The organism is Hymenobacter sp. (assembly GCF_036387835.1).
Lineage (GTDB): Bacteria > Bacteroidota > Bacteroidia > Cytophagales > Hymenobacteraceae > Hymenobacter.
This window is the reverse complement of sequence record NZ_DASVSY010000122.1, coordinates 57,672-115,342: the sequence shown is the minus strand read 5'-3', so window position 1 is coordinate 115,342 and position 57,671 is coordinate 57,672. Positions and strand designations below refer to the sequence as shown.

Sequence of the window (57,671 nt, the reverse complement as noted above, 5' to 3'; positions counted from 1 at the left end):
AGAATGACGTTTCCTTCCGGATTCAAAAACAGATAGAAACTTTAAAGTAATCTGCGCACCTCCCAATGGAACAAAACGCAAAAATATATGTGGCCGGACACCGCGGTATGGTGGGCTCCGCCATCCTGCGCCGCCTCGAAAAAGCGGGCTACCATAATTTCGTTACGCGCGTCTCTTCGGAGCTGGATTTGCGCAATCAGGTGGCGGTGGCCGATTTCTTCGCCACCGAAAAGCCGGATTACGTAGTACTGGCAGCGGCTAAAGTAGGCGGTATCAATGCCAACAACATCTACCGGGCCGAGTTTCTGTACGACAACCTGATGATTCAGAACAACGTCATTCATCACAGCTACCTCAATGGCGTGAAGAAGCTGCTGTTCCTGGGCTCGTCGTGCATCTACCCGAAAATGGCGCCGCAGCCCTTGCAAGAAACCGCGCTGCTTACGGGCGAGCTCGAAAGCACCAACGAGCCCTACGCCATCGCCAAAATTGCCGGCATCAAAATGTGTGATGCCTACCGGAGTCAGTATGGCTGCAACTACATTTCGGCCATGCCTACCAACCTCTACGGCCCCCACGACAATTACGACCTCAAGAACTCCCACGTGCTGCCGGCCCTGATCCGCAAGTTTCACGAAGCCAAGCTCAGCGGCGCCCCCGAAGTAGAAGTGTGGGGCACCGGCACGCCGCGCCGCGAGTTCCTGCACGTCGATGACTTGGCCGATGCTTGCTTCTACCTGCTGGAGAACTACAACGAGCCTGGCTTAGTAAACGTGGGTACCGGTACCGACCTCAGCATCCGGGAGCTGGCCGAGCTGGTACAACGCACTGTAGGCTACGAAGGCACCATCCGCTTCAACCCCGAATATCCTGATGGGACTCCCCGCAAGCTCATGGATGTGAGCAAGCTGGCCGAAAAAGGCTGGAAAGCTGCCATCGGCCTCGAAGAAGGAGTAGCTGCCGTGTATGCCGATGCTTTCGAAACGGCTCGGCCGGCTTAGAGCTGTTGAAACTGATTTTACCTTGCTCTGGCAACCAAAGGGCTAGGCTGCTACAACCTTGTTTGTAGTGTTTAGCCTACCTTTGCTTTCACCAATTAGCTGAGTCGGCAAATTTCACTTAGCGGGTAAGACGGGCTTGGTGGTGACAGTTGAGCCTTGTAGGCTTCCCGAATAAATCTTATTATCCAGTTCATTGTGCAAACCACAGAAGCTTTACAGCAACCCAAATCTTCCCCCGTCACCAATTCCTCGGATGATCAGGAGTGGACGGAAGTAATCAGGCCACAAACCGGCCTGTTTGACCTGCGGCTAGACGAAGTATGGCGGTATCGCGACCTAATAATGCTGTTTGTAAGACGCGACTTCGTTTCAACTTACAAGCAGACCATTCTAGGGCCTATCTGGTTCTTTATTCAGCCTTTGCTGACTACGTTGACTTATGTTATCATCTTCGGCAACATAGCTAAGATCTCCACTGACAACATGCCCCAACTGTTGTTTTATATGGCGGGCATCACTATCTGGAATTACTTTGCTATTTCGCTGACTTCTGTATCAACGGTGTTTACGGCTAATGCTGCCATTTTCGGTAAGGTGTACTTTCCGCGCCTGACCATGCCCTTGTCCATTGTGCTTTCCAATTTGGTGCGTTTCGGAATTCAGCTTGGGCTTTTCTTAGCTATCTGGGTGTATTACTTGGCAACAGACAGCCGGGTGCATCCTAATTGGGTTATAATTTTAATTCCATTACTTATTGTAGTGATGGCAGTGCTTTCGCTGGGTCTAGGTATGATATTCAGTGCTCTAACTACCAAATACCGTGACTTGGCTATGCTACTCGTATTTGGGGTGCAATTATTTATGTATGCTACTCCTATTATCTATCCTCTATCAAGGGTTCCAGCTAAATACCAGTGGTTGATTTTGGCTAACCCTATGACTTCTATCGTGGAAACCTTTCGCTACGCATTTATGGGTTCAGGAACTTTCAATTGGCTTTACGTAGCATATAGTAGTGCTGTTTCTTTAATTATTTTAATGGTTGGAATACTGATATTCAATAAAGTTCAGAAAAGCTTTACAGATACTGTATAGAGTACTATTTGTAGAGTATCGATTTTATAATTGAAAGATCAAACTGTAATACTGCCCGCAGAACTGTTGATGAGCGACATTGCTATAAAAGTTGAAAACTTAGGTAAACTTTACCGTCTTGGTGAAGTAGGAACGGGCACCATTAGTCATGATTTGAATCGTTGGTGGGCACGGATGCGGGGTAAGGAAGACCCATTCGCTATGGTTGGTGAAACAAATGACCGCACTACGAAAGGTGGAAGCGAATATGTTTGGTCGCTGAAGGACATAAATTTTGAAGTTAAGGAAGGTGAAGTTTTAGGAATCATTGGCCGTAATGGAGCTGGCAAGTCTACTCTCTTTAAAATTCTTTCCAAAGTAACTACTCCTACAACTGGCAAAATTAAAATAAAGGGTCGTATAGCTTCTCTTCTAGAAGTAGGTACTGGATTTCATCCAGAATTAACAGGTCGTGAAAATATATTTCTTAATGGCGCAATCTTAGGTATGACTAAGGCTGAAATTCACGCCAAGTTTGATGAGATAGTTGATTTTTCCGGTGTTGAGCGCTATATAGATACACCAGTGAAGCGCTACAGTAGTGGAATGTATGTACGATTGGCTTTCGCTGTGGCAGCTTTCCTAGAGCCTGAAATTCTTATTGTTGACGAGGTATTAGCTGTAGGAGATGCCGAATTTCAAAAAAAGTGTTTAGGGCGTATGAAAGATGTAAGCGTCAATGATGGCCGAACGGTATTATTTGTAAGCCATGATTTGAATGCTGTTTCTCAATTATGCACACACAGCTTAATTTTAAAAAATGGACAAGTTGAATATGATGGCATTACCAGTGAAGTGGTAGCTAAATATTTAAATCAGGATCGAACTTCTCCTTCTTATATCAGCTCGGAAAATAATAAGGACACAGATTTTATTCGAGAAATTCACATAAAGAACATTGATGGAGACATTTCTCCTATATTCCATAGTAATGAATCAATTGTTGTCAACTTTAAATTGAATAAAAATGTTTTAAATAAGAATTATGACCTATTCGTAACAATCCTTGACAGTAGAAAAAGAAGAGTTTTTTCTTGTGAAACCAAGATAAGTAGGACTGAATTAAATCTTGTTATAGATCCTATCACGTTGGTTAGAGGTGATTATTCTATTCATGCCTTTGTAAATGTGCCCAAAATCGCGCAATTTAATGTCGTTGAGGATGTATGTAATTTCAAAATATTTGATTCTATTTCCGATATGTCCAAGCATGGTGAATATGATTACGGGGTAGTTTTTGGTCGTTACAATTGGCTGTAGGAAAAATTTCAAAAATTTCAAAATGAATATCATGGGGTTTAAGAATTTTTTGCATCGCAATACTATTGCAAAGCGTGATTACGATAAGAGATTCAAGGCTACAGGAATTACCTTTGAGGAATACTGTAATTATATCTATAAAGGTTCATCTGATAACATAAGCATATTCGAGCCGTCAAATATTTATGGTGTCGAAATAAAACGTGTTGGAAATTATTCTTTTGTTCAAAATGTAGAAGAAGTCTTGGTAGAGGAGGTATATAAATTTGAATCCAATAAGAGCAATCCTTATATAATAGATTGTGGCGCTAATATTGGATTAAGTATAATATATTTCAAGAGACTATTCCCAAAAGCGAAGGTGGTTGGATTTGAGCCTGATAGTCAAATATATAAAGTATGTAGTGAAAATTTAAAGCACTTTAACTTTACTGACGTTCATCTTCGTAATGAGGCTGTATGGAATGAGAATGGTGAATTAAGCTTTCTTCCAGATAATTCTCTTGGAGGAATGGTTGTAGATAGTAAAACATCTAATAATTCTGTTCACAAGGTAAAGTCTATACGTTTAAAAGAGTTTTTAAACGAAGAGGTAGACTTTCTGAAAATAGACATAGAAGGAGCAGAGCTTGATGTGTTAGAAGATATTAAAGAAGAATTAGTAAATGTGAAGTTGTTGTTCGTTGAATACCATAGTGGGATGAACAAGCAACAAGAACTAGACAAAATATTAAAGATAATGGCCGATGCAGGGTTTCGTTACTACATCAAGGAAGCTTGGGATTACATGGAACATCCTTTTGTGAATTATAAGGAGTATGACAATAATAAGATTAATTATGATCTGCAGTTGAATATATTTGCTTATAGAAGACCATAAGTTGTTTTATTTTGATGCGTATTAAAATGGCAGGTGGACCGGTTCATAGGGTTTCAGTAATTATACCGAACTACAATCATGCTCGGTACTTGCCACAGCGTATTGGAAGCGTTTTGCAACAAACGTTTACTGATATAGAGGTTATAATTCTAGACGATTGTTCGCCTGATGAAAGCCGTAGTGTTATCCAACATTATGCTGCATTGGACGAGCGAATTCGAGTCGTATATAATGAAAAAAACAGTGGAAGTACATTTAAACAGTGGAATAAAGGTTTTGCGCTTGCTCAAGGCGAATATATTTGGGTAGCAGAAAGTGACGATTATGCTGAGCGAGATTTGTTAGAAAAGCTAGTCCAACAGCTTGACAAAGATCCAGAAGTAGGATTAGCTTATTGCGATTCTACTACAGTTGATGAAGATAATAATACAATAAATGTATTAGATGATTTCTACTTAGATCTTGACGCTGAATTATGGACTAATGATTTTGTGAGAGATGGCAGGTCATTAATAATAAATTTTATGTCTTACCGGAACATAATTCCTAATGCAAGCGCTGTTGTTATTCGTAAAAATATGCTTGATAAAGTGGGTAAGGCAGACGAGAGCTATAAATTAAATGGAGATTGGGTATTTTGGGCCTCTATTATAGCCGATGTGAAAGTTGCTTTTGTAGCAGAAAAATTAAACTATTTTAGGTTTCATTTAAATAATGTGCGCAGCAAAACATTGGCTAATGGTTTGGCATTAAGTGAATTGACAAGGGTAGTTCGCGTAATGCAGCAGTACGGAAAGCCCAATCAAATTTTTATTGATAAAATGATAGATAAAATGACCGATATGTGGTTTGATGGTATTGTCAAAAATGCAATACCTGTAAAAACCAGCTTGAAGATACTTTTGAATATAAGATCTGTAAAAAATGGGTTCAATGCTCATTTGCTTAAATACATAAAAAAACATATGCTTGATCATAATTACAATGGATTAAAACATTTTTTAGTTACAGGTACTTTTTATAAAAAAATTCAGCCAGTTTATAGGAGTATTAAAAAAAAATCATGATGATTTCTCTAATATACACTTCGTTTGAAGTTTATTATTTCGCAACTGCGAGGCCAATAGAATAAGATGATTGCCTTTTTGTATGATTTCCATAATAATTTGTTCTCGCGACAAGGAAGCGTTACGCAGTGTATCGCAAAGCTTAGCTGCAACTATCGGTGTGCCGTACGAAATAATTGCTATTGACAACAGCAAAGGTCGTTATACAATATTTCAGGCATACAATGTTGGAATTGAGAAAAGTAAATTTAATATACTTTGCTTTATGCATGAGGATATTAGTTTCGAAACTTATATGTGGGGCGAAAAAGTAATAGAGTCTTTTAAGAGTAATAAAAATTTAGGTCTTTTAGGAGTAGCGGGTAGTAGCTATAAACCAGTAGTTCCTTCAGGCTGGTCGTTCGACTCAGCTTGTAGCCAAACAACTTACATGAATATTGTTCAGCATTATAAAGCTGGCAACACACAAAATAAAATTTATAATAATCCACGCAATGAATCTCTTTCTCAAGTTGTGGCTGTTGATGGCGTGTGGTTTTGTACGACTAGGTCTGTAGTGGCGCAATTCAAGTTTGATGATATCTATTTTAGTGGGTTCCATTGTTATGACGTTGATTTCTCATTGACCGTGTTGCAGAAATATGAGGTAGCCGTAACATTTGATATACTAATAAATCATTTTTCCGAGGGAAGTTTCAATGATAGTTGGATAACTGAGACTATCAAATTGCATGAGAAGTGGCGTAAGATTTTGCCTGTCAATTTAGAGGGGTTGTTGGCAAATGAACAAGCGAGAGAAGAGTTTAAAGCGTTTCACGCTATTCTACCTAGACTAATAGGCAAGCAAGCGCTCTGCAAAGACGTTTCGAAGCAAATCTGGAAGAATAACGTGCAAGCTTTGGTTGGGATAAAGAAGTTTATAATAATGAATTTATTGTTAGTGAAAAAAACTTTTGAAGTAGTTCGGAGCTAATATTTTATGAAACAGGATATTGCTATCATCATCCCAATCTATAAGCAGTACTCTCAGTTAAATACTTCGGAGCTTAAGTCGTTGCATAACACTTACAAAGTATTGGGAGCATATGATATTGTTTTTGTGACCCATCAAAATATAGGTTCAACTGCATATTTTCATGGAACTTCTGAGGATATGTCTTTCAAAGTGGAAGTGTTTCCATATGAGTATTTCTCAGGGCTTGCTAGTTATAGTGACCTTTTGTTAAGTTTGGAATTTTATAAGCGCTTTGCTGGCTATAAATATATAGTAATTTGTCAGCTTGACGTTTTTGTATTCGCTGACCAACTTCATTATTTTATTGAGAAGGGCTACGACTATATTGGTGCTCCATGGTTCGAGGGTTTCGATCAGGCTACACATGAAAGTAGTATAACCGGTGTAGGTAATGGCGGCTTTTCGCTCAGGAAAGTCAAATCTTTTTTGGATGTACTTTATGCGTTGGAACTGTTTCGGAATCGAAGGCCTACATTGCAAATATTGCAAGCTGTTACAAAGCATTGGCTGAATGTATTGCGCGTCGCCAAACATGAGTTTCACCGGCGTAGGCAGGCGTACGATCCCGCCTTACCTTGGCAAACACCTATGTATGAGGATGGCTATTGGGGTATTATGGTCCCGGTCTTTTTTCCTTGGTTTAAAGTTGGCACTGTTGAGGATGCTATTGCTTTCGCTTTTGAAGTAAATCCATCATTGCTTTATGCTCTCAACCATAATAAGCTACCAATGGCTACTCATGCATGGGAAAAGTATGATCCGGATTTTTGGAAGCCATTTATTTAAAACAATCAAAGCTGTGAAATATGCTTGATTTATCTTCCTTGCCGCCTGTTCCGGCTGATAAACAGATTTGGCCTTGGACGGCTGACGCGGCAGTGGTTGAAGAGTCTGTCAATTCTTTGCCTTTTATTTCTATCATCACTCCGAGCTACAACCAAGGCCAGTATCTGGAAGAAACGATCCGCTCAATTATAGCGCAGAATTATCCGAATTATGAGCTGATCATCGTTGATGCAGGTAGCACAGACAATACGTTAGATGTTATCCGACTTTACGAACCATGGATAACTTATTGGGTAAGCGAGAAGGATCGCGGACAAAGTCATGCTATCCAGAAAGGTTTGGTTCAGGTGAAAGGAGATATTGTAAACTGGATAAACAGCGATGACTTGGTTGCGCCAGGGGCGTTTTACCGTATTGCCGCCGAGTTCGATCTAACTCGCTACGATGTTATCTGTGGCCGATGTGATTATTTTACTGGCGACATCACGCAACTAGATATGCGTGGTATGCGAATGAAAGTGGAAGAAACAGTTGGTGACACCATAAATTTCCAACAGATAAATCAGCCTTCTACTTTTTTCAAAGCCTCCGTACTCAAAGAACTAGGGGTTGATGAGCAATTTCGTTACACAATGGACTTGGATTTGTGGTTTCGATACTTGTTGATAGCTGGTCAGGAAAGGATACTGCTGTCAGACAACTTATTTTCATATTTCCGGCTACATGAAACATCTAAAACTGTAGCTGAAGGATCACATTTTGTTCAGGATACACAAAAAGTTCTATATAATATCCTTTACAGTGTCGAACAGGCACCAGTACTACTTGCCTCTGTTCGTCGGACGATAAGTGATCCGTCCTTCTTGCCCACTCGCTATCCACTGAAGATTCCTAAGCACACACTATCTGCTTTCGTAAAACATCAGGCTTGGCTAGCAGTGCATCGATACAACGAAATGGGTGAGTACACAGCCGCCAAGCAGTGTTTGGCTATAGCTCGTGAGCATGGGCAGCCACTAAACTGGTCGGTAGTAAAACAATTAATCCGTCTCTATGCTGTACCTAAAGGCTTATTACACCATTTGACTACTCGCTCACTCCAGTAATTCTCATGCATCTGGTAAGCATCATCATTCCGTGCTACAACTACGGTTGGTTACTGGCCGAAACCCTGGAATCCGTACTCGCGCAGAGCTATCCGCACTGGGAATGCTTGCTGATTGATGATGGCTCAACCGACAATTCCCGTACCGTAGCCGAGGAGTACCAGAGCCGCGATGCTCGCTTCCAGTATCATTACCAGGTTAACAAAGGAATGTCGGCGGCTCGTAACTACGGCATAGCAAGGGCGCAGGGCAAATACATCCAGTTTTTAGATGCTGACGACCTGCTAGCGCCTCAGAAACTAGAAATACATGCTGCTTTTTTAGAGGCGCATCCCAACGTAGATCTGGTTTATGGCGACGTGCGCTGCTTCCGGCACGGCGAGCCGGCAAAACTAAGCTGCTCGTTTGATATGTTGGATACTCCCTGGATGCCGAGAGTAAGTGGGCAGGGTGAGGTATTGATAAATGCGCTGATAAAAAAGAACATAATGGCAGTGAATGCCGCCTTGGTGCGGATAGAACTGATACAGCGAGTAGGACTAGTTGCCGAAGACTTGCGCAGTGTAGAAGATTGGGAGTATTGGGTGCGGTGTGCTATGGCGGGGGCATACTTCCAATACGATGAAAACCCTAATGCCTGGGCGCTGGTACGAGTGCACCCAAGCAGCACAAGTCATAACATGCTTAAGATGCACGAACACGAAGTAAAAGTTCGTAAGAAATTAAATGAAACGCTTATGGCAATAGGCGCCAATGAGGCTCTAGAGGTCAACAAAATAGCTATTGTTAAGAGCACGGAGCGAGTAGCAATGAACGACTTGTTGCAAGGCAATAGCCTTGCTGGCATAAAACGGTTTTTGAAGCTCGCTTACGAAACAGGAATGTACACTTACTACTTGAAAAGTATCCCGTATGGCTTCAAGCAGCGGCTAAAGACATTGGGTAAGGTGTCCTAAGTGAAATTTATTCCACTCAATCTTTACAGGACCGCTACTCTTCTTCGAGAGCCACTTTTATTGAATAGTTTTACTGCTTGAACTTAAAAGAAGTAGGTTTCTCTTCTACAAAGAAGCAAGCAAAAGTGGTTTATCGGCTCTGTCGACCCGTAACGGCTACCTCGAGTTGAAAGCAATTAAACACCGGCCACTGCAGCAAAGGCTGTGATACCATCCTCTAAGATTTTAGTAGTTTTCACTAAGCAGACTCAATGAAAGCCACTTTCTTTGTTTTAAACGAACCGGATTTTCTGCAGAACCGGATCTTTTCAGGAGAAGCAATTAACGGAGTTAAAAACTACGGTTTCTTGTTTTCCGACTTACAGCAGATTCTCGCCGGTCATGGTATTGAGTTAGCTACGCAGGATATCTATCCGGCTACTGAGTCCGACTTGATTATTGCGCTCGACCAGACGGTAGCACTAAAGCAAATTCCACTCAAACCTGCGACAAAAAAGTATTTGCTGCTCAATGAGCCGGATACTTATTATCCGGAAAACTGGAGCAAGGAAAATCACGCCGTTTTCGACCGGGTTTTCACCTACGACTACACGTTGGCCGATCAGCAGAAGTACATTCACCATTATTTCGCTATCGATCTGGAAGGAACACCTGCTTTCGAGCCGGTTTCAGAAGAAGAGTTCAACCGCCGTGGGCTTTGCGTGTTGATGGCGGGCATGTTCCAGCTAACCAAGCCCGTTGGCGATTCCAAATCCCTGCTCTACGACCGGTACCAGACGGTGAAATGGTTTTCCCGCTACCAGCCGCAGAGTTTTGCTTTGTATAGCCGCGGTATCAACCCGCGACTCTTGCAAAGTTTTCGTGGCTTAGGGGTGCTGCAGCGGGTACTACCAGCCCCTGTTCTCAAGCAAGTCACCGAAGTAGTAGTGGCGCGTCGTAAGAGTATGCTGGACGTGGTAAGTAAAGGGCCGGTGCCTCCTAATGCCAAAATCAGCACTTTTCGCAACTACCGGTTTGCTATTTGCTACGAAAACACGGCCTTGCCGGGCTACATATCCGAGAAGATATTTGATTGCTTTGCGGCGGCTTGCGTGCCTATTTACCTGGGCGAGCCGGAAATAAGCCGCTTTATTCCTTCGGCCTGTTACATAGACCGGCGAGAGTTTAAATCCGACGAGGAGTTGTATAATTTCATCAAGAATATGACCTATACTCACTATAGAAGTTATATTCAGGCAATGTCCGATTTCGTACAGGGTGTGGAGCACAATAAGTTTGGTTCTGTGCCGAATGCCGAGCGAATCGCAAAAGTGATACTAGAGGACTTGCACATACCAACCACTTTGTAGGAGTAGGAGCACGATTGTGCGGTAAAATGAGCCTGGTACAAAATTTAGAAAGTGAACGATAGTATCAACAAGAACCGCATGAAGGCCACTCTCTATGTTGTCGAGGATCCTGCGCTGATGCAGAACGGTATCTTCTTCAACGAATCTTTTTATGGGATGAAGAACAGTGCCTTCATGTTTGCTTCGCTACGTAACCAGCTAGCTCAACACGGCATCGACTTAGCTACGCAGGATATTCATCTGCCAGAGGAATCTGAATTACTCATTGGGCTTGATAACTGCCTACCGTTTCAGAGCGCCACCTGGCGCAAAGGGCGTAAAAGCTACTTGGTGCTGAGTGAGCCCGCTACTTATTACCCCCACAACTGGAACCCTGACAATCACAAAGTATTCGATAAGGTATTTACGTATGACTATAGCATGGTGGATAACAAGCGGTACTTCCACTACTACTTTGCCATCGACCTAGAGGAAAACAACAAGTTTCGTCCCGTTAGCGAAGAAGAGTTCAATCGTCGGAAGCTATGCGTATTGATGGCGGCCTCGTTTGGGGTGGTAAAACCGCCGAAAAGCTCTCATTCCCTGCTGCATGAGCGTTACCTGACGCTTAAGTGGTTTGCCGAGAACCATCCCGACGAATTCAGCCTCTACAGCCGGGCAATTCACCCTAAAACGTACGAGAGCTTTCGGGGGCTGGGTGTTTTGCAGAAGGTAGCGCCCCTGCCCTTGGTAGAGCAAATCACTCGCATGGTGGCGGCCCGGCGCAAGGCACTCTTTGATGTAGTGAACAAGGGACCGGTCGGGCACGATCAGAAAATTCCGGTTTTGCGTCAGTACCGCTTCAACATTGCCTACGAAAACACTGGTGGCCTGCCCGGCTACCTTACCGAAAAAATCTTTGACAGCTTTGCCGCTTGCTGCGTGCCCGTTTACTGGGGCGACCCGGACGTAGCCAAATCAATACCCAAGGCATGTTTTGTTGATCGGCGAAACTTCCAGTCTCACCAAGAGCTATATCAGTTTCTGAAAAGCATGCAATACGCCGAGTATCGGCAGTATACCGACGCAATTTCCACTTTTGTGAAAGGAGTAGAGCAGGAAAAGTTTGGCTCTGAGTCTAATGCCCGCCGCATCACCGAAGTTATCTTGAGCGACCTGCAGCAGTACGACCAAGTAGTAAACAATTCAAGCAGTTAAAAAACAATGGTTTGGGAGCCAGCTTTTTTTGCTCTTTCTTTGTGCACTAAACGGCTAGCCCTGCATTCTAGCTGAATTTTACTGGAATCTGGACAGTGAGTCCACATACGACCCATTTTACCTTTATATCATGAAAGTAGCCCTGCTTACGGGTATTACGGGCCAGGATGGCGCGTACCTGGCCGAACTTCTACTAGAAAAAGGCTACGAGGTGCACGGTCTGAAGCGCCGTTCCTCGCTCTTCAACACCGACCGGATCGACCATTTATACCAGGATCCGCACGAGGCGAATGTGCGGTTTAAGCTGCACTACGGTGACTTGTCGGACTCCACCAACCTGATCCGTATTATTCAGGAGGTGCAGCCCGACGAGATTTACAATCTGGGGGCAATGTCGCACGTGAAGGTGTCATTTGATACGCCGGAGTACACGGCCAACGCCGATGGTATTGGTACGCTGCGCCTGCTTGAAGCTATCCGGATTCTGGGGCTCACCAAGAAAACGCGCATCTATCAGGCCAGCACGTCGGAGCTGTACGGCTTGGTGCAGCAGGTGCCACAGAGCGAGACCACGCCGTTCTATCCCCGCTCGCCTTACGCCGTGGCAAAAATGTACGCCTATTGGATCACGGTGAACTACCGCGAAGCATATGGCATGTATGCTTGCAACGGTATCTTGTTCAACCACGAGTCGCCGCTGCGGGGCGAAACGTTTGTGACCCGTAAGATCACGCGCGGGGTAGCGCGGATTTCGCTGGGCTTGCAGCAGAAGATCTTCCTGGGTAACATCGACGCCAAGCGCGACTGGGGCCATGCGCAGGATTACGTGGAAGCCATGTGGCGCATTTTGCAGCAAGACACTCCGGAGGACTTCGTGATTGCCACCGGCGTAACCACTACGGTGCGCGAGTTTGTGCAGCGCGCTTTCGCCGAAGTAGGTGTTGAGGTAGCCTTCTCGGGTGAGGGAGTAGAGGAAAAAGGCCACGTAGTAAGCTGCGACAATCCGACGGCCGGCTTGGAAGTAGGTCAGGTAGTGCTGGAAATTGATCCGCGCTACTTCCGTCCAACCGAAGTGGAACTGCTGATCGGTGACCCAACGAAAGCAAAGACCAAACTCGGCTGGGTGCCCAAGCACGACCTTACTTCCTTGGTGAAGGATATGATGGCCGCCGACGTCGCGCTGTTCCAGCGCGACGAGTATCTGCTTAAAGGGGGCCACAAGGTTTACAATTACCACGAGTAGCCAGCCAAGAGCGGTGTTACCGCTTTGAACTACTGGACTATAAGTTTTTAGATGGTGGCAGGAGTATTCCCTACGGGAAGCTTCTGCCACTATTTTATTTTTACCCTTATCAGTGTATAAGCGCCTTCGACAAAGCCTGGATGCCAACGTCTCGCAGTTGTGGCAAAAAGGCTCTTTTGCGCAGAATTTTGCTGTTGCCTTTTCCGGTACGGCGGCCGTTGCGTTACTCGGTTTCGCGGTTTCGCCTATCATGACGCGGCTCTACGATCCGCGGAGCTACGGCCTGTTTGCCCTATTTAATGCCATAGTCAGCAACGTAAGCCTGTTTTCAACTCTGGGTTATGCCCCGGCCTTTGTGCTGCCGCGGCAACACAAACGCTTCCTGGCCCTGGTGCAGCTTGCACTATTGCTTGGTGTGGTTGCGCTCGTTTTCATGCTCTTTGCCTTTGGGCTGTTGCACGAAAAGTTATTGCACTGGTTGAAAGCAGAAGCATTGGGGGCCTGGTTTTATGTGATTCCTTGGGTTGTGTTTGTTTATAACTTGAATATAGTGATGAGTGCCTGGTACCTGCGTACCAAAGACTTCAAGAAACGAGCGGGTATTGATGTGGCCACCGCCGTAGCGGGGCGTGGTCTTACCCTGGGCATGGGTTGGCTAGGGCACGGACCCGTGGGCGGCTTGCTGCTGGGCGACTTGTTTGCCAAACTCACCATGTTTTTCAGCATGCTCTTCAGTGGTATTCACCGGCAGTTGCATGAGTTACGGTGGTTCTTCTCTTGGGCTAGGCTTCGGGCAGTAGCCTGGCAGTACCGGGAGTATCCTTTGTACGTGATGCCTACTGCTTACCTAAATACACTGGCTGGGCAACTGCCTATTTTCTTCCTAACCACCGGGTTTGGCGCTAATACAGTAGGATTGTACGCTTTTTCCACTAGCCTGCTTGAATTGCCCATCAACCTAATTGGCAATGCCGTATCCCCGGTGTTCCTGCAAAAGGTAGCCGAAGTGCATCAACAAGAACCGGAACGCCTCAAACATATTTGTCTCGACCTCTACAACAAACTTTTCTATCTAGGACTGTTGCCCTTTGGCATCATCACTGTGTTCGGCGATTGGATATTTAGCTTTGTATTTGGGGCTCGCTGGGAGCAGGCGGGCATATTTACGGGCTATCTGGGATACTACTATATGTTTAAGCTGACTTCTTATGCTACCAGCCCGATTTACGCAGTACTGCAAAGACAGCACCTAGCACTTCTGGGTACTGGGTTGTTGGTGCTGTTCCGAACTGCCAGCTTGCTATTGGGTATTAGGCTGCACAATCTGGACCTAGGCATGTTGCTCTTCGGAATTAGTAGCGTATTAGTAACCTTTATAATTGATATGAACATCCTGCATTTTCTACAAGTGCCTGTATTGCGAGTGGTTGTACGCAGTCTTATGTCAGTAGTACTGATATTACTTCTGCTCTCGAGTTTGCGAATAGGATTGAAACAGTTGCTAGATTAGTAGATGATAGATATAAGCTGTTTGTTATTATATGACACGAAATGCTTCTAGTTCGCATAAACAATATGATTGTTTTTTGAAATTAATTATAAAGGGCTTTTAAACGTAAAGCACGTTTTTCAAGCAAGTGCCATGACAAGTACCCTAGTAAATAAGTGATGGGCAAACTTGAAAGAAGAAGTTTTTCTTGATCAAAATGAAAATAATGCATCAACAATTGTTGGACAGGAAACCCCCATATATATATGCCGTACGATATATCTCCATACTTTCGTATCCAAGATAGATAAGGGTAATTCAAAGACCCTAAAGCTATTATCAGTGGAGGTAAAATGAATATATGTCCCAGAAAATAAAACCTAGAAAAAATTAATATAGTTATCAAAACTATGAGTAAGGCGATAAAAATATTGCTTCTGTTTTTAGGGCTAGGTAGTTCAAAAAGAGAAAGAAGTGCTCCAGCAGTGAAAAATAAGCCTAGAAAACATATATTATTCACACTCAGGCTAAGTAATTCTAAGTTGTTTGGTAAATGAATAAAAATTCTCGCTGTAAACAATATAGTGAATATCATTAGTAAGGCGAACTTTTTATGGTATAAGTTTTTTATAAAGAAGGTAGTACTAAGCATAATATAAAATAAAAATTCATATGGAACAGTCCATAAAGAGCCATTAATATAGTGAAGAGGATTGTCTGCAAATACCCCAGGGATAAAAGATTGAATATGTAGAAAAGCAGTAAGAAGGTATTTATAGACAGTTGGCTCAGAGAAGTAATCTGCTGCCATCTTATTGCTAACAAAAAATCCACTAAGTATACTAAATATAACAACAACCCATAGCGCAGGAAATACGCGAATTATACGCTTGAAAAAGTAGCCAATTATACTTTTACTTCGTAATAAACTGATAGATATTAAATATCCGCTTATAACAAAGAACCCTGCCACTCCTATTCCTGATAAGGAAGTTTCTCCCTTGCTAAAGCGAAACAATATATCTTCTTCCGGTATGCCTGACAAAGGATATGAGTGCGTGACAATTACTAATGATGCAAAAAGCAACCTTAAGAAATCAAAATTATTGATATGTGTTTGTTTATTGTTTACTGATGACGACATACTGTAGAAAAGAAAAAGGAATAATTCTTAGAAAGTATTTCAGATGCTCGGCTATGTTATAAGAGCATTACAGTGCTTTCATGAACGGTGTACACATGGATTCTGAGAAATTGATCCCGCGAGGCTGCGACGTTATAGAAAACGACATCAACGCATGTCGCGCTCAGTAGAAGAGTATACCGTTCACGAAACCGCTATAAGGCTTACCATATCAGCCACTCATCATAATCCAAACAGTAACAACGAGCTGGTCCGATGCGCATGCCCATGTACATGCCGGGGTTGGAACTGTAAGTGCCAATAAACTTGGTTGAGCTAGCACAGATATCCATGTTAGCGAAAAGCTTAAGATGTTGCGTGTACTTAAACTGATTGTCTTGCTTGACAAAGTCACGATGAAAGTACCCACGCTCAGAAGGGGCGCATAATGTGTGAAATTGCCATTGAGGATATTGTTCCTGTAGCTGCTCTATTACTGTGTAGTCATCTGTCAGAACAAAGGCCTCTTTGTTAGGCGAAAACTCAGCCGCTGGTATCATATATTCACTGAAGTCAAACATTTTAGTTTCAGTGAATTTATCACCTACGCGCACGTGCATGCTAACATAGTCTTCGGGTAGCTGAACTGAATTTACGAAAGCAGCTACTATAGGGGCACTTTGGGCATTGTAGCGCCAAAAGGCTTTTATAACCTGCTGAGTTGCCACCAAAAGGGGAGTATGGTGAAAACCAAGCTCAGGAATATCAAAGGTTTCTTGGGCAAAAGCCAAATCCCGATGACGACTCCACAAATCCTGAGTCATATAGTTGACCCCAAAGAGTAACTTATACAAGGTTGCGATATAACGGTATTTAACGATTTTCTGCAGCTTAGCTTCTTTACTGAGTTCTATAATGTAAGGCCGAAGATTGTAGTCTTTATGGATGCGATGCGTATTAACAGCGCCGAATGGAACAAAAAAATCATTCCAACCGTCGCGAAATGCGAAATAGGTGTAATCGGAATGTAATTCGAACCGGATGCGGTGCTTCAGGCAGTAAAGCATAGCCAGCACCATGTTGTTGTATTCGGAGAAGAACCCCGAATCTATTCCTAACCTGAATACAAGTCTCTTTTTAAAAGAGCTGTTAAGAATATTGTATTGTTGTATCCACTCTTCGGTAGTCATTGGCAAAACAGTAGCTTGAGGCGATAATCGTGCAGAATGAACATCAAAGGTACTTATTTACCTAAAGTTGATTTGCTCGGTGCAACAGAGTAAACCCCCATAGCCAAAGGCAGACTACCTTTGCAGACAGGTTTGCCCGGCTTGATGAGTACGCAGAGTCCTTCAGACCTCGCCCAACTCATAAGTAAGCCTTTTACAGTAATGTTCGCGTCTTGCATGTCTGCTCCTTTCTTTTCCGTCGTTATTCCAACATACAATCGTGTTGGCTTTATTGCGGACACCTTACGTTCCGTGTTGGCCCAAACTTTCTCGGCTTTCGAGATTGTGGTAGTGGACGATGGCAGCAAGGACAACACGGCCGAGGTTGTACGGCAGTTTAAGGATGCAAAGGTGCAGTATCATTTCAAAGAAAATGGCGAGCGAGGAGTAGCCCGCAACTACGGATTAGCGCGTGCCAAAGGCGAATACGTCTTGTTTTTGGATTCCGACGACCTGCTCCATCCCAATCATCTGGCTACTCTGCACGCGGCCATTCAGGAGCAGAACCAGCCTAACTTTATTGCTACAAAGTTCGATTTCAACCGCAATGGTCAACGCAGTTCCAGCGACCTGGCTCCGGTGCCGGCTGGTCATTACGACTTAGGGTTTTTTTTGCGAGGCAACGCGCTGGCGTGCAACATCTGCGTGCGACGGCAGAACCCAGGGTTGAAACTGTTCGAGGAAGACCGCTCCTTTGCGGCTGTCGAGGATTGGATGTTCATGCTGGAGAACACACAGAACGATACGGTTTATTTGGTAGATGCCGTGACGTTGACTATGAACGACCATGATGCCCGTTCGATGCGGGCCGACAACCAAGGTCTTATCAAGCGCTGGCTGAAGCTCATGCAGTGGGTGGCAGTTCATCTAAGCCTGACTCCGTCCCAAAGTCAACAGTTAGAAGGTCACATCTTCTACCTCTGCGCTATTCATGCCTACGCCGATAATTATCGTGGGCAAGCCATAAAGTTTCTGCGCCAAGCTTGGCCGCAATTGCCGCTACGCAAGGCGTTGCTGTTAGCTATGCGCATACTGGCGGGGCCGCAGTTAATAGGGTTGGTAAAGGGAGCCCGCAGTTAACATTCGGTAGATCTATTCGCTGATGAACCTTCTTTTTTTGAGTTATTGGGGTCTCGAAGACTCACTCACCGTTTCCACCGTGTTTCCTCACTTACGGTTGCTCCAGCTGTTACCGGAAGTAAGGCGCATTATATTCGTTACTATCGAGCGGGGCGCAAGTGCCGGGCAGGAACTGCATTTTGCTCCTGGCTTTGCCACTGATAAAATTACGTTTGCACCGTTGCGGAGCCGGCAAAACCAGCCGTTGCTACTCAATAAGATCGACGACTTCGTTCGATTTCCTAACGAGCTGGTGAAGATGGTGCATCAGCATACTATTGAAGTGATTATTGGGCGGGGGGCGCCAGCGGGAGCACTGGCCTATCTTGTCTGGAAGAAAACACAGACTCCTTTTCTGGTAGAGTCCTTTGAGCCGCATGCCGACTATATGCGCGAGTCGGGAGTGTGGAAGGGGTACGATCCACGGTATCTGTTTCAACGCTACTGGGAAGAAAAGCAGAAGCAACTGGCTATTGGGTTGATGCCAGTGGCTGAAAACTACCGGCGTAAGCTTATACAGGAAGGCGTTAATGCACAGAGCATAGTCACTGTTCCCTGCTCAGTGAACGTAGCGGATTTCAGGTATGACGCAGCCCGCCGCCAACAAGTACGGGCGCGCCTTGGTATTGCGGCTGATGCTTTAGTGGGAGTTTACGTGGGCAAGTTTGGCGACATCTATTACGATGCAGAGGCTTTCGATTTATTTCGGGACGCTGCTGCGTACTTCAAACCGAACTTTCGCTTGCTTATCCTCACGCCTAACCCGGAGGCGGAAGTACACGCTAAGCTGGCTAAGGTAGGCTTCACTGCCGAGCAGGTGTTCGTGACCAAGGCCCCGCACGCTGAAGTACCCGGCTATTTGTCGGCAGCGGACTTTGCCTTCGCCACTATCAAGCCCGCGGAATGCCGTCGTTTTTGCTCTCCTATTAAGGTGGGAGAATATTGGGCGGCTGGGTTGCCCGTGCTGCTTACCGAAGGCGTCGGCGACGACAGCGACATTATAAAGCAGGAGGGAGGCGGGGCTACCTTTAACCTCAACAACCCGGCTACTGTTCCTGCCGCCCTACAACAGATTGCCTTTTTGCTGCAGCAGCCCGGCTACCGCGAGCGTATCCAGGCGTTGGCAATTGAGCATCGCACAGTGGCACGCGCTGCGGAAGCGTACAAGCAATTGTTGTTGCCGCTGGCCGTTTCACTTGTTTAAGGCCGGTATTTCCCTAAAGCTCTAGCTACTTCAAGCAGTGTCAGGTTTAAATAAAAAGGTTGCCATTCTGCAGTCCAACTACATTCCTTGGAGAGGGTATTTTGACCTAATTGCTAGCGTTGACGAATTTATTGTATATGATGATATGCAGTACACTAAAAATGATTGGCGTAACCGCAATCGGATCCGTACAGCACAAGGCACACAGTGGTTGAGCATACCAGTGCGTCGCGCGAGCTTGCAACAACGTATTTGCGACACGCAAGTGATGGACATGCGTTGGGCATCCCGGCATTGGCGCACACTCAGTCAAGTATATGCCCGAGCTCCATACTTTCAATTTGGTTGCGAATTGCTGGCAGGTCTTTATACCGAAGCTGCTTCGTTGAATTATTTGAGTGCGATTAATCTGCTCTTCATGAAAACGATCTGCAAATCGCTAGATATTCACACGCATATTACCTCTTCCTCTGATTATGCTTATGATGCTCATGCAGACCGCACTACTCGTTTAATTCAGCTGCTGAAAGCTACTGATGGTGTTCACTATCTTTCCGGGCCAGCAGCACGACAGTACTTGGATCAACAGCAAATGAGTGTAGCGGGGATAGATGTAAGTTGGATGAAGTATAACGACTACCAAGCATATCCACAGATACATGGCGAGCCATTTGAGTCAGCTGTATCCATCGTCGACCTTCTATTTAATATGGGGCCAGCAGCCTCGCAATACTTGCGAGCTGGCAGCGGTTCCGTAGCAGCAGGGTTATGATTTCAGCACCCGAAACTTGGTTGGTAAATTATTCAGTAGTAGTGCCGGTTTTTCAGGGACAGGATACTTTACCATCTTTAGTAGAGCAACTTCAAACATTCTTTGCTGAGATTAACTGCTCTTATGAATTAATATTCGTGCACGATGGGGGCCATGCACGGGCCTGGGACGTGGTGATACAGCTGCGCCAGAAGTTAGGCCCCGCCTTTGTGCAAGCCATTCGTTTGTCGCGCAACTTTGGGCAGCACAATGCCTTGCTCTGCGGATTCGGCTATGCCAAAGGGCAGTTTATTGTCACGCTCGACGAAGATTTGCAGCATTCCCCGGCCGATATCAAGCTGCTTATCCAACGCCAGGCACAAGGTAACTTCGACGTCGTATATGGTTGCTACTCTGCTCGGCAGCATGCGGGTTGGCGCAATCTAACTTCAATACTACTGCGCCAAATGCTGCGCCTGGGCATCCCGGAGCTACATGCCGACTATTCCGCGTTTCGCTTGCTGAAAACGGAAATAGCTCGCCATTGCCTAACCATGCATAACTCGTACACATTCTTGGATGGTTACCTCACTTGGGTTACAAACAGTGTTGCCAGTGTAGCCGTCACGCATCAGCCCCGTAGCGTGGGGCGTAGCAGCTATACTGTAGGTCGGCTAGTGCGGCATTCTGTAAACATTTTCATTACTTTCTCTGATGTGCCGGTACGGCTGCTTACTTATACGTCGCTGCTACTATTCAGCTGTACTAGCGGATACTCATTTTATATCTTGCTTCGCAAGCTGATTTACAAAGACCTTTTACCCGGTTTTGCCTCGCTTATCATTGCCATAGGGTTTGGGACCGGATTGCTATTTCTGGGTATGGGAATTTTAGGAGAATATATCCACCGCATCAACCAGAAAATCACCAAGCGCCCTGACTTTGTGGTGCGGGAAACGTATACCGAGTAATGCTACGATGAAGAGCGAGTTAGCGCAACAGGAAATTAGACGAGTTGGCTTTCTGGTATCCGGCAATGGGGGAACCCTTAGGTTCATACATCGAGTGTCGCACTGCTTGAAGCTTCCCTTTGTAATAACGACAGTGCTAGCAGACAGGACCTGTGGAGCCCTGGAATATGCTCGTGCAGTTGGCTTGCCCCATCAATTATTGGACTATACGCGCAAGGATGTAAGTGCACTGCAACAAGCTCTGCAGGAGGCATCTCCCGACGTGATAATTACGAATATCCATAAGATTATCGATGAAGAAACTCTGCGCTTGCTGCCCGGCCGGTTCATCAATTTGCATTACTCCCTACTGCCAGCTTTCAAGGGGCTTATCGGAATGCAAACCATCGTTAAAGCCCGGGAACTTAACGTTACAGTAGTAGGGGCTACCTGCCACGAGGTAGACGAACAAGTGGATAACGGGCGTTGCTTGGCCCAATTCGCTACTAGCGTAGATTGGAGCCACGATACGTTGCCAGAGGTATATGAGCTTGTGTTTCGGGGGGCTTGTTTGGTGCTGTTACAAGGCTTGTTGCAACATCAGCAAATTACTGTAGAACACAAGCAAGGAGTACTGAGTCTGATGGACCGCCAATCAATTTTTGCACCTAGCGTAAGCTTTCCAGTTGAAGCACTAGACGAGGCGTTTTGGCAGCGTCTGAAGAAAGAGTAAGCTTTTTCTGTAGAGACAGTTGAGCATACAAGTCGGACGATTAGCTGTCGGGAAGGAATGTAGGAACTACTACCTACCAGACAGCAAGCTTGTTCCGGTTCGGGGGAATCCTGTTAGTTTTGTAGCCCTGCCTGCCAGTAGCCGGCTTTGGTTTATGCTGATACCATTTAACAAGCCTTATTTCGTCGGCACCGAAACCCGCTACATAGAAGAAGCCGTACGCTCAGGTAAACTATCAGGCGACGGTATATTCACGCGGCGCTGTGAGGAGTGGCTGCAAGCTCATTTTAACGCGCCTAGGGTGCTACTTACCACCTCCGGCACCGACGCCTTGGAATTGGCAGCTCTGTTACTTGAGCTAGAGCCTGGTGACGAAGTGCTGCTGCCAAGCTTCACCTTTTCCTCTACGGCCACTGCCTTTGCGCTGCGAGGAGCGCGGCTGGTCTTCGTAGACAGTTCCCCAAGCAGTCCAGCGCTTGATGCCACCCAGCTAAATAGCCTCGTTACGTCTCGAACCCGTGCCATTGTGCCGGTGCATTACGGCGGCGTGGCCTGTGATATGGCGGCTATCCATGCTGTTGCCGAAGCCCATGATTTGGTGGTAGTAGAGGATGCCGCGCAAGCACTTGGAGGCAGCTTCAAAGGGCAGCCACTCGGTACGCAGGGAGCATTAGGGGCTTTCTCATTTCACGAAACTAAAAACGTGACGGCCGGGGGTGAGGGGGGAATGTTGGTTGTGAATAGCCTGCAACTAATAGCAAGGGCCGAAATCCTGCGCGAGAAAGGTACTAACCGGGCTGCTTTTTTTCGGGGGGAAGTAGCTAAGTACAGTTGGGTAGATATAGGCTCGTCATTTTTGCCCGCTGAGATAAACGCTGCTTTCCTCTGGGCGCAATTAGAGAAGCTAGATTTTATTCAGCAGTGTCGGCAAGAAATATGGGCGCGCTATTTCAAAGAGTTACAGCCTCTGCAAGCTCTTGGAGTAGGTTTGCCAAATATCCCTGACTATTCAATTCAGAATGGTCATCTGTTTTATTTGGTCTGCCGCTCCCTCACTGAGCGAACCAGCCTAATCGATTTCTTGAGGAAGCAGGATGTCACGGCCATATTTCACTATCAGCCCCTGCATAGTAGCCCTTACTATGCCGCCCGACATGACGGACGGGAACTGCCTTGGGCAACTCATTATGCTGATTGCCTAGTTCGACTACCTTTGTACACGGAGTTAGAAGCAAGTCAGCAGCAACGAATCATTCGTGCCGTCTTAGCCTTTTATCAAGTAGCATAGTTTCTTTTAGTTGCTCATTTGCCGCGTATGCGCATTCTTTTCGTCGTTCCTTATCCGGCTGGCAAGGCACCTTCGCAGCGGTTTCGGTTCGAACAATATTTGGATATTCTCACGCAGGCTGGCCACTCTTACCGTTTGGCGCCTTTTCTTTCTGACGCAACCTGGGCTATACTCTACAAGCCAGGTCGGGCTGGCGCCAAGGCGTTAGGAATCAGTGGTGGTTTTCTGCGGCGCATGCTTTTGCTTTTTTCTGTACCCGCTTACGATTATATTTTTATTCATCGGGAAGCCTCACCCATAGGCCCGCCAATATTCGAGTGGATAATAGCAAAGGTGTTAGGCAAGAGAATAATTTATGATTTTGATGATGCAATCTGGATACCGAATACGTCGGAGGCTAATAAGATAGTAGCCGGCATAAAGTGGCATCAGAAAGCGGAGAGTATCTGTCGCTGGGCTTATAAAATTAGCTGCGGCAACGCCTATCTGCAGGATTACGCGCGCCAATTCAACGCCGCGGCAACAGTGAATCCTACTACCATTGACACGGAGCATCTTCACAATCGTATCCGCAACCAACGGGCCGCGGGCCGCTTGGTGATAGGCTGGACAGGAACCCACTCCACACTAAAATACCTGGAACAGGTGGTGCCCATAGTAGCGGAGCTGGAAACACGATACGATTTTGAATTTCGCGTGATTTCCAATCAGCCACCAGTAGTACCACTAAAGTCATTGCGGTTTCAACCGTGGCGCAAGGAAACTGAAATAGAGGACTTAGCAGGATTGCATGTAGGCCTTATGCCACTCGAAGATGATCCTTGGGCAAAAGGCAAATGTGCATTCAAAGCCTTGCAATACATGGCGCTTGGCATCCCGGCGCTGGTATCGCCAGTTGGCATGAACACAGAAGTGGTGCAGCCCGGAGTGAACGGCTACATCTGCAATACTCCGGAAGACTGGAAGCAAGCACTGGAGGCCCTAATGCTGGACCCAACCCTACGCTCACGGCTGGGTGAGGCGGCACGCACCACAGTAGTGGAGCGTTATTCTGTTTGCTCCAACCAGAAGAATTTCTTGCAACTGTTTTCGTAAGAGTATCTGCTGTTCGCGCTGCCTCTAGGCTGCTACTGTAGTTCGGGCGCGAGTAGGCCGCGCTTTAGCGGTTGCTTCCGCGTAGAGGATATACAAGGCTGACAAATAAAAGGGCATCAATGGAATCTTGTAGCGCACCAGAGTGCCAAAATTGCCACTATTCACCCCAACGCCTACTGCAAATATTATAGTAAACATCAAGCAGAAAGGCAAAATTGGCCGAGCCGAAATTAAACGTAAGCTACGAGCCAAGCCAGCACGAAATAGGATGCTGATGGTAAACCAGGTAAACCATAAAGACTCAAGAGCTGACAACAGCATGATTGGGTTTCGAGCTTCCCAAATAAAAGGACGATAAAGCGTTACAAAAATAGCCTGAGGAGCTACGCTTATAATACTGCCTAAACTCCCATCTAACTTACCAATGTCGTAAGCAGATCCATTATCCTTTGTACGACTATATAATGCCTGCTGAGTGATTCTACTTCGCTCACCTATTTTTTCTACATCAAAACGCTCATCTCCTTTGGTTAGATTAACGGAGCCAAAATAGCCCACAGCTAGCCCCATAACAATTAAGAAAGGTTTTGACAAAGTGCGCAATAAGGAATTGTTGATACGCTGACTATTCTCATTGAATACCCATAGAGAGGCTGGTGCTAAGAAAGACATAAGAATATATACTTTGATCATAATCAGTAAATAGGCACCTAAGCCACCAAGTAAGGCGGAACGCAAAATGTTGCGTTTTAAAATAAGGCCATGATAGAAGCCATAAAAAATCCATCCTAAGGCGCCTAGACACAGCGAATCCTTCATAAGCCCCGAACCCCAGAAAAATACGGAAGGCAAAAAGAAAGTGGCAATAGCTAGTTGTTTGTAAGCTGCCGGATATAGTCGTAAGAAGGTAATATACATTGCCCAAATACCTGTGAAGCTGATGAGGGCAAAGAATAGCGCTATAACTGTGTAGCAGTTAAAACAAAACAGGCCTAAAAAGGCCGCAATTCTTACTACAAAAAACTCGGTATTATCTCCCCCGGTGCTGCCAAACCAAAACATGCGGATTGTATAGGCCGCAATATCCGGAGAATTTTTTGTGGCGGTAAGGAGCTTTAAACCCGTGAAAAACGATTCGGAGAAAGCATCATGAATGATAGTAGCATGATAATAATAATTAAATGTGTCCCCACTGTTGTAATAAAACTGATAAATAATCCCTAACGCTATGGCTCCAATAAATTTTAATGTCAGAGCTGGTATAAAATATTTCTTGGTATAAATATTAGTAATTTTGGGGCGTACTACGTACGCCAGCGCATAAAATAGCGCTAAATAAAAAGGGGTAATAAAGAGGTCTTGGAGTGACATAGCCGGGGCAAACAGGCCTACTTTTTATTTTTCTTTAAATAGGCCTTTGCCTCTTTGGAGGCCGCCGACTTGTTATCCGCAATGTCACGCACGATGGAATAGTAACGGCGAGCGGTTGCTACGTCTTTCTCCCTGTCAGCTAGGCGGGCAAGGTTGTAGTTGGAGTGCAGATAGAAGCCTCCTTTTATTTCATCGGTGAGCTCAGAGAAGACAATGCAACGCTGGTAGTAGTCTTTGGCCTTGTCATAGTCCCTATAGCGGTTTTGCATTAGCCATCCTAGGAAATAGGTAGCATAGCGCCCACTGGTTGCTTCGTAGCTGGGCATTCCTTGGTTAAGCTTGTTTAGGATTTCTAAACTGAGACGCTCACACTCTCGAAAGTCGCCAAGGTTGAAGCAGGACAAGGCATAGAAGCGTTGAAAGTAGCCGTTGTCGGGGTAGGTTTTGGCGAGGTTGCGGGCAATAGGTGCAGCGGCTTCCCAATTGTTTTCCTCGTTGTTCAGGATACGCATGAGAAACACCTTAGCCTCCGGACCTACATAAAAACCATTGTCGGCTACGTTGCGCAGTTGCTGTAATCCAAGCTGCTTGTTGCCCTTCGGGAACAGAAGCAGTACTGGCTTGAGCAGCGGGTAGTTGGTGGGAATCCAGACAGCGTAGTAGTTGAAGAGCGCTTGCCCAAACAAGAATTCCGGGCTTAGCCCATTCGCTTCTTTACTTAGATCCAGGTATTTCAGGGCCCGCTTGGCGCTGATAGTTGCTTTAGGCCAGTTCGAGCGCTCGGCATTTAAGCGGCCATCGAACCCGTAGGCGGCAGCAAGGAAAAAGCAGGCTTCGTAATTTTTTTCGTCAGCATCGAACTGGGCCTCCGCCTTCCGGATGGTGGTGTCCATGTAAGCAAAGAAAAGCTTGTCGTACTGCTTGGTTTTGATGTTGGTTGGTACGATTTTCCACCACTGACTTAAGCCCATCAGGAAATAGGGCATTGGGTGGTTGGGGTAGCGTCGCCGCAACGAGCGAAATTGCTTTTCGGCCCGGTCGTATTTGCAGTTGTATAGGTTCTGGACAGCCCCTTCTAATTCCGTCTGAATATCCTTGTCGAGTAAGAGCCACCCCTTGGTATTGGCGGTAGGCATCACGTCCACATTATCGGTTTGGATGTTGCGGATAGGCGAAGACGACCGGGCGGTATCGGGCTGCTGGGCGAAAGCCAGGAAGGGCAGCAACAATAAGAAGAGGATAAATCGGAGGCGGAGAATCATAGACACGGTCACTTGCAGGTACTGATTCGGCAAAAGCCTAGGCAGCGCCTCCCATTGGGAGAACTAAAAGTATGGCTTTTGTCCTAGTTTTAAATAAATAACTGCTCGTCATGAAGCTTTTACACACCTTATGTCGCATTGCGGCCCCCTCCGGAAACGAAGCCCCGCTTACTCATTATCTGTTGGAGTACATCGAACAGCACAAAGGCAGCTGGCAAGTGCAGCCTACTGTATTGGCTGGCAGCGAATGGCAGGATTGCATTATGCTGGTCTTCGGTGCTCCTCGTACGGCAGTCTTTGCCCATCTGGATAGTATTGGCTTTACGGTTCGCTACGGCCAGCAGCTGGTACGGATTGGTGGGCCAGTGCTGGAAGCAGGTTGTCGCCTTGTTGGACGCGATTCGCAAGGCGAGATTGACTGTACACTGACCATAGACGAAGAAACCGGCGAAATAGGCTATGAGTTCACCCGGCAGATTGAGCGGGGTACTGAATTAACGTATTACTGCGACTTTCGGGAAACCGATACTACTGTTCAGTCATGCTACTTAGACAACCGGCTTGGGGTCTGGAACGCGCTGCGCTTATGCGAAACATTAGAAAACGGTATTATCGCCTTCAGTTGCTGGGAGGAGCACGGCGGCGGCTCAGTAGCCTATCTGGCTAAATATATTCAGGAAACCTACGGCGTGCGCCAAGCTTTGGTATCTGACATTACTTGGGTAACGGAAGGTGTAGAGTCAGGTCAGGGTGTGGTTGTTTCCTTGCGCGACTCATTGATTCCACGCCGTGCTTATGTGGAGCGTATTCGCCGCATTGCAGAAGTGAGTGGCATTCCGTACCAACTGGAGGTGGAAGGCAGCGGTGGTTCTGATGCCAAAGAGCTGCAGCACGGCGCGCAGCCGTGGGATTGGTGCTTTGTGGGCGCGCCAGAAGACAACGTGCATTCCCCCAACGAAATAGTGGATAAGCGCGACATCGAAAGTATGGTGGCATTGTATCAGGTGCTGATGCGGGAGCTGTAAGTAGTGGGTTCATTGCCCGATAGTTGGGGTTTATCTTGCTTGGTGCCAAGCAAGGTAAATTGTCTTTTGAATTACTTCAGTATTGCCTTTTTGTTGCTTGTTATCAGTTAACTAGCAGCATAGTCAGCGAGTGTATCCTGTGAGTTAGTTGCTGCTAGCTGATCAGTTTGTTTTGATGATACCTTACTTTTCGTCGTGTGCGATGATGGAAGTACCGTTCCGTTAATACTGTGGAGTGTAAGGCGCCGGTAAAGACTGGGAACTGAGGTGGTTGGAGTTGTAGGTAAAAGCTCTATTTTACCCGTGCAATTCTTTCTGTTTTCCTTCCAACCTCAACTCCCACTCTTTTACTGCCGCTTTATGATGAATTTTCTTTACGTAGTGCCCGCATTAGGGGTACTGGCTTTGGTGTACACATGGCTACGCTCGGGCTGGGTAAGTCGGCAAGATGCCGGCGACGAGCGAATGCGCACCATTGCGGGCTATATAGCAGAAGGAGCTATTGCCTTTCTGAAAGCTGAATACAAAGTGATGGCCGTGTTCGGCCTTATTGCCGGAGTTTTTCTTTTCTATCTAGGTAGCACGGGCGAAAAATCCAGTCCAGTCATTGTTATTGCCTTTCTTATCGGGGCTTTGCTGTCGGCAGCGGCGGGGTTTATTGGGATGAAGATTGCCACGAAAGCTAACGTACGTACCGCGCAGGCTGCCCGCACTAGCCTTTCTCAGGCGCTGAATGTGTCCTTCTCCGGGGGCTCGGTCATGGGCATGGGCGTTGCAGGACTGGCCGTATTAGGGCTTGGCAGTTTGTTTATTGTCTTCTACCAGATGTTTGTGGTAAGCAAGGGCGGTGGGGCCAACGGCGTCGAAATGGAAACGGCGCTTGAAGTGCTGACGGGCTTTTCGCTCGGCGCCGAAAGCATTGCCTTGTTTGCCCGCGTAGGGGGAGGCATCTACACCAAAGCCGCCGACGTGGGCGCCGACTTGGTTGGTAAAGTAGAAGCCGGCATTCCGGAAGACGACCCGCGCAACCCCGCCACCATTGCCGACAACGTAGGCGACAACGTGGGCGACGTGGCCGGCATGGGCGCCGACTTGTTTGGGTCCTACGTGGCTACCATTCTGGCCACCATGGTGCTTGGTCGCGAAGTGGTAGCCCGTGGCGACCAGTTCCAGGGTCTTTCTCCCATTCTGCTTCCCATGGTAATTGCCGGGATGGGCATTGTGGCCTCCCTGATTGGTATTTTGTTGGTGCGCGTGAAAGAGGACGGCAACGTGCAGGCCGCTCTCAATTTCGGCAATTACGTGTCGGTGGTAGTGTCGGCAGTGGCTTCTTACTTCATCATTCGCTGGATGCTACCGGCGGGCGATTTGGTTATCAGCCGGCCCGGCTCCGTGCCGTTCACTTCGCTCGATGTTTTTTACGCCGTAGTCGTAGGGCTGGTAGTAGGTACGCTGATGAGCATTATCACTGAGTACTACACGGCTATGGGCAAGCGGCCGGTGCTGAGCATTGTGCGGCAAAGCAGCACCGGACACGCTACTACCGTTATTGGGGGCATATCGGTCGGCATGGAATCCACGGTGCTGCCCATTATTGTGTTGGCCGCTGGCATTGTACTTAGCTTCGAGTGCGCTGGCCTGTATGGCGTTGCTATTGCGGCGGCTGGCATGATGGCCACCACGGCCATGCAGCTAGCCATTGACGCCTTTGGGCCTATTGCCGACAATGCTGGGGGTATCGCCGAAATGAGCGAGCTGCCCAAAGAAGTGCGCGAGCGGACCGACATTCTCGACGCTGTAGGCAACACCACGGCCGCCACCGGCAAAGGCTTTGCTATTGCCTCCGCGGCCCTAACCTCGTTGGCTTTGTTTGCCGCCTTCATGGGCACGGCTAACATCACGTCCATCGACATCAGCAATGCCCGGGTGTTGGCGGGCTTGTTTGTGGGAGCTATGATTCCGTTTATCTTCTCGGGCCTGGCTATTGCGGCTGTAGGCCGGGCCGCTATGGCGATGGTGCAGGAAGTGCGCCGGCAATTCCGTGAGATTCCTGGTATCATGGAAGGCACTGGCCGGCCCGAATACGAAAAGTGCGTGGCCATTTCCACGCAGGCTGCCATTCGGGAAATGATGCTGCCCGGCGCCATTGCCCTAATTGTGCCCATCATTATCGGCTTCTCGTTTGGTCCCGAAGTATTGGGTGGTACCCTAGCCGGGGTAACCGTGAGCGGCGTGCTGATGGCCATCTTCCAAAGCAACGCTGGTGGTGCTTGGGACAACGCGAAAAAGTCGTTTGAAAAAGGCGTAATGATTGACGGCGTGATGCAATACAAAGGCTCTGATGCGCATAAAGCGTCGGTTACCGGCGACACAGTGGGCGACCCGTTCAAGGATACGTCAGGACCCTCGATGAATATTTTGATCAAGCTGATGAGTATTGTCTCGCTCGTTATTGCTCCGCACATTGCGGCCCCGGAGAAGGGCGTGGCACCAGCGCAAGGCAGCTTCAAAAGGGAGGTGCAAGCCCGCCCTTACGTGCGCTACACCAACCTCACCGACAAGGCCACCGAAGCAATAACCGTGTTGCTGCGCCAGCAGCTATAGCCTATGGCTTCTGAATGCTCGGTGCTGGTTTCTGATTGTCGTGTCAACTGCGGCTTTCTGAATATCGGCTAGAAACCAACGACGAGCAAATTGAAACTGAAGAGGAAGAGCCGTCTGCCCGTACCAGGGAGGCGGCTTTTTCTATTACCTTTGGCAGCCCGCTCTGCTGCGGCCCAACTCCATACGGATGAACCCGGATTATATTTCACTGCATAACAAGCAGTTCGAGCCTTATTTATCGGCTAGCCAGCTTGGGGCAGCTATTGAAGAGCTAGCCACCCGGCTCAACCAAGATTACGCTTACAAAACGCCGTTGTTTGTAGCTGTGCTTAATGGCTCGTTTATGTTTGCCGCCGATTTGCTGAAGGCGCTGCATATTCCTTGCGAAATCTCATTTATTCGGGTAACGTCGTACCAAGGCACCAGCAGCACCGGAAAGGTGCAGGAAGTATTGGGCCTGACCGAGGAAATAGGCGGGCGCCACGTTGTTATTCTGGAAGACATTGTGGATACGGGTCATACCATGCGGATGCTGCTCGATACCCTTGGCGCCCAACAGCCCGCTTCACTGGAAGTGGCCAGCTTGTTTATCAAGCCGGAATGCTTGCAGCACGAACTAGCCATCCGCTACGTAGGAATCAGCATTCCCAATGATTTCATCGTGGGCTATGGCCTTGACTTCGACGGGTTAGGGCGTAACTATCCCGACGTATACAAGGCTGTATAGGCCGAGAGCTGAATGCCGCCGTCAGAATTCACTGATAAGCAGTTAGGCTTTGCCTTTACTTGCTTATCTTTCTCAACCCCATCTAAAATTTTCCTGTAATAACCCACACGCTATGTTAAATATCGTGCTTTTCGGCCCGCCCGGCGCTGGCAAAGGAACGCAAAGCCAGAAGCTGATTGCTCGCTACAGCCTGGTACACCTATCCACGGGTGATTTGCTCCGCTCCCAAATTGCGCAAGGTACCGAGCTCGGGCTGCGTGCCAAAAAGCTCATGGACGAAGGCTTGCTCGTACCCGACGAGGTGGTCATTGGCATGATTGAAAGTCAGTTGGCCAGCAATACCGAGGCCGCGGGTTTTATCTTTGACGGATTCCCCCGTACCGTTCCGCAGGCAGAAAGCCTCGATGCCCTCATGCAGCGCTACGACACCGGGGTATCGTGCATGATTGCGTTGGAAGTAGCCGAAGAAGAACTGGTGACGCGCCTGCTCGAGCGGGGCAAAACCAGCAACCGCCCCGACGACCAAGACGAAACTAAAATTCGCAAGCGTGTAACCGTATATAACACGGAAACCGCACAAGTGGCAGGCTTCTACGCAGCGCAGCAGAAATTTCATGCCCTAAACGGCATCGGCGCTATCGAAGACATCTTCCAGCAGATCTGCGCTATTGTCGATCAGCACCAGGCGGCCACTACCGAAGATACCCGGCAAGCTACCGACGAAGTAAAAGCGTAACTTTGTAGCTACTGCCCGTTATAGGTAGGGCAGAACTCTCTGTCATGCTGCGCGTTCCACCTCCCGAGTGGAACGCGCAGCATGACAGTCGTTTTTTTACACTACTCACTCAGGAAATAAGCAACTAGGAAGCGCAGCAATTCTTAACTTCTTATTTCTCACTTCTTACTTCAAAAAGTGGCTTCCAACAACTTCATAGATTACGTTAAAATCAATTGCCGCTCGGGAAAGGGTGGGGCAGGCTCGCACCACTTTTTCCGGGCAAAAGGATTACCTAATGGCGGCCCCGACGGGGGCGACGGGGGACGAGGCGGCCACATCATTCTGGAAGGCAACTCGCAGCTCTGGACCCTGCTGCACCTGCAATACCAAAAGCACATCATTGCCAAGCACGGCGAAAACGGTGGCGAAAACCTACGAACCGGCGCGCAGGGCGAAGACATCATCATTCAGGTACCCTTGGGCACCATTGCCCGCGACGCCGAAACCGGTGATAAAAAGCTGGAAATCACCGAGCATGGGCAGCGTCTTATTCTAACCCCTGGTGGCCGGGGAGGACTCGGCAACGACCATTTTAAGTCGGCTACCAACCAAGCCCCCACTTACGCGCAGCCTGGTGAGCCCGGTATCGATGAGTGGGTAATTCTGGAGCTGAAGCTACTGGCTGATGTTGGTTTGGTAGGTTTCCCGAATGCTGGTAAAAGCACACTACTCTCAGTGGTGTCGGCGGCTAAACCGAAAATTGCAGACTACGCTTTCACCACCCTTACCCCCAATTTGGGCGTAGTGGCGTATCGCGATTATAAGTCCTTTGTGATGGCCGATATTCCTGGCATCATAGAGGGAGCAGCAGAAGGCAAGGGTTTAGGAACGCGCTTTTTGCGGCATATCGAGCGCAACTCCATTCTGCTCTTTATGATAGCCTGCGATAGCCCGGACATTGCGGCCGAGTATCAGGTGCTACTTGATGAGCTAGAGCAATTCAACCCCGAGCTACTAGAGAAAAACCGGCTGTTGGCTATTTCCAAATCCGATATGCTGGACGAGGAACTGGAAGCGGAAATGCGCAAAACGTTACCATCTGACTTGCCTACTATCTTCATATCCAGCCTGGCGAATAAAAATATTCAACAGTTAAAGGACATGATTTGGCAAGCGCTTCATTCATAGAAAAAAACGCAGCATGTTATACGCTGCGGGCTTATGCTTGCGTCCGGGAGACAAAGTGCTTGTACTGCTACGTGGCAGTGAAGGAATAATTTAAACAACAGGCGGCACACAAGGAATGCTAGACTTTCCTTGTGTGCCGCCTGTTGTTTTAAGCTGGTAAGCCTAGCTCTAACCGGCTACCGATTCCGTGTTCGTCACGGTGCCGGTCGTGTTTGCGTAGCTGAAGTGAGTTGCCTGCTCGGCACGCAACTGATCAATCAAGCGGCCTTCAGGCAGGATTACATCGTCGTACGTCAACACATGGTCGCGCTCAACATCGTGGCGCAAGATGCAGCCCTCCGCTACCCCGATGGGCAGCAGGTTCTCTTCGCGCGTCACGTCGGCGTTTTCGGCGAGGCCATACGTATGGTAGTGCCCGATACCGTCGAGCTGCTGACCAGCCTTGAGAGCAATCTTAGCGGCCGTAACAACTTCTACCCGCATAGGACCGGCTGGTGCCAACGCCGCATCCTGGAACAGAACTGCCCGCGCAACCGAAGTTGGGGTTTCGAAGTGGCAGAGGTGATACGGAGTGTAGAAGCAGTAAAGTGGTCCGGGTCCTAGCTTGTAGAGCTTCAGGTAATGCTGCTGCACCGGGTCGTTGATGGTGCCAAGCACGAACACACCTGGTCCGGGGTCGGCGCCCACCACGTAGTCGACGATGCCGGGACCACCGTTGAGCAGTAGCTCTTGCGGATACCATTCGGCGGCCTTGGCAATAGGAGTGCCTGGTTCAACGGTCGGGCCCAACATGCCACGGCGGGCTACGCGCATGTCAAGCGCGTTGGCAATAACAGCTTGTTCGAAGCTGATTTTGCTGCCATCGGCAAAACTGGTAACCATGCTCGGGTTCTGGCCCCACTGCCGGGCAAAACCTTCTTGCGTAGTCGGGTTCCGGTACGGATCGTGCAGGCCTTTGATGTTGCCGCATAGTACGGGGGTTACCCCAATACCTTTCACGAAGCGGGCCAAGTTGAGCGTCACGCCCGGCTGGTCACCGTCGGCAACCGTGTAAACCACGCCGGCGCGGTCGGCATACACTTTCAGAATAGCGCCTACCGTACCATCTAGCTCGGCATTGAGTAGGATGATGTGCTTGCCGTGTTTGATAGCCTCCATCACGACGTGGGCCCCGTGCTCTACAGCGCCCGTTACTTCGATGATGGCATCAATGCCTGCTGCCTGACTGAGCAGCAACGCATCATCCGTAATAGCGGGTTGGCCTAGCTGTATGCAGGCTTCGAGCTGTGCTACAGTGCCTACTTCGCGGATATTGGTTACGCCGGAGTCGGTATAAGCCTGCCGGGCTTTATCGATGGTTCGGTTAGCAATGGCTACGAGTTCCATGCCTTGCACGTAGCGGCAGATTTGGCGCGCTACGCCTTGGGCCATGAAGCCAGCGCCGATCATGCCCACCCGGATTGGGTTGCCGGCCTTATGCCGTTGTTCTAAGGCTTTATCAACTATTATCATGAGATTAAGAAAGAAGATGCAAAAAGTGCTTTATAAGCAGCCTTGTGGTTCAGCTAGATAGGTAGAGGCGCTGCCTTTTGCGTGGCTTGGTATGTAAGCTAGAAAATAAACAATGCTACCTCTAGGTTCCTACTTAGGCTGAGCAGAGTCGCAGCTTTGTAGCGCGGAAGCCACAGGAAATCTGTTCCGCGACGAGCGAAGCGAGTATGCCGTACTGCGCCGTATGCTGCTCACGTTTGGGAACTCGCTTCGCTCGTCGCGGAACAGATTTCCTGTGGCTTCCGCGCTACGGGTCACTGATTCTAATTAGCAGCAGCTACCGGCCGCGGAGTGAGCACGTAATCCGGGTGGTTGCCGTCTTTCTCGGAAATCAGCGCGGGCTGTATGGGCCACTGAATGCCGATAGTTGGGTCGTTCCACCGCAAGCCACGCTCGGCGCCGGGGGCGTATTTAGCCGACACCTGATAGGTTACATCCGAATTGTCGGCGAGGGTGATGAAGCCGTGGGCAAAGCGTCCGGGCACGAATAGCATGCGGAAAGAGTCGGCAGTAAGCTCAACGCCAATCCATTCGCCGTACGTCGGCGATTCTTCCCGTAAGTCAACAATCACGTCGTAGATGGCGCCGCGGGTGCAGCGTACCAGCTTGGTTTCTTCGTGCGGAGGCAACTGGTAGTGCATACCGCGTAGCGTGCCGCGGAGCGGGTTTGAGGATACGTTGGCTTGTAGTGGCGGCATGTGAATGCCATGAGCGGCAAACTCGTCTTCGCACCAGGAACGAGCGAAAAAGCCACGGTCATCCGTCCGGCGCTCGACATCGATGATGAAGGCACCAGCTAATTTAGTTGGGGTAAATAGCATGTTAAATAGGATTGAAAGGAGGGTAAAGCAGAATCGGCTGTTTACACAGCGGCTGCTTGAAGCGCTGGCTCAGTCGGCACCTGTGTTGACTGCGGAGCCCACGTAAGCGCCTCGGTTAGCTGCCCTGTCGTTTGTAGGCGGTTGATAACGCGCAAACGCATTAGCTCGGAAGAGCGGAAGTCGGCGTCTTTGAAATTGATACCGAGTAGACCGTCGCGGAGCTCGGCCAGTGTATCAGCCAGAGTACGCACGGGCTGATGGTCAGGGGCTAATTGCCGATACAAGCTGAAATCAACCTTGTAGGAGCGTTTGTCGGGTGGAGCAGCCGAATTCAAGGTCACTTTAGTGCCAGGAATGGCTTCGGCCACTGCTTCGGCTAGCTCGCGTACTTGGTAGTTCCACACGTCGGCACCCACGTTGATGGCCAAAAAGGCACCACCCGTAGTGGTTGGGCGCTTGATAGCCCACTCGATAGCACGGGCCATGTCTTGCACGTGAATCAATGGCCGCCACGGTGAACCATCACTCAAAATAGAGATGGTACCCGCAGAAACTGCCCCCGCCACAAAGTCATTGACTACGAGGTCTAGGCGGAGCCGGTCGCTCCAGCCGCAGGCGGTAGCAAAGCGCAGGCACGTAACGCAAAACGTTTCGTCGGCCAGCGGTTGCAGGTCTTGCTCGCTCATTACTTTAGAGCGGGCATAGGCCGTAAGCGGGTTCAAAGTTGAATCTTCGGTTTTGGCACCTTCGCCCCCGGCACCATAGATGCTGCACGAGCTAGCAAAAATGAACGACCGTACGCCAGCCGCCTTAGCGCGCTGGGCCAGCTGAATACCGGCCGCGTGGTTTACTTCCAGCGTCACGGCCTCGTAGGTTTGCCCCATTGGGTCGTTGCTGATAGCGGATAGGTGCACAATAGCATCTACCCCCTGCAACAAAGTGTCCGGCAATTGGCGCACGTCGCCGAAAACCTGACGATCTAACCGGGTTTCGGGCAAGCGGCCTGCTCCTGTGAGGCAATGCGCGAAATATCCCATATCGTAGCCAATAAGCTCGGCTTGAGGAAACTCCTGCCGTAGGCGCGCAACTACGCCGGGCCCTACGTAGCCCATATTACCAGTGATAAGAATGCGGTTCATTGAAAAGCAGCTAAAAAGCGAAATAACATGTTCTGCTAGTGTGGAAGCAGATAATTTAGAGAAGAGAGCGTGATAAACTGCTGAGACTAGCTAGTCACGAGGGTGCTTGCATTGGGAGCAGGCGTGCTAACGGGCTGCACGGCGGGCGTTGCGGCCGTGCGCGAATCGTTCCATACTTTCCAGGGCGCATCGCCAGCTTGCCAGAGGCCTTCCAGCATGTTCCGGTCGCGCAGCGTGTCCATCGGCTGCCAGAAGCCGGCATGACGGAACGCAGTTAGGCGGCCTTCGGCGGCCAATTGTTCGAGCGGGCCTTTTTCCCACACTGTATCGTCGTCGGGGATATAGTCTAAAACGCTAGGCTCCAACACAAAAAAGCCCCCATTGATCCAGGGCGTTTCGCCGCCAGTGGGTTTCTCGGTGAAGTCGTGAACTGAAGACGAGGTGTCACTCAAGTTGAAGACGCCAAAGCGGCCAGGCTGGCGTACGGCCGTTAACGTGGCAAGGCCTCCCTGCTCGCGGTGGTGCTTAATAGAAGCCGTGATATCTACGTCCCCTACTCCGTCGCCATACGTGAGGCAAAATGTGCTGTCGCCGATGTACTCACGCACCCGGCGCAAGCGGCCACCAGTCATGGTTTCTTGGCCGGTATCAACCAGGGTTACCGTCCAGGGCTCGGCGTGGGCCCGGTGCACGTGCATCTCGTTACGGTCCATACGGAAAGTAACGTCGGCGTTGTGCAGGAAATAGTCGGCGAAGTACTGCTTGATAAGATGGCCCTTGAAGCCACAGCAAATCACGAAATCCGTAATGCCATGGTGAGCGTAAATCTTCATGATGTGCCACAAAATAGGACGACCTCCTATTTCTACCATGGGTTTAGGCCGAATGGCACTTTCTTCACTGATTCGAGTACCGTAGCCACCCGCTAGGATTACTGCTTTCATTGTATCTGTAGTAAATAAGTTAAGTGTGGGAAGAAGGAAAGAGCGCGTTGGGTATGGTAAAATTTTGAGAAGACCTTGAAATCTATAAACTGGCTTGCTTTTTTATAGCGCTTAAAATTAGTCAGGATCTTATAAACTTTCAAACAATTTTCATAAAATTTTCCATAGAATGGCTTTATTTTTTTATAGCGTGTGAGATTAATGCTATAGATTAGCTACATCGTAAAATGCACATGCTACAATGCCAGTGCTTTAGATCATTTCCAGATGAGCTTGACCACAGACTAGGTGCAAATGTTTGTATTGAAGCCAGACAAAGGAACCTGCCGCAAGTGTGTTGTTGTATTCACGTAGAAACTAGAATGCTAGTTTGAATCAAGCACTTGTTTGTGCCACATTGGCAGCACAAATAGCTTTGGCAAACTCCTTGCCCGCACGTTTTGCTATCTGGCTGAAAACAAAGTGAAAAACCCGTTCCGACGAATATTCAATAAAATGGCTGACGATAATAACGTACCCCAGGACGACAATTTAGCTGCGGATCCAGAGCAAGTAACTGGCGAAATGACCGACAACGAAGCATCAGTCTTGACTGATGGGGAAGACACTGCAAAAGCAGAGGACACGACATCGGAAGGCGAGCTAAAGGAGCTCAAAGATAAGTACTTGCGTTTGGCAGCCGAATTTGAGAACTACAAGCGCCGCACTACGAAAGAGCGCGCCGACTTGTTTAAGACTGCCAACCAAGAACTGATGGTGGCCCTGCTGCCTGCCCTCGACGACTTCGAACGGGCACGCACGTTCACTAAAGACACCGAGGATGCCAACGCTGTGCGGGAAAGCATCGACATTATATATAACAAGCTCCAGAAAACCCTGAACCAAAAAGGCCTCGCGCCCATGGAAGTGAAGGGCGGCGCCTTTGACCCTGATTTGCACGAAGCCATTACCCAGATTCCGGCCCCGTCGGAGGAGCTAAAAGGTAAGATTGTGGACGAGGTAGAGCGCGGCTACTACCTTGGCGATAAAGTGATTCGCCACGCAAAAGTGGTACTAGGCAGCTAAGGCTAGTGTTGAGTAGTTGGTGTTGAGTAGTTAGACGATGTTTCTACTTATTGTCCAGCGCTTGATCTTATTACTCAATACGTAACACGTACGACTACAAATGGCAACGAAGCGAGACTATTACGAGGTACTGGGCATAGCAAAAAATGCAGCCGGGGATGAAATCAAGAAGGCCTACCGTAAGGTGGCCATCAAGTATCACCCCGATAAAAACCCCGACGACCCGACAGCCGAAGATAAGTTCAAAGAAGCCGCTGAAGCCTACGAGGTATTATCGGACCAGAACAAGCGCGCCCGCTACGACCAATATGGTCACCAGGGTATGGGCGGCAATGGCGGCGGCCCGAGCATGGAGGACATCTTCAGTCACTTCGGCGACATATTCGGCGGCGGTGGCCAGGGAGGCTTTGAAGGTTTCTTTGGCGGCGGTGGCCGAGGGCAGCAAGGTGGCCGGCGCGTGCGCAAAGGTTCTAACCTACGCATCAAGCTGAAGCTGGACCTGGAGGAAGTGGCCAATGGGGTCGAGAAGAAGATCAAGGTGAAGCGCTATGTAGCGTGCACAACTTGTACTGGTACCGGCGCTAAAAACGGCACCGACTTGAAAACCTGCGGTACCTGCCAAGGCCAGGGCCAGGTGAAACGCGTGGTGAACACCATGCTTGGCCAGATGGTAAGTGCCTCTACCTGCCCTACCTGCGACGGCGAAGGCAAAGTGGTAACCAGCAAGTGCGACGTGTGCCAAGGCGAAGGTCGGCAGTTGCATGAGGAAGTTATTCCGATCAACATTCCCGCCGGCGTAGCCGAGGGAATGCAGCTGAGCATGAACGGCAAAGGCAACTACCCTGAGCGGGGCGGCGTACCCGGCGACTTGCTCATCCAAATCGAGGAAGAGCCGCACGAGCAGCTCAAGCGCGACGGCAACAACATCATGTTCGAGCAGTATATCTCGTTCGTGGATGCCGCACTTGGCGCTAGCATTGAGGTGCCCACCATCGAAGGCAAGGTAAAAATCAAAGTGGACCCCGGCACGCAGCCCGGCAAAATCCTGCGCCTGCGCGGCAAAGGCATCAAGGACATCAACGGCTACGGCCGCGGCGACCAACTCATTCACCTTAGCGTCTGGACGCCCAAGAATGTGACGGGCGAGGAGCGGGAGTTGCTCGAGAAGCTACGTAACGCCCAAAACTTCACCCCGAACCCTGGCAAAAACGAGAAAGGCTTCTTCGAGAAAGTGAAGGAGTACTTTCAATAGAATCACGAATTTGTCCAGATTAAAGCAAACTATACGGATTCTGTGCACCTTCAACAAAAAGCCCGCCCTCCAGTTTGGAGAGCGGGCTTTTTGTTGAAGGTGCGTTCTGCTGCCTTACCTCGCCTGAACTTGCTGAGCGTAACGAGCCTAGACAGCCACGCAGTGGGGGCAAAGTTGCAGATCCGGCAATCGTGCCGCCAGTTGTAACGCGGTGTCAACTATCCAAGTAAAGTGTACGGGTCGTTCTGGCATTCATTTGGCCTGACCTCCCAATCTTCTCTTAAAATAGAAGCAAAGCCAACCTCACGCGGCGGCGGAACGGCAGGTAACGAACAATGAATGGTAACCATGACGCCCTAGCGGAATAGTTGCGTAGTTGTAGGTGTCAGCAAGAGACTGTGGCAGCAAAAAGCCCGTTTGACATTGCCAAACGGGCTTTTTGTTACCCGGCCCACTGCCGCCGAGAGCTGCCTACTTATTGCTTTACAACCCGTTTTGTAACGGCGCCATCGGAGGTATGTACACGTACTGTGTACACGCCTGCTGGTAGCGTGGTCAGGTTGATTTCCTGTTTGATACTTCCCTGTTGCGGACGCAGCGCCATGGTTTGCACCACTTGGCCTACTACATTCAGCACCTCGGCAGGCAAGGTGCCTTGCTCGCGCAAGCCGCTTAAGCTGATGGTGGCGGTGCCGGCCGTTGGGTTTGGATGCAGGGTTGCCGCGGCCTCCAGGCCGGTAGCCCGGCGGGTAGCCAGCGTAACGAAGCTGCCGTACGTGGTGAGGTAGGAATTTACATACCGTCCTAGCGAGGTGTTGTACTCTTGTTCCACTGCCCGACGAACCTCATTAGTAGCAGTGTAAGAAAGCACTGTCCGGTCCGCACTGGTAATAGTCCATGCATTGTTGTTCCAAGATTCGGTTTGGTCCAGGATTAGGTTGCCGAAGTTATCATAGGTGGTAGTAATTCGGTCGTCATTGACCCACATATTGGGAGCCGTGGGTTGCTGCTGCACTTCGACGTAACTGCCATTGGGCTGATACGTTATCGTACTCCGTTGGTCGTCCACCCAAGCACCACCGCTCCACTCCTGATCTTCATAATAGCTAGGAAGCAGCTTGCCCCAATCATACCATGTGATATTGCGGGTACGCTCGTCGTTCACATAGGCCCCATTATTCCATTCCTGATAGACAGCCTCGGTCCATTGATTGTTGGCGTTAACCGTGAAGGTTATGCGTCCATCTTGCTCCCAGATGTTGTTGCTCATATTTAACTGCTCATACACCCGGCTTGTCACTACGTTGGCGGTATTGTATGTATACGTGGTTCGGTAGCTGGACTGGGTTACCCATGCCGTACCGTTCCATGTTTGTCTAACTTGCAGTGTATTATTGCCCTGCGCATCGTAGGTGTACTGTTCCCGCTCATCGTTTACGTAAGCCGAGCCATTCCAGTTCTGGTCGGAGTACTCGGTTACTTGGTTACGAGAGTTGTACGTATAAAATTCTTTGCCTTCTGGCATAGCAGTAGCCGAGTCAGAATAGACCACTTGGGTGTTGTTGCCCCGAGAGTCGTAGCTGTACGTGCTGACCGCACCGGAGGTGTTCCAACGGTTGGCAGTACTATTCCAGGAGCGCCCTGTGCTACGACCCGGTAGCGTAATAGTGGCAGTACCACGGTGCGCGTTGTAAACGGATGCAAGATGGGTGTGCTGGGACTCACCTTTGCCTAGCAGGAGCTTCACGGCACGGGTGGGAGTTTGTGTTTGCGCGTAGGTAGCAGGAACGGCAAGTAACCAGCCAACCAAGCAGGAGAGTAACGTTTTCTTCATTTCGTTTTATTATAAATTTTGAATATGCTATTTATAAAAGATTATAATCTCAGCATAATATAGTTTAGTGAAATGTTGAAAAATACCTAAAACTAGGTATGCCTTAGCAAGAGCAAAGTCGCATGATTAAATAAAAACTGCCGCTAGCTGTAATGCCACGGCTGGGCTGCCGATATAGGGTATGAAACTGCTGCCCGCATGAGTCCCGTTGCACCCTCTACTGATTTTATAGCTGTCGTCAACGAGTACCAGCCGCTACTGCGGCGGGTGTGCCGTTTGTATTGCGCCGATACCGACGACCGGCAGGACTTGTTTCAGGAGGTGGTGCTGCAACTCTGGCGGGCGTGGCCGAAGTATGTGCCCCAGCCCGGCACCAAGCTCAGCACCTGGCTCTACCGTATTGCCCTGAACGTGGCCATCAGTAACCTGCGCCAGCGCACCCGCCGGCCCCAGCCCACCAGCCTGGAAGGAGCCGCCCTGCAACTGGCGCAGGAGGTAGAGCCGGCCGGCTACGAGCCTGAAGAAATGGCCGCGCTTTATTCCGCTATCAACCGGCTTTCCGATGTGGATAAAGCCTTTGTGCTGCTCTATCTGGAAGAGCGCACCTACGAAGAAATGGCCGAGATTCTCGGTATCACTCAAAATAATGTGCGCGTGAAAATGCACCGCGTGCAAGACAAGCTTCGCCACCTGCTTACCCAACCCGCCTAATGGAACTTGATGATTTACGCCGAGCCTGGAAGCAGCCTACTGCAGCCGAAGCACCGCCGGCTCTCGATAAGGCCGCGGTAGCCAAGCTGCTGGCGTACGGAGCCGATTCGCCCGTGGCCAAGATGCAGCGCAATGCCCGCGTCGAAATGGTTCTGACAGCGCTGCTGATGCTTCTACCTTTCGCATTTATGCGGCCCAACAAGCCACTTACCGTGTTTTGGACGACTTTCATGGTGGTGTTAGGGTCTGGGCAGCTGTATTATTACTACTACAAGCTAGGCGTGCTGCGCCGAATGGCAACCGTGGAGGGCAACGTACGGGACCACCTGCGGAAGCTATGCCTGGAGTTGCGCCGCTTGCTTCGTTTCCTCTACCGCGTCACGCTGGCTACCGGGCCTGTTACGTTGTTGCTGCTTTTCGGGTCGTATGTGGCCATAGAACAGGTTCGGCCAGCCGGTTTACGGCCCCAGTTTCTGTTAATTGTTGCGGGCGTGACATTGGTCTTAGGTTTCTTTATACAGCTGTGCGTGCTCTACGGCACCCGTCGCTACTTGCAGCGCCTCTACGGCCAGCACCTCGACCGGCTGGAAACTTCATTGCAGGAACTAGAAGAGTAGGCTGTTGCCAGCCGCAAAATTTCGCCGCATCAGCATAGTAAAATCTCTACATTTAGACTCCACGTTTCACCTTCCTTTCAGCCGTGCAACCCATTCTACAAGCTATTAACGTGCACAAGGCCTACGCCGCGCACGTCGCCCTCGACGGCGTCAGCCTCGACATTCCCGAGCGGAGCATCTTTGGCTTACTTGGCCCCAACGGCGCCGGCAAGACGTCCCTCATCCGCATTATTACGCAAATAACCGCGGCTGATTCCGGCGAAATCCGGGTGCGGGGTGAGAAACTTAATCCCCGGCACATCAGCCAGATTGGCTACCTGCCTGAGGAGCGGGGGCTCTACAAAAAGATGAAGGTAGGAGAACAGCTCCTGTATCTGGCTCAGCTTAGGGGGCTTTCTAAAGCCGATGCTACCCAGCGCATCAAAAGCTGGCTTGATCGGTTGGAACTGCGCCCCTGGGTGAGCAAGAATGTGGAAGACCTCAGCAAGGGCATGCAGCAGAAGGTGCAGTTCATTGCCACGGTGCTGCACGAGCCTAGCATTATTATCCTGGACGAGCCGTTTTCCGGCTTCGACCCCATCAACGCCAACCTTATTAAAGACGAAATTCTGCAGCTGCGCGAACGGGGAGCCACCATCATTTTCAGTACCCACCGCATGGAATCGGTGGAAGAGCTCTGCGACAACATTGCCTTAATCAACCGCTCCCACAAGGTGCTCGACGGCTCGGTGCGGGACATTAAAAATACCTTCAGAACGCAAACCTACGAGGTGGAAGGACGTGGCCGACTCATGGTTACACACCCCGATTTTGAAGTGCTGGAGCACAAAGAGCGGGAAAACGGCCATTTCTACGACCGAATAAAACTGCACGCCAACACCACTCCCAACGACTTGCTGCGCTACCTCATTAACAACGTGGAAGTGCACACTTTCCGGGAGCAAATTCCAAGCATCAACGACATCTTCATCCGTCGGGTGCAGGAAACCATGCCCGAAAGCCTACTGGAAGAAGTGAGAAGGTAGAATAAAGGAGTTAGGAGTTAGGAGTGGGAATAACTTCCAGTCTCTGTCTCTAAACTCCTGGCTCTATACCTCCAACTCCTAGCCCATCCTCCTGTCTCCTAACTCCTAGCTCCTAACTCCTCCCTTCTCATGGATAAAATATGGTTGATCCTGCAGCGCGAATACCTAACGCGGGTGCGGAAAAAAAGCTTTCTAATCATGTCGTTGCTGGCGCCGCTGCTGTTGGCGGGTACCACCATCGGTATTGCCAAGCTGTCAGGCTCTTCCGATATGGATGTGGTAGCCGTTTTCGACGAGAGCGGGCAGCGCCTGTTGCAGCAGCTCGCCGGTACCGATGATGTGCGGTTCGTACCTGCTACGGGCAATTCACTGGCCGCCGCCACCGAGGCGTTTAAAAAGGCGAAGCCCAAGCAAAACGGGCTGCTTTATTTTCCGCCGAGCTTCACAATGGATAACACGAAAGGCATTCAACTGCTAGCCGATGGTAATGTGAGCTTGAAGCGCCAAAGCACGATCCGGAAAGCAGTAAACAAAGCGGTAGGCGAACTGAAGATGAGCCGCTCCGGCCTCAACCAAACCACCATCGACAATCTGCAGGCGAATGTGGAGCTGGATGCCGTGGACTTAACGCAACAAGGCGGCCGCAAAAACAATGTGGGCGCCACCACTGGCGCTGCTTACATCCTCTCGATTCTGGTGTACATGTTCATCTTCATCTACGGCGTGCAGGTGATGCGCGGGGTGAGCGAAGAGAAATCCAGCCGGATTATGGAGGTAATGCTATCCTCAGTGAAGCCGTTTCAGCTGATGATGGGCAAGATTCTTGGAATTGCGGCGGTGGTATTCACGCAGTTTGCGCTGTGGATCGTGCTGTCGTGGGGACTGACGACGGTAGTGGCGCCTTTGCTAACGGACTCCATTCGGAAGTCGCCCCCCGCCGCGGCGGCAGCGGGTATTCAGGAAGCAGCCGCGGCGCGTGAAAAATCGTTGGCTACCGCTGATGCTACGCCCGCCGTAACCCCGGCTTCGGTGGAAGCTAGCAGCCCCTGGAGCTTCCTCGATGGCCTGCCCGTGGCTACTATCATTGGGGGCTTCCTGTTCTTTTTTCTAGGTGGCTACTTGCTGTACTCGTCGATGTTTGCGGCCATTGGAGCCGCCGTTGATGATCAGACCGACGCACAGCAATTCATGTTCCCGGTCACGGTTCCTCTCATCTTGAGCTATATCGTTAGTATCAACGTGATTATCAATGGCGACCCGAACGGCCCACTGGCTTTCTGGCTGTCTATGATTCCGTTCACTTCGCCTATTGCCATGGTCATGCGCTTGCCTTTCGGAGTACCGCTTTGGCAGGTGCTGTTATCGGCGGTGCTGTTGATAGGAGGCTTCATATTCACCACGTGGGTGGCCAGCCGTATTTACCGGGTGGGGGTGCTGATGTACGGCAAGAAAGTGAACTACCGCGAGTTGTCGCGCTGGATGTTCTACAAAGGCTAAGGTAAAGTAGCGCCTTAGCTTGTGCCTTCCTGCAAAAGCCCCGGTGCCGTTGGTGCCGGGGTTTTCGTTGTTTAAGGGCGGAGCTGTCCGGAACATTTCCCACCATGGGTGGGTATCTAAGTGTATGCACGCACAACCCCAAATTCAGAAGTTTCTCCGGCCACTGACCATCTGGCTGATCCTTTTGGTTGTTTCCAGCTTCACCGCTGCCGATAAGCCAGCCTATCGTTTGTTCACCGCCACCGGCAAGTCCGTCGACTACGAGAAGATGCTGAAAGAGCTGGCGCAAGCGGATGTGGTCTTCTTCGGCGAGCAGCACAACGACCCGATGGGGCATTGGCTGGAACTGCAACTCACAAAAGACCTGGCTGCTGCCAAGCAGGGCCAGTTTGTGCTTGGTATGGAGATGTTGGAGCGCGACGTGCAGCCCCTGGTCGACCAGTACACCACTGGCGAGCTAGACGACAAGGCATTTGAAGAGCAAAGCCGCCCCTGGCCCAACTACGCCACCGATTACAAGCCGTTGCTGCAACTGGCAAAGCAGCAAAAGTTCAGAGTAGTTGGTACCAACGTGCCGCGCCGCTATGCCTCTCAAGTAGCGAAAGGCAGTCTGACCGCGTTGAATGAGCTGCCCACCGAAGAAAAAGCCTGGATAGTGCCACTGCCCATAACGGTCGATTACGAGTTGCCCGGCTACAAGAACATGGCGAAAATGTTCGGGGGCGACGCCACCCACGCCACCGGGGTGCAAAACATCATTCAGGCCCAAGCCTTGAAAGACGCCACCATGGCGCACTTCTTGGCGCAAGCCCGCACCGACGGCCAATTGCTGCTCCACCTCAACGGCAGCTACCACTCCGACAACCACGACGGTATTATCGCCTACCTGCGCCAAACCAACCCCAAGCTGAAGGTGCTCACCATCAGCACTGTTTCGCAGGAGCAGCTAAGCAAGCTGGACAAGGACAATGAGAAGAAGGCCGACTTCGTGCTGGTAGTGCCCGCCGACATGACCAAAACGTATTAGGTTGTTGCAGCCGATTTAGCTGGCGCCGCCAGAACACTGCGTACTTCTGTGTAAACTTCTGCGTCCTCTGGCGGAACCAACACCAGAACAACCAAGATTAGCCTATGCAACCCATACTCTCCACTCAGAACTACGCCGCCCTCCCCGACAACCAAACGCTGCAACGGCTCTGCAAAGCCCTGGCCGTGCTCGATGCCATTAACTCGCCGGAAGTGGAATACCGCTACCACACCTACGACGCCAATTGGGACCAGGGAGAAGAGTTTTTCGAGTTGAACGACGGGGAAGGCGACCAACTAGTGGTGCTGTTTCGGGAAGAGGGCTGCGTAATAAACGGCTACGCCGATGGCCTCGAACAGCCCGATAAAGCGCGCGTAACCCGCGGGCTACCGGAGGTGTTCGACGAGTTTATGTTTGGCGAGCCAGTCAATTCCATCGGCACTACGTTCTGCCTGTGGTACACGCCACGCTACGGCTGGCAAACCGGTCCGCTCGAAAACGAGGAAGACGGCTCCGAAGATTTGCTGTACATCTTCGATGGGTTGCCCCAAACCTACGTGGAGTGGGCCACCGAATACTTCGACGAAGACGCAACCAAGCAGCCCATCGACCTCACCGCAGTTGCTCGTATTTACCAAGCAGAACCGCTCACCAAAGCCATGGTGCTGGCCATCGTGGAGAAGGTAGACGACTGGCTGCAACTGGAAAACGACCTGCAAGGAATTGGCTACCCGTACGATTTTAGCTAGTCACACTTCTTAAAAAAGGTTACGTAATTGATAACGGAACAGTCAAGAGGAATGAACAACTACGAGTTGTTGGATTTAATTCGCCGCCGTCCGGCTATGTATATAGGCCGTCATTCCACAACACACTTGAGATGCTTTTTAGATGGCTACTCTATGTGTTATCATACAGCACAGCTAGTTATTCATGATGAAGTCCCTGATTTTGGGGGCTTCTACGATTGGGTTGCGAATAAGCTAGGATACTCAGATTCTGTGAGAGGTTGGGCAAATAGGATAAACGAGCAGCGGCAGGACCCAGAGGAAGCACTTTGGCTATTTTATGAACTTCTAGATGAGTACCGCGAACTGAGACCACGCATACTTGCTCAGGTAGACTATATACAACCCCTAACTCCTAACCCTACTTTATACAACTACTATGGACTACGTGGTCAACAGAATTTCACTACGAAACCCAGACCAGCAATTCTATCCATTGAAGAAGTATTACCTAATCAACAGTGGGTGGCGCTCTATGCCAAGAAAGATGGGATTATTCTCGATAGATGGCCTGCTAACACAGTAAATGACGCTGTAAAGCGGGCAAGCGAAGTATTTGGGGTAGACCCGGTTGATTGGAACTTTACGTAGCCACAATGAAGGCTACCCGCTGTCATCTCTGGATTTTATTAGTTCTGCTACTTTTTAATTGTCGGGTGCTAGCTCAACGTGCGCAGCAACCGGCTTTCACGGTGGTGCCACTCGGGGTGAAAGGAGGCATTGAGGAAGGCAACCTGTCTGCTTATCTGGTGGCGCCGGTCGGCAGTACTTCCTACGTTTGCCTCGATGCCGGAAGCTTACACCAAGGCATCGAGAAAGCCATTGCCAACAAGGTGTTTGCCGTGCAAGCCGACACGGTATTGCGCAGCTACATCAAGGCCTACTTACTCTCGCACGCCCACCTCGACCACGTAGCCGGCCTGCTCCTCAACGCCCCCGACGATGCGCCCAAAACCATCTACGGCCTGCCCGAGTGCCTGACGATTATACAGCGCGACTACTTCAACTGGCAAGCCTGGCCTAACTTCGGGAGTGGCGGCAAGTCGCCGGCGCTCCGCAAGTACCAGTTGCGTGAGCTGATGCCCCGGCAGGAAACAACCATCGAGCACACTGCGCTGCGGGTGCAGGCTTTTCCTTTGAGCCACGCCGCCCCTTACCAAAGCGCCGCTTTTCTGCTAAAGAGCCAAGATTCCTACCTGCTGTATTTAGGCGATACGGGGGCCGATGAGCTAGAGAAAACCCACAACCTGCGCGACTTGTGGCAGGCTATCAAACCGCTGGTGGTTGCCCACAAACTCAAAGCCATCTTCATTGAAGCCTCTTACCCAAATGAACAGCCCGAAAACCAACTGTTCGGCCACCTCACGCCGGCCCGCCTGCTGCAAGAGCTAACCTCGCTCAGTCAACTAACCGGTACCGACGCGTTGCGCGGCTTACCTGTCGTAGTCACGCACCTGAAACCTACGGCCGCGAATGAAGCGGCTATCAAAAAGCAGCTAGCAGCAGGCAATAAACTGCAAGTGAAGCTGATCTTCCCGGAGCAAGGGCAGCGGCTGGAGTTTTAACAATGTAGAGACGCGACACGTCGCGTCTCCTGGTTGCTGACGTTGTTTAATCTGGCTTGTTCTAGCCGAGTCGTTCAACGACGAGACGCGAACCGAAGGTCGGCATAGCCAAGTGTCGCGTCTCTACATTGTTCAGCAAGCTGTAATGTACCACTACTGCCCCGGCGAGTACGTGCGTTCCGCATTTTTCTTCACGTCTTCGGGGTAGAACAGCACGTCTTTGAAGTTCTCCTCCACGTACAGGGCGGCCTGATCGGTGAAGTGAGGGGAGGAGGGCTGGTTGTTGTTGCCGCCAGCCAGCACCGAGCGGGCCTTGATGCGCGGGCCGAATTCTACCACCGCAATAAAGCTGTTGCCCACGTAGCCATAGCGCTTTTTGGTGCCCGGATACGTCTTCGAGCCGAAGGCTGCCAACGAGCCCCAGGCCGAGGATGTGAAGGCAACGGGCAAGCTCGGTTTCTGGTCGTCGTAGGTTTCCTGACTGTTGCCGGTGAGGCGTTGGAAGCGGTTCACTTCGCCCCAAGGCGTTTTCCAGGTGCCGAAGTCTCGGGTGAGGTCGTCGAGGGTCTCTTGCAGGGCCACTACTTTTTCCTGCGGGGTGGTTTTGGTTACAGTGAAAGCCACGAGGCTGAGGTAGTCGAGGGGCTGACCAGCGGCTACGCGGGTGCGGGCCAGGCGCTGAATTTTCTCGCCCCAATAGGTGGCTACCGTTTGCGCCACAGACGCTTTGCTGTAGCGCTTGTCCCAGGTGCTCAGCAGCTTCATGGCGTCTACTATTTCCCCTTGGGGCGGATTGGCGCCATCAGCAACAAACTGAAAGTCTTTGGCCAAGGCCGGAATCAGTTCTTCGAAAGCTGCTAGGTACGGGTCTTTGGCCGCGGCAATCAACGTGTCGAGCGTGAAAACGGACTTACGGCCAAGCACCCGCACCGCGTTGATGCCCCGGTAGTTTTCGGCGTCGGGGGCCATGTAGGTTGGGTACTTAGTTTTAACCGGGCTGCTCGGGCCCGATACGGTGAAGGGCGTGGAGTTGCAATTCTGGATCCAGCCGCTGGCCGGGTTCATCACTTGCACCAGGTCCTCTACTTTATGCAGGCCCTGCCACTCGGTTTTGGGGTTGCTGCCATCTACGGGTTGGCTCCAATCAAACTGCGGGTCGCGCTTGGGCATGAAGTTGCCGTGCCAATAGGCAATAGTGCCTTTGCTATCAGCAAATACCGTGTTGTTGGAAGCGTTGCCGTTCAGCGCCATTACCTTTTTGAAGCTGGCGTAGTCGGTGGCTTTGGTGCGTAAGTACGACTGTTCCAGCGCTTCCAGCGGCGTATCCATCATGCGCACGGTCACCCATTTATTGTCGGCTTGCTGGCCTACAACCGGGCCGTGGTGGGTGCGGAAGGTGGTAAATTCCTTGCGGACGATCTTGCCATCCTTCTTATAAGGAATTGAAACGGTAGCCACTTGCACGGGCCGCTGCTTTGGGCCGTAGCGGTAGTAAAACTTGCCGTCTTTCTTTTCGATGGTCTCCAGGTATTCATCCATGGAGTCGGCGTTGCTGGAGGTGTGCATCCAGCCGCAGTTGGCGTTGAAGCCCTGGTACACGAAAAACTGCCCCCACGTCACGGCGCCGTAGGCATTCAGGCCGGCTTCGCTGGTCACTTGCACCTCCGGTCGGAAGTAAAACGAAGTATGCGGGTTGATGAGCAGTAAGGCATGACCACTGGCGCTTTTGGTTGGCGCTACGGCAAAGCCATTCGAGCCCACCGGCTCCCGGTCCAGCTTCTCCAAGTCGTTACGCAACCACGAAGACGACTTCTTCTGGCTGTAAAACGCCTTCAGCCGCTCCACCGATACCACGCTGATATTGCCGCCAATGCTGCCTTCGCTGAACATGAGCGGCATCCAGGGCTGGAAGCGGCGCAACAGCTTGGGCTGCACCGTAGGGTGGGTGTGGAGGTAGTAGTTGGTGCCGTCGGCAAAAGCGTCCAGCAACTGCTTCATCCAAACCGGGCTTTTTTTATAAATGGCAATGGCTTGGGTGCTGTCCATGAACAGGCGGGCGCGCAAGTCGTCGTAGATAGCCGCTTCGCCTTCCACCTCGGCCAGCCGACCAATAGAGGTGATGTAGTTGTCTTCGACCCGGGCAAAATCATCCTCACATTGCGCGTAGAGGAGGCCAAAAACGGCATCGGCATCGGTCTTGCCGTAAATGTGCGGCACGCCCCACTTGTCGCGGACGATGCTTACTTGCTTGGCTTGCTGTTGCCAACGGGCTATTTCAGTTGGCGTAAAAGCTTGGGCTTCTGCCCCATAGGCAGACAAAAAGACACCGAGAGCAAGAAGGTAACGCATCAGGCAAATGGGTAAGAAGAAACTTTGCAAGGCCGCGTGAACCGCGAACCGCTAACTTACCAGCAATATCCTTTATCCCTTTAATACATAAAAGCAGAATGGTCGAAGTAACCACAGAAGGCGACAATGCTGTGTTCGAAGTTAAAGGACTGCACAAGCTGTGGGCCTTCAAAAGTCAAATTCAAATTCCGCTGAAACATATCCTTAGCGCCCGCCAAGATGCAGAAGCGCTAAAAGGCTGGTGGCATGGCTTCAAGGCGCCCGGCACGCACATTCCGGGCCTGATAACGGCCGGAACTTTCTACGAAGCTGACAAGCGAATCTTTTGGGATGTGCACAACACCGAAAAGGCCGTCATAATTGATGTAACGCACGATGAGTACAACCAACTAATTGTGGAAGTGGAAGATCCTGCGGCTGTAATAGCACTACTAAGCGGCTATTTGGATGAGTAGGCGCATTGTCATTCCGACATTCCGCGCCTCAAGCGGAGAGAGGAATCTGAGTCAAGTCGTTCAACGGACTAAGCCAGATTCCTCTCTCCGCTTGAGGCGCGGAATGTCGGAATGACAGCGCTTACCTGCTTAAATAGATCTTAAGTTGAAAGTAAAAGCATATAAGGCCATCAAAAAACAAAAGCCCTGACTGTAAGGCCAAGGCTTTTGTTGCATCTATAAAGTGAGCTGAATCAGTGCGTCAGTCAAGCAAATCTGTGACTTAGGACGAAAACGACGAGCCGCAGCCGCAGGTGCTTTTGGCCTGTGGGTTATTGAAAACGAAGCCACGGGCGTTAAGGCCATCCTGAAAGTCAACCTCCATGCCCATCACGTACATGGCGTGTTTCTTATCCATGATGAGTAATACGCCATCGAGGTCGAAGGTTTCATCCTGGTCTTTGGCTTTGTCGAAGCCGAGCAGATAGCTCATGCCCGAGCAGCCGCCGCCCTGTACGCCTACGCGCAGACCGTACTCAGCAGGCACATTCTTTTCGCGCAAGATATTACGAACCTCTTCCAGGGCGCGGGACGTGAGGTTGATAGGAGCAAGCTTAGCAACGGCGGTGGCCATAGTATGTTCGTTTTAAGGAAGTATGTCGGCAAAGATACGAAGTCGTGCAGTATAGAGCGGATAAGCTTCCCGAAATACTGCTACCCACGCGGGGACTTCCATTGCTACAACAGCATAATGCTGCCTGCGGTTCACAGTGTATCTTTGCCCGGCCGAAAACTTGTGGGAACGTGTAGAAGCACCACTTTAGCGTGAAATAACTGTTTTCGGCGTTCAACTATCCGCCGCGCCCCGACGTAGCTTCAGTGCACTTCGGTTGTGCTACCTTCTGGTTTGTATTAATTTTCTAATGGATACCACTGCTTACCTCTTCGACCTGCTCAAAATTATCCTGCCAGCACTCATCGTAGCCGGAGCCATTTTCTACCTTATTCAGCAGTATCTGGAGAAAGAGCAGCAGCGGCGCCTGATTGAGCTGCGGCTCGAAGCCACCAAAACCACGTTGCCGCTGCGCCTGCAAGCCCTGGAGCGCGTCACGCTGCTGCTAGAGCGCATCACGCCCAACAACATCCTGATTCGCTTGGGCAGCGCCGGCCAATCGGCCCCCGATTACTACCGCCTGCTGCTACAGGAAATCCGCGCCGAATATGAGCACAACCTTTCACAGCAGCTCTACATGAGCCCCGACACCTGGGCCGAGGTGAAGAGTGCCAAAGAACACATCCTCACTGTCATCAATAAGTCGTACCAAAGTCTGGCGCAGCCTCAGCAGGCCCGTGGCACCGAGCTGGCTAAGCGCGTGCTCGAAACCCTGATAAACGAGGAAGCAGACCCCACCGAACGGGCCCTGAATGCCGTGAAGCGCGAGGCCGCCGGTCTGTTTTAAATGCAAATATTTAACTTATAGGTAGTTAGATAAAGGTGCGGGTCATCAACTCTCAAGTGTTAAACTTTACTTTAGCTATTCATCACTAAGCGCCAATCGGAACTGTCATTCCGACGCAGGAGGGATCTGAGTCTGATTGTTCAACGAGCTAACTCAGATTCCTCCTGCGTCGGAATGACAGAGCCTGTGCCTAGTTGTGTAGCCTCTAAATACAGGGTATGAACAAAGCACGCATTGCCGTAGACATGGACGAGGTAATAGCCGACTCCATCTCCCGGTTTCAAGAATGGTACGGCACAGATTTCGAAATAACCATCACGCGGGAGCAACTGCACGGCCGAAAGATGCGCGACATTATAGCGCCCGAACACCGGCCGGCCTTACGCGAGTATCCTAACCGGCCAGGCTTTTTCAAAGACCTGCCCCTCATTGCCGATAGCCAGCGGGTGCTACGCGAAATGGCCCAACGCCATGAGCTGTTTATTGCCACCGCGGCCATGGAGTTTCCTAACTCCTTTATTGACAAGTACAACTGGCTCAAGCAGCACTTCGACTTCATCCCCTGGCGCAACATCGTGTTCTGCGGCGACAAAAGCATCATCAACGCCGACTTCCTCATCGACGACAACGCCTTCAACTTCGACGGCTTCCGCGGCGAAGGTTTGCTCTTCGACGCGCCCCACAATGCCCACGAAACCCGTTACCGGCGAGTACACAGCTGGCAGGAAATAGGGGAGATGTTTCTATAAGGTTTGATCTTAATCTTAATAAGCTAGGCAGCCCTTCTATTTCTCAACCGAGAAATAGAAGGGCTGCCTAGCTTATTAACGTCAATCAGCTTCTCGCTTACACGGTTGCTAGTTGCGCATCGATGGCGCGCTGGTAGCAGGCCTCATAATGAGGTACTATTTTGTCGGTTGCAAAGGTTTCGGCGTGGGCACGGGCAGCCGCTTTGAAGCGGGGTAGGTTCTCGTCTTCGAGCACATACAGCGCGTTTTTCACCATATCGGCGACGTCGCCGACGTTGCTCACCATACCGGTTATGCCGTGTTCGTTTAGCTCTGGTATGCCTCCGGCGTTAGTGCTAATGACGGGTACTTCGCAGGACATGGCTTCCAAAGCAGCCAGGCCGAAGCTTTCCTTCTCAGAAGGCATCAAAAACAAGTCTGATACACTTAGTACTTCCTCTACGGCTTCTAGCTTGCCCAGGAAACGCACGTCGTTGCTGGTTAAGCCTAAGTCGCGGCAGAGTTTTTCGATGCGGGGGCGGTCTGGTCCATCTCCCACGAGCAGGAGCTTAGAAGGTACCTGTTTGCGTACCCCATCAAAGATTTGCACCACGTCTTCTACACGCTTCACCGAGCGGAAGTTGGAGGTGTGAATGAGTAGCTTCTCGCCTTCGGGCGCAATGGCCGCCTTGAAGTGGGATTTGTCTTGCTTCTTGAACCGATTCAGGTTGATAAAATTAGGTATCACCACAATGTCCTTCTCGATGGCGAAGTAGGCGTAGGTTTCCTTGCGCAAGTCCGCCGAAACGGCCGTCACGCCATCCGACTGGTTGATGCTGAACGTAACCACGGGCTCGTAACTGGCATCCTTGCCCACTAAGGTAATATCGGTGCCGTGCAGGGTGGTGATGACGGGTACCCGGATGCCTTTGGTTATCAGGATTTGCTTGGCCATGTAGGCCGCCGAAGCGTGCGGAATGGCGTAGTGCACGTGCAGTACATCCAGCTTTTCATTCTGCACGATGTCCACCATTTTGCTGGCCAGCGCCAGCTCGTAGGGCGGAAACTGAAACAGCGGGTACGGCGGAATGTACACCTCGTGGTAGAACAGGTTCTCGTTGAAGAAGTCGAGGCGGACGGGTTGGCTGTAGGTGATAAAATGCACGCGGTGGCCTTTCAGAGCTAGCGCCTTGCCGAGTTCAGTTGCCACGACGCCGGAGCCGCCGAAGGTGGGGTAACAAACGATACCTATGTTCATGGGGAGAGGGGAGTTTGTCTTTGCTTGCGCGAACTGTCATTCCGACGCAGGAGGAATCTGAATTAAATTATCAATCGAAGTACTCAGATTCCTCCTGCGTTGGAATGACAACCAACACCAGCAAGGACAGCAAAAAACAGAAAAGGCGGCAAGCCATCCGGTTGGATGCCTCACCGCCAATTGCAGGTCAGGATAAATGCAGCGTCAAACAACAAATCATGATTTCAGCAGCGACTTGTAGATAACGTCGTGAATACGGGTGCGGATGTTGTACTGACGCAGCTTGTTGTTGCCGGCGTCCGGGTACACCCGATTGGAAAGAAAGATGTAGAGGATTTTGTTTTCGGGGTCCATCCAAACGCAGGTGCCCGTGAAACCGGTGTGCCCAAAGGTGCTGGCCGGCGACAGGTTAGACGTTGGGCCTTCAGGTTTGCTTGGGTCGCCATGGTCCCAGCCCAAGCCGTGTCGGTTGCCCGCCACCGTGCTGCGCGCAAACTCCGTCACAACTGGCGCCTGAAAGTAGTTGCGCCCCCCGTACCGGCCGTTCTGCAGGTTCATCTCCATCAGAACAGCCAAGTCGTTGGCATTGGCAAACAAGCCCGCGTGACCACCGACGCCCCCAATCATAGCAGCCGTTTGGTCGTGTACGGTGCCTTGCAGCTGCGTACGGCGGAAATACGTGTCGTTTTCGGTGGGCGCGATGCACGACTGCGGAAACTTGGCCAGCGGGTTGTACGTCATGGTGCCTAAGCCTAGCGGCTTGTAGAACTGCTTGTCCAGGAAGTTCTCAATCGGCTGGTTCAGCAGCTTCTCGGCTACCCGCTTCAGAATGATAAAGCTTAAGTCACTGTACTCCACCGGATACTTGCCCTTCACCTTCGGCAATAGGCTGGAGCGCATCACCCAGTTCCAAACCGAATCCTCGGCGGTCTGGACGCTGAAAAGGGAAGGCGTTACCTCGTTCGGGAAGCCAATGGCACTGGTACTGGCGTAGAACGTAGGCTTCGGGCCGGTTTTGGTGATGGTCTTCTCCCAGGTAGGAATACCCGCTTTCAAGCCCGCTTGGTGCAGCAGTACTTCGCGCACCGTCATGTCCTTTTTGTTGGACTGCTTGAGCTCCGGCAGATACGACGATACTTTGCTGTCCAGGTTTAGACTGCCCTGATCCTTGAGGTACATGATAGCCTGCAAAGTGCCCGCTACTTTCGTCACCGATGCCAGGTCGTACAAAGTGCTCTGGTTCACCGGCTGCGACTTGTCGTAGGTGCAGTAGCCGTAGCTTTTATCGAACACCACAGCCCCATTCTTGGCCACCAGTACCTGGCAGCCGGGGGCCGCGGCATAGGCTACCGTTTCCAGCGCAATGTTGTCGATTTGGGCCAGGACCTTGGAGTCGAGACCCTCGCTTTCGGGCGTGGCGTAGCGCAGGCGGCGCAGGTCAGGAGTAGGGATGCCCGTCCCAACTTTCAGCTCGGGGGTTACGGTTACGGGCAGGCGGCCTTTAGCTGGCAACGCTCCAAACAGGATCTGCGGCACCACGAGCTGCGCCGGATAAGTGTCTTCGTAGCCGCAAACCAACGTGCGGGCACTGTCCAGAGACTTCAGCGCGTAGGCGTTGCCCATGGCTACCACCACCGTTTTGAGCTTCGGATTAGCTTGTAGCTGCTTGATAAACTTCAGCGCCCCGTCCCCGATACCGTAGTTGTGGGTGGGCGTGTTGTTCATGTTATGCAGCGTCACCACCACCGTATTGTAGGGCGTCAGGCGCGGCAGCAGGCGGGCAAAAGTTGTGTCCGGGGCATAGCGGTTGGCTATCGGATACACCGGGCCATTCTGGTACTTGCCCATAATCTCGCCGATGGTGCTGCCCGTGTTGGCCCCAATCGTGATGGTGGCAATGCGCAGCGTGTCGAGGCGCAGGAAGGGGAGGAGGTTGTCTTGGTTCTTAACAACGGTGGTGGCGTGCTCGAAGATTTCCTGCGCCACCGCGCGGCTTTGGGGCCGGTTCAGGTTGGTCATCAGATTGGGCACGTCGATGGGCTGCATGCGGTTGAGGCCCGCCCAAAACTTGGCCCGCAGAATCTTGCGCACCCGCTGGTCTACGTCTTCCTGCGCGATGCTGCCCGCCGCAATGGCTTCCTTGATTTTGGTTAGGGCTATCGGTACATCTTCCGAGAAGAGCAGCACGTCGTTGCCGGCCAGCAGAGCCAAAGCGTCCAACTGACCCGGTTTGTAGAGGTTGGACACGCTTTTCATGTTAAGCGCATCCGTAAACACCAACCCTTTGTAGGCCATCTTTTCCTTCAGCAGCCCCGTTACGAGGTTGTGCGAAACGGTGGCACTCACCGAGCGTACCGTATCGAAAAGCGGCATGTAGAGGTGGCCGACCATCACGCCCATCACCCCCGATTGAATGGCCTGCTGAAACGGATACAGATCCACGTTGGTCAGGTGGGCCAGGTCGGAGTTGATGACGGGTAATGCCACGTGCGAATCCACGTCGGTGTCGCCATGGCCGGGGAAGTGCTTCACTACGGCGATAATGCCGTGGTCCTGAAGGCCGCGCAGGTATTGGACTCCACGCTTGGCTACTTGTTCTTTTTCTTCGCCGAACGAGCGGTTGCCGATAACCGGATTGTCGGGGTTGGAATTGATGTCCATCACCGGCGAAAAGCTGATGTGCACGCCAAGCGTCTTCATCTTCAGGGCGATTTCGCGGCCCATCTGATACACGTA

At 50.3% G+C, this 57,671-nt stretch carries 51 protein-coding genes (1 of these 51 only partly in view); 38 read left to right on the top strand and 13 right to left on the bottom strand.

The genetic code is table 11. The features are described 5' to 3' along the window. Positions 1 to 65 precede the first annotated feature (65 nt). From VF639_RS24655 to VF639_RS24595, 13 genes are all read left to right on the top strand, one after another. Positions 66 to 1,001, top strand: a complete 936-nt coding sequence (locus tag VF639_RS24655; RefSeq protein ID WP_331148624.1) for a GDP-L-fucose synthase family protein — start codon at positions 66 to 68, stop codon at positions 999 to 1,001. Positions 1,002 to 1,196: 195 nt separating this feature from the next. After that, a complete protein-coding gene (locus VF639_RS24650; RefSeq protein ID WP_331148623.1) occupies positions 1,197 to 2,096 on the top strand; it encodes an ABC transporter permease in 900 nt (299 codons plus the stop codon). Positions 2,097 to 2,165: 69 nt separating this feature from the next. Continuing rightward, on the top strand, positions 2,166 to 3,395 hold the full coding sequence (locus tag VF639_RS24645; protein ID WP_331148671.1) for an ABC transporter ATP-binding protein: 1,230 nt from the start codon (positions 2,166 to 2,168) through the stop codon (positions 3,393 to 3,395). 31 nt (positions 3,396 to 3,426) lie between these two features. Further along, positions 3,427 to 4,275 carry an FkbM family methyltransferase gene (locus VF639_RS24640; RefSeq protein ID WP_331148622.1) on the top strand — a complete coding sequence of 283 codons (849 nt, stop codon included), beginning with the start codon at positions 3,427 to 3,429 and terminating at the stop codon, positions 4,273 to 4,275. A 14-nt stretch (positions 4,276 to 4,289) separates the two neighbouring features. Further along, positions 4,290 to 5,342 (top strand): glycosyltransferase family 2 protein, encoded by a 1,053-nt coding sequence (locus VF639_RS24635; protein WP_331148621.1) that lies wholly within the window; start codon positions 4,290 to 4,292, stop codon positions 5,340 to 5,342. Between the two features lie 82 nt (positions 5,343 to 5,424). Further along, positions 5,425 to 6,315 (top strand): glycosyltransferase, encoded by an 891-nt coding sequence (locus VF639_RS24630; protein WP_331148620.1) that lies wholly within the window; start codon positions 5,425 to 5,427, stop codon positions 6,313 to 6,315. A gap of 6 nt (positions 6,316 to 6,321) precedes the next feature. Further along, positions 6,322 to 7,143, top strand: a complete 822-nt coding sequence (locus tag VF639_RS24625; RefSeq protein WP_331148619.1) for a DUF5672 family protein — start codon at positions 6,322 to 6,324, stop codon at positions 7,141 to 7,143. Between the two features lie 20 nt (positions 7,144 to 7,163). After that, on the top strand, positions 7,164 to 8,249 hold the full coding sequence (locus VF639_RS24620; protein ID WP_331148618.1) for a glycosyltransferase family 2 protein: 1,086 nt from the start codon (positions 7,164 to 7,166) through the stop codon (positions 8,247 to 8,249). A gap of 5 nt (positions 8,250 to 8,254) precedes the next feature. Then, a complete protein-coding gene (locus VF639_RS24615; RefSeq protein ID WP_331148617.1) occupies positions 8,255 to 9,205 on the top strand; it encodes a glycosyltransferase family 2 protein in 951 nt (316 codons plus the stop codon). Between the two features lie 251 nt (positions 9,206 to 9,456). Next, positions 9,457 to 10,554 (top strand): glycosyltransferase family 10 domain-containing protein, encoded by a 1,098-nt coding sequence (locus tag VF639_RS24610; protein ID WP_331148616.1) that lies wholly within the window; start codon positions 9,457 to 9,459, stop codon positions 10,552 to 10,554. Positions 10,555 to 10,632: 78 nt separating this feature from the next. After that, entirely contained in the window at positions 10,633 to 11,751 is a 1,119-nt protein-coding gene (locus tag VF639_RS24605) for a glycosyltransferase family 10 domain-containing protein (RefSeq protein ID WP_331148615.1), read from the top strand. Positions 11,752 to 11,881: 130 nt separating this feature from the next. Continuing rightward, on the top strand, positions 11,882 to 12,994 hold the full coding sequence (gmd, locus tag VF639_RS24600; protein WP_331148614.1) for a GDP-mannose 4,6-dehydratase: 1,113 nt from the start codon (positions 11,882 to 11,884) through the stop codon (positions 12,992 to 12,994). 112 nt (positions 12,995 to 13,106) lie between these two features. Then, the gene (locus VF639_RS24595; protein WP_331148613.1) at positions 13,107 to 14,504 is read left to right on the top strand and encodes a lipopolysaccharide biosynthesis protein; all 1,398 of its coding nucleotides are present in this window, start codon (positions 13,107 to 13,109) and stop codon (positions 14,502 to 14,504) included. Between the two features lie 82 nt (positions 14,505 to 14,586). Here the strand turns inward: VF639_RS24595 and VF639_RS24590 are convergent, their stop codons facing one another. Both VF639_RS24590 and VF639_RS24585 read right to left on the bottom strand, forming a co-directional pair. Continuing rightward, complete coding sequence (locus VF639_RS24590) at positions 14,587 to 15,627, bottom strand: acyltransferase family protein (RefSeq protein WP_331148612.1); 1,041 nt, start codon at positions 15,625 to 15,627, stop codon at positions 14,587 to 14,589. Positions 15,628 to 15,830: 203 nt separating this feature from the next. Then, positions 15,831 to 16,796, bottom strand: coding sequence for an O-fucosyltransferase family protein (locus tag VF639_RS24585; RefSeq protein ID WP_331148611.1), 966 nt, complete (start codon positions 16,794 to 16,796; stop codon positions 15,831 to 15,833). A 216-nt stretch (positions 16,797 to 17,012) separates the two neighbouring features. On the opposite strand from VF639_RS24585, the gene VF639_RS24580 reads away from it, so the two are divergent. The 7 genes from VF639_RS24580 (at position 17,013) to VF639_RS24550 (ending at position 23,975) form a co-directional block, all read left to right on the top strand. Then, complete coding sequence (locus VF639_RS24580) at positions 17,013 to 17,915, top strand: glycosyltransferase family A protein (protein ID WP_331148610.1); 903 nt, start codon at positions 17,013 to 17,015, stop codon at positions 17,913 to 17,915. A 22-nt stretch (positions 17,916 to 17,937) separates the two neighbouring features. Then, positions 17,938 to 19,158: a glycosyltransferase gene (locus tag VF639_RS24575; protein ID WP_331148609.1), complete on the top strand. Its 1,221-nt coding sequence runs from the start codon at positions 17,938 to 17,940 to the stop codon at positions 19,156 to 19,158. Positions 19,159 to 19,195: 37 nt separating this feature from the next. Next, the gene (locus tag VF639_RS24570; RefSeq protein WP_331148608.1) at positions 19,196 to 19,930 is read left to right on the top strand and encodes a WbqC family protein; all 735 of its coding nucleotides are present in this window, start codon (positions 19,196 to 19,198) and stop codon (positions 19,928 to 19,930) included. Further along, entirely contained in the window at positions 19,927 to 20,880 is a 954-nt protein-coding gene (locus tag VF639_RS24565) for a glycosyltransferase family 2 protein (protein WP_331148607.1), read from the top strand. Before VF639_RS24570 ends, VF639_RS24565 begins: the two co-directional genes overlap by 4 nt. A gap of 7 nt (positions 20,881 to 20,887) precedes the next feature. Beyond that, complete coding sequence (locus VF639_RS24560) at positions 20,888 to 21,592, top strand: formyltransferase family protein (protein WP_331148606.1); 705 nt, start codon at positions 20,888 to 20,890, stop codon at positions 21,590 to 21,592. 154 nt (positions 21,593 to 21,746) lie between these two features. Beyond that, positions 21,747 to 22,880 carry a dTDP-4-amino-4,6-dideoxygalactose transaminase gene (gene rffA / locus VF639_RS24555; protein WP_331148605.1) on the top strand — a complete coding sequence of 378 codons (1,134 nt, stop codon included), beginning with the start codon at positions 21,747 to 21,749 and terminating at the stop codon, positions 22,878 to 22,880. Positions 22,881 to 22,907: 27 nt separating this feature from the next. Next, positions 22,908 to 23,975: a glycosyltransferase family 4 protein gene (locus VF639_RS24550; RefSeq protein WP_331148604.1), complete on the top strand. Its 1,068-nt coding sequence runs from the start codon at positions 22,908 to 22,910 to the stop codon at positions 23,973 to 23,975. Positions 23,976 to 23,999: 24 nt separating this feature from the next. Here VF639_RS24550 and VF639_RS24545 read toward each other — a convergent pair whose 3' ends face one another. Continuing rightward, the gene (locus tag VF639_RS24545) at positions 24,000 to 25,346 is read right to left on the bottom strand and encodes a hypothetical protein (RefSeq protein ID WP_331148603.1); all 1,347 of its coding nucleotides are present in this window, start codon (positions 25,344 to 25,346) and stop codon (positions 24,000 to 24,002) included. 17 nt (positions 25,347 to 25,363) lie between these two features. Further along, entirely contained in the window at positions 25,364 to 26,608 is a 1,245-nt protein-coding gene (locus VF639_RS24540) for a tetratricopeptide repeat protein (protein WP_331148602.1), read from the bottom strand. 110 nt (positions 26,609 to 26,718) lie between these two features. Between VF639_RS24540 and VF639_RS24535 the strand changes: the two genes are divergently transcribed. The 5 genes from VF639_RS24535 (at position 26,719) to obgE (ending at position 32,870) form a co-directional block, all read left to right on the top strand. Next, positions 26,719 to 27,633 carry a M20/M25/M40 family metallo-hydrolase gene (locus VF639_RS24535; RefSeq protein ID WP_331148601.1) on the top strand — a complete coding sequence of 305 codons (915 nt, stop codon included), beginning with the start codon at positions 26,719 to 26,721 and terminating at the stop codon, positions 27,631 to 27,633. 360 nt (positions 27,634 to 27,993) lie between these two features. Further along, complete coding sequence (locus tag VF639_RS24530; RefSeq protein WP_331148600.1) at positions 27,994 to 30,237, top strand: sodium-translocating pyrophosphatase; 2,244 nt, start codon at positions 27,994 to 27,996, stop codon at positions 30,235 to 30,237. Between the two features lie 187 nt (positions 30,238 to 30,424). Then, a complete protein-coding gene (gene hpt / locus VF639_RS24525; protein WP_331148599.1) occupies positions 30,425 to 30,964 on the top strand; it encodes a hypoxanthine phosphoribosyltransferase in 540 nt (179 codons plus the stop codon). Between the two features lie 112 nt (positions 30,965 to 31,076). Further along, entirely contained in the window at positions 31,077 to 31,700 is a 624-nt protein-coding gene (locus VF639_RS24520) for an adenylate kinase (RefSeq protein ID WP_331148598.1), read from the top strand. 177 nt (positions 31,701 to 31,877) lie between these two features. Then, positions 31,878 to 32,870: a GTPase ObgE gene (gene obgE, locus VF639_RS24515; protein ID WP_331148597.1), complete on the top strand. Its 993-nt coding sequence runs from the start codon at positions 31,878 to 31,880 to the stop codon at positions 32,868 to 32,870. A gap of 168 nt (positions 32,871 to 33,038) precedes the next feature. On the opposite strand, the gene VF639_RS24510 is transcribed toward obgE, so the two are convergent. The 4 genes from VF639_RS24510 to rfbF form a co-directional block, all read right to left on the bottom strand. Continuing rightward, a complete protein-coding gene (locus VF639_RS24510) occupies positions 33,039 to 34,382 on the bottom strand; it encodes an NAD(P)H-dependent oxidoreductase (RefSeq protein ID WP_331148596.1) in 1,344 nt (447 codons plus the stop codon). A gap of 302 nt (positions 34,383 to 34,684) precedes the next feature. Then, positions 34,685 to 35,242, bottom strand: a complete 558-nt coding sequence (gene rfbC / locus VF639_RS24505; RefSeq protein WP_331148595.1) for a dTDP-4-dehydrorhamnose 3,5-epimerase — start codon at positions 35,240 to 35,242, stop codon at positions 34,685 to 34,687. Positions 35,243 to 35,283: 41 nt separating this feature from the next. Then, on the bottom strand, positions 35,284 to 36,381 hold the full coding sequence (locus VF639_RS24500; protein ID WP_331148594.1) for an NAD-dependent epimerase/dehydratase family protein: 1,098 nt from the start codon (positions 36,379 to 36,381) through the stop codon (positions 35,284 to 35,286). A gap of 86 nt (positions 36,382 to 36,467) precedes the next feature. Then, positions 36,468 to 37,325: a glucose-1-phosphate cytidylyltransferase gene (gene rfbF / locus VF639_RS24495; protein WP_331148593.1), complete on the bottom strand. Its 858-nt coding sequence runs from the start codon at positions 37,323 to 37,325 to the stop codon at positions 36,468 to 36,470. A 495-nt stretch (positions 37,326 to 37,820) separates the two neighbouring features. Between rfbF and VF639_RS24490 the strand changes: the two genes are divergently transcribed. Both VF639_RS24490 and dnaJ read left to right on the top strand, forming a co-directional pair. Then, the gene (locus VF639_RS24490; protein WP_331148592.1) at positions 37,821 to 38,390 is read left to right on the top strand and encodes a nucleotide exchange factor GrpE; all 570 of its coding nucleotides are present in this window, start codon (positions 37,821 to 37,823) and stop codon (positions 38,388 to 38,390) included. A gap of 100 nt (positions 38,391 to 38,490) precedes the next feature. Beyond that, positions 38,491 to 39,642 (top strand): molecular chaperone DnaJ, encoded by a 1,152-nt coding sequence (dnaJ, locus tag VF639_RS24485; protein ID WP_331148591.1) that lies wholly within the window; start codon positions 38,491 to 38,493, stop codon positions 39,640 to 39,642. Between the two features lie 475 nt (positions 39,643 to 40,117). Here dnaJ and VF639_RS24480 read toward each other — a convergent pair whose 3' ends face one another. Beyond that, positions 40,118 to 41,476 (bottom strand): T9SS type A sorting domain-containing protein, encoded by a 1,359-nt coding sequence (locus VF639_RS24480; protein ID WP_331148590.1) that lies wholly within the window; start codon positions 41,474 to 41,476, stop codon positions 40,118 to 40,120. A gap of 198 nt (positions 41,477 to 41,674) precedes the next feature. On the opposite strand from VF639_RS24480, the gene VF639_RS24475 reads away from it, so the two are divergent. The 8 genes from VF639_RS24475 (at position 41,675) to VF639_RS24440 (ending at position 48,706) form a co-directional block, all read left to right on the top strand. Then, positions 41,675 to 42,187: an RNA polymerase sigma factor gene (locus VF639_RS24475; RefSeq protein WP_331148589.1), complete on the top strand. Its 513-nt coding sequence runs from the start codon at positions 41,675 to 41,677 to the stop codon at positions 42,185 to 42,187. Beyond that, positions 42,187 to 42,804 carry a hypothetical protein gene (locus VF639_RS24470; protein ID WP_331148588.1) on the top strand — a complete coding sequence of 206 codons (618 nt, stop codon included), beginning with the start codon at positions 42,187 to 42,189 and terminating at the stop codon, positions 42,802 to 42,804. The genes VF639_RS24475 and VF639_RS24470 overlap by 1 nt, the downstream gene beginning before the upstream one ends. 83 nt (positions 42,805 to 42,887) lie before the next feature. Further along, a complete protein-coding gene (locus VF639_RS24465) occupies positions 42,888 to 43,829 on the top strand; it encodes an ABC transporter ATP-binding protein (protein ID WP_331148587.1) in 942 nt (313 codons plus the stop codon). A gap of 129 nt (positions 43,830 to 43,958) precedes the next feature. Beyond that, entirely contained in the window at positions 43,959 to 45,326 is a 1,368-nt protein-coding gene (locus tag VF639_RS24460) for an ABC transporter permease (RefSeq protein ID WP_331148586.1), read from the top strand. Positions 45,327 to 45,450: 124 nt separating this feature from the next. Continuing rightward, a complete protein-coding gene (locus tag VF639_RS24455; RefSeq protein ID WP_331148585.1) occupies positions 45,451 to 46,353 on the top strand; it encodes a ChaN family lipoprotein in 903 nt (300 codons plus the stop codon). A 104-nt stretch (positions 46,354 to 46,457) separates the two neighbouring features. Beyond that, entirely contained in the window at positions 46,458 to 47,102 is a 645-nt protein-coding gene (locus tag VF639_RS24450) for a hypothetical protein (RefSeq protein WP_331148584.1), read from the top strand. A 51-nt stretch (positions 47,103 to 47,153) separates the two neighbouring features. Next, positions 47,154 to 47,732 carry a hypothetical protein gene (locus VF639_RS24445; RefSeq protein WP_331148583.1) on the top strand — a complete coding sequence of 193 codons (579 nt, stop codon included), beginning with the start codon at positions 47,154 to 47,156 and terminating at the stop codon, positions 47,730 to 47,732. A gap of 65 nt (positions 47,733 to 47,797) precedes the next feature. Then, the gene (locus VF639_RS24440; RefSeq protein WP_331148582.1) at positions 47,798 to 48,706 is read left to right on the top strand and encodes a 3',5'-cyclic-nucleotide phosphodiesterase; all 909 of its coding nucleotides are present in this window, start codon (positions 47,798 to 47,800) and stop codon (positions 48,704 to 48,706) included. Between the two features lie 153 nt (positions 48,707 to 48,859). Here the strand turns inward: VF639_RS24440 and VF639_RS24435 are convergent, their stop codons facing one another. Continuing rightward, positions 48,860 to 51,055: a penicillin acylase family protein gene (locus VF639_RS24435; RefSeq protein WP_331148581.1), complete on the bottom strand. Its 2,196-nt coding sequence runs from the start codon at positions 51,053 to 51,055 to the stop codon at positions 48,860 to 48,862. A gap of 98 nt (positions 51,056 to 51,153) precedes the next feature. Between VF639_RS24435 and VF639_RS24430 the strand changes: the two genes are divergently transcribed. Beyond that, positions 51,154 to 51,510: a hypothetical protein gene (locus VF639_RS24430; RefSeq protein WP_331148580.1), complete on the top strand. Its 357-nt coding sequence runs from the start codon at positions 51,154 to 51,156 to the stop codon at positions 51,508 to 51,510. 262 nt (positions 51,511 to 51,772) lie between these two features. On the opposite strand, the gene VF639_RS24425 is transcribed toward VF639_RS24430, so the two are convergent. Continuing rightward, positions 51,773 to 52,123: a HesB/IscA family protein gene (locus VF639_RS24425; RefSeq protein WP_331148579.1), complete on the bottom strand. Its 351-nt coding sequence runs from the start codon at positions 52,121 to 52,123 to the stop codon at positions 51,773 to 51,775. Positions 52,124 to 52,412: 289 nt separating this feature from the next. Here VF639_RS24425 and VF639_RS24420 point away from each other — a divergent pair, with 289 nt between their 5' ends. Both VF639_RS24420 and VF639_RS24415 read left to right on the top strand, forming a co-directional pair. After that, positions 52,413 to 52,949 (top strand): DUF7935 family protein, encoded by a 537-nt coding sequence (locus tag VF639_RS24420; protein ID WP_331148578.1) that lies wholly within the window; start codon positions 52,413 to 52,415, stop codon positions 52,947 to 52,949. Between the two features lie 218 nt (positions 52,950 to 53,167). Further along, positions 53,168 to 53,698, top strand: a complete 531-nt coding sequence (locus VF639_RS24415; protein ID WP_331148577.1) for a 5' nucleotidase, NT5C type — start codon at positions 53,168 to 53,170, stop codon at positions 53,696 to 53,698. Between the two features lie 97 nt (positions 53,699 to 53,795). On the opposite strand, the gene bshA is transcribed toward VF639_RS24415, so the two are convergent. Together bshA and VF639_RS24405 are read right to left on the bottom strand one after the other, a co-directional pair. After that, positions 53,796 to 54,935 (bottom strand): N-acetyl-alpha-D-glucosaminyl L-malate synthase BshA, encoded by a 1,140-nt coding sequence (gene bshA, locus VF639_RS24410; RefSeq protein ID WP_331148576.1) that lies wholly within the window; start codon positions 54,933 to 54,935, stop codon positions 53,796 to 53,798. Between the two features lie 216 nt (positions 54,936 to 55,151). Then, positions 55,152 to 57,671, bottom strand: partial view of a serine hydrolase domain-containing protein gene (locus tag VF639_RS24405; RefSeq protein WP_331148575.1) — the 3' portion only. Its footprint extends 435 nt past the window's final position; the window shows 2,520 of its 2,955 coding nt (coding positions 436–2,955); the start codon falls outside the window, past its right edge; its stop codon occupies positions 55,152 to 55,154.

Coding starts and splice junctions, on each gene's coding strand:
- VF639_RS24655 (WP_331148624.1), top strand. CDS start 66: ATGGAACAAAACGCAAAAATATATGTGGCCGGACACCGCGGTATGGTG.
- VF639_RS24645 (WP_331148671.1), top strand. CDS start 2,166: ATGAGCGACATTGCTATAAAAGTTGAAAACTTAGGTAAACTTTACCGT.
- VF639_RS24640 (WP_331148622.1), top strand. CDS start 3,427: ATGGGGTTTAAGAATTTTTTGCATCGCAATACTATTGCAAAGCGTGAT.
- VF639_RS24635 (WP_331148621.1), top strand. CDS start 4,290: ATGCGTATTAAAATGGCAGGTGGACCGGTTCATAGGGTTTCAGTAATT.
- VF639_RS24630 (WP_331148620.1), top strand. CDS start 5,425: ATGATTTCCATAATAATTTGTTCTCGCGACAAGGAAGCGTTACGCAGT.
- VF639_RS24625 (WP_331148619.1), top strand. CDS start 6,322: ATGAAACAGGATATTGCTATCATCATCCCAATCTATAAGCAGTACTCT.
- VF639_RS24620 (WP_331148618.1), top strand. CDS start 7,164: ATGCTTGATTTATCTTCCTTGCCGCCTGTTCCGGCTGATAAACAGATT.
- VF639_RS24615 (WP_331148617.1), top strand. CDS start 8,255: ATGCATCTGGTAAGCATCATCATTCCGTGCTACAACTACGGTTGGTTA.
- VF639_RS24610 (WP_331148616.1), top strand. CDS start 9,457: ATGAAAGCCACTTTCTTTGTTTTAAACGAACCGGATTTTCTGCAGAAC.
- VF639_RS24605 (WP_331148615.1), top strand. CDS start 10,633: ATGAAGGCCACTCTCTATGTTGTCGAGGATCCTGCGCTGATGCAGAAC.
- gmd (WP_331148614.1), top strand. CDS start 11,882: ATGAAAGTAGCCCTGCTTACGGGTATTACGGGCCAGGATGGCGCGTAC.
- VF639_RS24590 (WP_331148612.1), bottom strand. CDS start 15,627: ATGTCGTCATCAGTAAACAATAAACAAACACATATCAATAATTTTGAT.
- VF639_RS24585 (WP_331148611.1), bottom strand. CDS start 16,796: ATGACTACCGAAGAGTGGATACAACAATACAATATTCTTAACAGCTCT.
- VF639_RS24580 (WP_331148610.1), top strand. CDS start 17,013: ATGTCTGCTCCTTTCTTTTCCGTCGTTATTCCAACATACAATCGTGTT.
- VF639_RS24575 (WP_331148609.1), top strand. CDS start 17,938: ATGAACCTTCTTTTTTTGAGTTATTGGGGTCTCGAAGACTCACTCACC.
- VF639_RS24565 (WP_331148607.1), top strand. CDS start 19,927: ATGATTTCAGCACCCGAAACTTGGTTGGTAAATTATTCAGTAGTAGTG.
- VF639_RS24560 (WP_331148606.1), top strand. CDS start 20,888: ATGAAGAGCGAGTTAGCGCAACAGGAAATTAGACGAGTTGGCTTTCTG.
- rffA (WP_331148605.1), top strand. CDS start 21,747: ATGCTGATACCATTTAACAAGCCTTATTTCGTCGGCACCGAAACCCGC.
- VF639_RS24550 (WP_331148604.1), top strand. CDS start 22,908: ATGCGCATTCTTTTCGTCGTTCCTTATCCGGCTGGCAAGGCACCTTCG.
- VF639_RS24545 (WP_331148603.1), bottom strand. CDS start 25,346: ATGTCACTCCAAGACCTCTTTATTACCCCTTTTTATTTAGCGCTATTT.
- VF639_RS24540 (WP_331148602.1), bottom strand. CDS start 26,608: ATGATTCTCCGCCTCCGATTTATCCTCTTCTTATTGTTGCTGCCCTTC.
- VF639_RS24535 (WP_331148601.1), top strand. CDS start 26,719: ATGAAGCTTTTACACACCTTATGTCGCATTGCGGCCCCCTCCGGAAAC.
- VF639_RS24530 (WP_331148600.1), top strand. CDS start 27,994: ATGATGAATTTTCTTTACGTAGTGCCCGCATTAGGGGTACTGGCTTTG.
- hpt (WP_331148599.1), top strand. CDS start 30,425: ATGAACCCGGATTATATTTCACTGCATAACAAGCAGTTCGAGCCTTAT.
- VF639_RS24520 (WP_331148598.1), top strand. CDS start 31,077: ATGTTAAATATCGTGCTTTTCGGCCCGCCCGGCGCTGGCAAAGGAACG.
- VF639_RS24510 (WP_331148596.1), bottom strand. CDS start 34,382: ATGATAATAGTTGATAAAGCCTTAGAACAACGGCATAAGGCCGGCAAC.
- rfbC (WP_331148595.1), bottom strand. CDS start 35,242: ATGCTATTTACCCCAACTAAATTAGCTGGTGCCTTCATCATCGATGTC.
- VF639_RS24500 (WP_331148594.1), bottom strand. CDS start 36,381: ATGAACCGCATTCTTATCACTGGTAATATGGGCTACGTAGGGCCCGGC.
- rfbF (WP_331148593.1), bottom strand. CDS start 37,325: ATGAAAGCAGTAATCCTAGCGGGTGGCTACGGTACTCGAATCAGTGAA.
- VF639_RS24490 (WP_331148592.1), top strand. CDS start 37,821: ATGGCTGACGATAATAACGTACCCCAGGACGACAATTTAGCTGCGGAT.
- dnaJ (WP_331148591.1), top strand. CDS start 38,491: ATGGCAACGAAGCGAGACTATTACGAGGTACTGGGCATAGCAAAAAAT.
- VF639_RS24480 (WP_331148590.1), bottom strand. CDS start 41,476: ATGAAGAAAACGTTACTCTCCTGCTTGGTTGGCTGGTTACTTGCCGTT.
- VF639_RS24475 (WP_331148589.1), top strand. CDS start 41,675: ATGAGTCCCGTTGCACCCTCTACTGATTTTATAGCTGTCGTCAACGAG.
- VF639_RS24470 (WP_331148588.1), top strand. CDS start 42,187: ATGGAACTTGATGATTTACGCCGAGCCTGGAAGCAGCCTACTGCAGCC.
- VF639_RS24460 (WP_331148586.1), top strand. CDS start 43,959: ATGGATAAAATATGGTTGATCCTGCAGCGCGAATACCTAACGCGGGTG.
- VF639_RS24455 (WP_331148585.1), top strand. CDS start 45,451: ATGCACGCACAACCCCAAATTCAGAAGTTTCTCCGGCCACTGACCATC.
- VF639_RS24450 (WP_331148584.1), top strand. CDS start 46,458: ATGCAACCCATACTCTCCACTCAGAACTACGCCGCCCTCCCCGACAAC.
- VF639_RS24445 (WP_331148583.1), top strand. CDS start 47,154: ATGAACAACTACGAGTTGTTGGATTTAATTCGCCGCCGTCCGGCTATG.
- VF639_RS24435 (WP_331148581.1), bottom strand. CDS start 51,055: ATGCGTTACCTTCTTGCTCTCGGTGTCTTTTTGTCTGCCTATGGGGCA.
- VF639_RS24430 (WP_331148580.1), top strand. CDS start 51,154: ATGGTCGAAGTAACCACAGAAGGCGACAATGCTGTGTTCGAAGTTAAA.
- VF639_RS24425 (WP_331148579.1), bottom strand. CDS start 52,123: ATGGCCACCGCCGTTGCTAAGCTTGCTCCTATCAACCTCACGTCCCGC.
- VF639_RS24420 (WP_331148578.1), top strand. CDS start 52,413: ATGGATACCACTGCTTACCTCTTCGACCTGCTCAAAATTATCCTGCCA.
- VF639_RS24415 (WP_331148577.1), top strand. CDS start 53,168: ATGAACAAAGCACGCATTGCCGTAGACATGGACGAGGTAATAGCCGAC.
- bshA (WP_331148576.1), bottom strand. CDS start 54,935: ATGAACATAGGTATCGTTTGTTACCCCACCTTCGGCGGCTCCGGCGTC.